At 68.1% G+C, this 55,782-nt stretch carries 53 protein-coding genes and 2 pseudogenes; 21 read left to right on the top strand and 34 right to left on the bottom strand.

The genetic code is table 11. The annotated features are described in order from the left end of the window. The first annotated feature begins 255 nt into the window (after positions 1 to 255). Positions 256 to 1,044 carry a putative protein N(5)-glutamine methyltransferase gene (locus ACFWAY_RS02850; protein WP_378509764.1) on the top strand — a complete coding sequence of 263 codons (789 nt, stop codon included), beginning with the start codon at positions 256 to 258 and terminating at the stop codon, positions 1,042 to 1,044. Between the two features lie 28 nt (positions 1,045 to 1,072). Here the strand turns inward: ACFWAY_RS02850 and ACFWAY_RS02845 are convergent, their stop codons facing one another. Then, positions 1,073 to 1,765 (bottom strand): helix-turn-helix transcriptional regulator, encoded by a 693-nt coding sequence (locus tag ACFWAY_RS02845; protein ID WP_378450699.1) that lies wholly within the window; start codon positions 1,763 to 1,765, stop codon positions 1,073 to 1,075. An 85-nt stretch (positions 1,766 to 1,850) separates the two neighbouring features. On the opposite strand from ACFWAY_RS02845, the gene ACFWAY_RS02840 reads away from it, so the two are divergent. The 3 genes from ACFWAY_RS02840 to ggt all read left to right on the top strand — a co-directional run bounded on the left by ACFWAY_RS02840 (position 1,851) and on the right by ggt (position 5,987). Continuing rightward, a complete protein-coding gene (locus tag ACFWAY_RS02840; RefSeq protein ID WP_378450698.1) occupies positions 1,851 to 2,288 on the top strand; it encodes a hypothetical protein in 438 nt (145 codons plus the stop codon). A 170-nt stretch (positions 2,289 to 2,458) separates the two neighbouring features. Then, on the top strand, positions 2,459 to 3,979 hold the full coding sequence (locus tag ACFWAY_RS02835) for an FUSC family protein (RefSeq protein ID WP_378450697.1): 1,521 nt from the start codon (positions 2,459 to 2,461) through the stop codon (positions 3,977 to 3,979). Positions 3,980 to 4,016: 37 nt separating this feature from the next. After that, entirely contained in the window at positions 4,017 to 5,987 is a 1,971-nt protein-coding gene (gene ggt / locus ACFWAY_RS02830; RefSeq protein WP_378509763.1) for a gamma-glutamyltransferase, read from the top strand. Between the two features lie 18 nt (positions 5,988 to 6,005). Here the strand turns inward: ggt and ACFWAY_RS02825 are convergent, their stop codons facing one another. Then, positions 6,006 to 7,016, bottom strand: a complete 1,011-nt coding sequence (locus ACFWAY_RS02825) for an LLM class flavin-dependent oxidoreductase (protein ID WP_378509762.1) — start codon at positions 7,014 to 7,016, stop codon at positions 6,006 to 6,008. Between the two features lie 204 nt (positions 7,017 to 7,220). Between ACFWAY_RS02825 and ACFWAY_RS02820 the strand changes: the two genes are divergently transcribed. Then, positions 7,221 to 9,602, top strand: coding sequence for a glutamate--cysteine ligase (locus ACFWAY_RS02820; protein WP_378450694.1), 2,382 nt, complete (start codon positions 7,221 to 7,223; stop codon positions 9,600 to 9,602). Between the two features lie 8 nt (positions 9,603 to 9,610). On the opposite strand, the gene ACFWAY_RS02815 is transcribed toward ACFWAY_RS02820, so the two are convergent. Then, complete coding sequence (locus ACFWAY_RS02815) at positions 9,611 to 10,264, bottom strand: ABC transporter substrate-binding protein (RefSeq protein ID WP_378509865.1); 654 nt, start codon at positions 10,262 to 10,264, stop codon at positions 9,611 to 9,613. 90 nt (positions 10,265 to 10,354) lie between these two features. Then, entirely contained in the window at positions 10,355 to 10,621 is a 267-nt protein-coding gene (locus ACFWAY_RS02810; protein WP_378509761.1) for a hypothetical protein, read from the bottom strand. 455 nt (positions 10,622 to 11,076) lie between these two features. Here ACFWAY_RS02810 and ACFWAY_RS02805 point away from each other — a divergent pair, with 455 nt between their 5' ends. Both ACFWAY_RS02805 and ACFWAY_RS02800 read left to right on the top strand, forming a co-directional pair. Then, positions 11,077 to 11,376, top strand: a complete 300-nt coding sequence (locus ACFWAY_RS02805; protein WP_073359047.1) for a DUF4193 domain-containing protein — start codon at positions 11,077 to 11,079, stop codon at positions 11,374 to 11,376. A 9-nt stretch (positions 11,377 to 11,385) separates the two neighbouring features. Next, a complete protein-coding gene (locus ACFWAY_RS02800) occupies positions 11,386 to 11,820 on the top strand; it encodes an SRPBCC family protein (protein WP_378509760.1) in 435 nt (144 codons plus the stop codon). A gap of 69 nt (positions 11,821 to 11,889) precedes the next feature. Here the strand turns inward: ACFWAY_RS02800 and ACFWAY_RS02795 are convergent, their stop codons facing one another. Continuing rightward, positions 11,890 to 13,713, bottom strand: coding sequence for an NAD(P)-binding domain-containing protein (locus tag ACFWAY_RS02795; RefSeq protein ID WP_378509759.1), 1,824 nt, complete (start codon positions 13,711 to 13,713; stop codon positions 11,890 to 11,892). A gap of 222 nt (positions 13,714 to 13,935) precedes the next feature. Between ACFWAY_RS02795 and ACFWAY_RS02790 the strand changes: the two genes are divergently transcribed. The 4 genes from ACFWAY_RS02790 to ACFWAY_RS02775 are packed head-to-tail and all read left to right on the top strand — an operon-like array spanning position 13,936 to position 16,717. Beyond that, positions 13,936 to 14,376 carry a YciI family protein gene (locus ACFWAY_RS02790; RefSeq protein WP_005248606.1) on the top strand — a complete coding sequence of 147 codons (441 nt, stop codon included), beginning with the start codon at positions 13,936 to 13,938 and terminating at the stop codon, positions 14,374 to 14,376. A gap of 5 nt (positions 14,377 to 14,381) precedes the next feature. Continuing rightward, the gene (locus ACFWAY_RS02785) at positions 14,382 to 15,641 is read left to right on the top strand and encodes an RNA polymerase sigma factor (RefSeq protein ID WP_378509758.1); all 1,260 of its coding nucleotides are present in this window, start codon (positions 14,382 to 14,384) and stop codon (positions 15,639 to 15,641) included. Positions 15,642 to 15,698: 57 nt separating this feature from the next. Further along, positions 15,699 to 16,028 carry an ArsR/SmtB family transcription factor gene (locus ACFWAY_RS02780; protein WP_378450689.1) on the top strand — a complete coding sequence of 110 codons (330 nt, stop codon included), beginning with the start codon at positions 15,699 to 15,701 and terminating at the stop codon, positions 16,026 to 16,028. Beyond that, positions 16,028 to 16,717, top strand: coding sequence for a cation transporter (locus ACFWAY_RS02775; protein WP_378450688.1), 690 nt, complete (start codon positions 16,028 to 16,030; stop codon positions 16,715 to 16,717). The genes ACFWAY_RS02780 and ACFWAY_RS02775 overlap by 1 nt, the downstream gene beginning before the upstream one ends. On the opposite strand, the gene ACFWAY_RS02770 is transcribed toward ACFWAY_RS02775, so the two are convergent. From ACFWAY_RS02770 to ACFWAY_RS02760, 3 genes are read right to left on the bottom strand one after another with little or no spacing between them, the layout of a single operon-like run. Next, positions 16,684 to 17,715, bottom strand: coding sequence for a crotonase/enoyl-CoA hydratase family protein (locus tag ACFWAY_RS02770; RefSeq protein ID WP_378450687.1), 1,032 nt, complete (start codon positions 17,713 to 17,715; stop codon positions 16,684 to 16,686). The two genes, ACFWAY_RS02775 and ACFWAY_RS02770, sit on opposite strands and share 34 nt — an antisense overlap. Continuing rightward, complete coding sequence (locus tag ACFWAY_RS02765; RefSeq protein ID WP_378450686.1) at positions 17,712 to 19,349, bottom strand: acyl-CoA dehydrogenase family protein; 1,638 nt, start codon at positions 19,347 to 19,349, stop codon at positions 17,712 to 17,714. The genes ACFWAY_RS02770 and ACFWAY_RS02765 overlap by 4 nt, the downstream gene beginning before the upstream one ends. Continuing rightward, a complete protein-coding gene (locus ACFWAY_RS02760; RefSeq protein ID WP_378450868.1) occupies positions 19,346 to 19,957 on the bottom strand; it encodes a TetR/AcrR family transcriptional regulator in 612 nt (203 codons plus the stop codon). The genes ACFWAY_RS02765 and ACFWAY_RS02760 overlap by 4 nt, the downstream gene beginning before the upstream one ends. Before the next feature lie 79 nt (positions 19,958 to 20,036). Here ACFWAY_RS02760 and ACFWAY_RS02755 point away from each other — a divergent pair, with 79 nt between their 5' ends. Both ACFWAY_RS02755 and ACFWAY_RS02750 read left to right on the top strand, forming a co-directional pair. Continuing rightward, positions 20,037 to 20,822 (top strand): crotonase/enoyl-CoA hydratase family protein, encoded by a 786-nt coding sequence (locus ACFWAY_RS02755; protein WP_378509757.1) that lies wholly within the window; start codon positions 20,037 to 20,039, stop codon positions 20,820 to 20,822. 13 nt (positions 20,823 to 20,835) lie between these two features. Then, positions 20,836 to 21,774: a phosphatase PAP2 family protein gene (locus tag ACFWAY_RS02750; protein WP_378450867.1), complete on the top strand. Its 939-nt coding sequence runs from the start codon at positions 20,836 to 20,838 to the stop codon at positions 21,772 to 21,774. Here ACFWAY_RS02750 and ACFWAY_RS02745 read toward each other — a convergent pair. From ACFWAY_RS02745 to ACFWAY_RS02725, 5 genes are read right to left on the bottom strand one after another with little or no spacing between them, the layout of a single operon-like run. Then, positions 21,743 to 22,900 carry an alpha/beta fold hydrolase gene (locus ACFWAY_RS02745; protein WP_378450684.1) on the bottom strand — a complete coding sequence of 386 codons (1,158 nt, stop codon included), beginning with the start codon at positions 22,898 to 22,900 and terminating at the stop codon, positions 21,743 to 21,745. The two genes, ACFWAY_RS02750 and ACFWAY_RS02745, sit on opposite strands and share 32 nt — an antisense overlap. A 58-nt stretch (positions 22,901 to 22,958) precedes the next feature. Next, positions 22,959 to 23,633: a DUF2064 domain-containing protein gene (locus ACFWAY_RS02740; RefSeq protein ID WP_378509756.1), complete on the bottom strand. Its 675-nt coding sequence runs from the start codon at positions 23,631 to 23,633 to the stop codon at positions 22,959 to 22,961. Beyond that, entirely contained in the window at positions 23,630 to 24,304 is a 675-nt protein-coding gene (locus ACFWAY_RS02735) for a glycosyltransferase family 2 protein (protein WP_378509755.1), read from the bottom strand. Before ACFWAY_RS02735 ends, ACFWAY_RS02740 begins: the two co-directional genes overlap by 4 nt. Next, positions 24,297 to 25,364: an NAD-dependent epimerase/dehydratase family protein gene (locus tag ACFWAY_RS02730; RefSeq protein WP_378509754.1), complete on the bottom strand. Its 1,068-nt coding sequence runs from the start codon at positions 25,362 to 25,364 to the stop codon at positions 24,297 to 24,299. The genes ACFWAY_RS02735 and ACFWAY_RS02730 overlap by 8 nt, the downstream gene beginning before the upstream one ends. After that, complete coding sequence (locus ACFWAY_RS02725; protein WP_378450680.1) at positions 25,361 to 26,167, bottom strand: S-methyl-5'-thioadenosine phosphorylase; 807 nt, start codon at positions 26,165 to 26,167, stop codon at positions 25,361 to 25,363. Before ACFWAY_RS02725 ends, ACFWAY_RS02730 begins: the two co-directional genes overlap by 4 nt. 20 nt (positions 26,168 to 26,187) lie before the next feature. Between ACFWAY_RS02725 and ACFWAY_RS02720 the strand changes: the two genes are divergently transcribed. Then, entirely contained in the window at positions 26,188 to 27,600 is a 1,413-nt protein-coding gene (locus ACFWAY_RS02720; protein WP_378509753.1) for a hypothetical protein, read from the top strand. A gap of 38 nt (positions 27,601 to 27,638) precedes the next feature. On the opposite strand, the gene ACFWAY_RS02715 is transcribed toward ACFWAY_RS02720, so the two are convergent. From ACFWAY_RS02715 to ACFWAY_RS02685, 7 genes and pseudogenes are all read right to left on the bottom strand, one after another. Continuing rightward, a complete protein-coding gene (locus tag ACFWAY_RS02715) occupies positions 27,639 to 28,310 on the bottom strand; it encodes a hypothetical protein (protein ID WP_378450678.1) in 672 nt (223 codons plus the stop codon). Positions 28,311 to 28,396: 86 nt separating this feature from the next. Then, positions 28,397 to 29,053, bottom strand: coding sequence for a methyltransferase domain-containing protein (locus ACFWAY_RS02710; protein ID WP_378450677.1), 657 nt, complete (start codon positions 29,051 to 29,053; stop codon positions 28,397 to 28,399). Then, complete coding sequence (locus tag ACFWAY_RS02705) at positions 29,050 to 29,562, bottom strand: hypothetical protein (protein ID WP_378509752.1); 513 nt, start codon at positions 29,560 to 29,562, stop codon at positions 29,050 to 29,052. Before ACFWAY_RS02705 ends, ACFWAY_RS02710 begins: the two co-directional genes overlap by 4 nt. 1 nt (position 29,563) lies before the next feature. Next, complete coding sequence (locus ACFWAY_RS02700; protein WP_378509751.1) at positions 29,564 to 30,814, bottom strand: molybdopterin-dependent oxidoreductase; 1,251 nt, start codon at positions 30,812 to 30,814, stop codon at positions 29,564 to 29,566. A 116-nt stretch (positions 30,815 to 30,930) separates the two neighbouring features. Then, positions 30,931 to 32,139: a low temperature requirement protein A gene (locus ACFWAY_RS02695; protein ID WP_378509750.1), complete on the bottom strand. Its 1,209-nt coding sequence runs from the start codon at positions 32,137 to 32,139 to the stop codon at positions 30,931 to 30,933. A gap of 39 nt (positions 32,140 to 32,178) precedes the next feature. Beyond that, positions 32,179 to 32,550, bottom strand: a pseudogene (locus ACFWAY_RS02690) (MFS transporter); the annotation flags it as partial. After that, positions 32,538 to 32,750: a hypothetical protein gene (locus ACFWAY_RS02685; protein ID WP_378509877.1), complete on the bottom strand. Its 213-nt coding sequence runs from the start codon at positions 32,748 to 32,750 to the stop codon at positions 32,538 to 32,540. The pseudogene ACFWAY_RS02690 and the gene ACFWAY_RS02685, both read right to left, overlap by 13 nt. 164 nt (positions 32,751 to 32,914) lie before the next feature. On the opposite strand from ACFWAY_RS02685, the gene ACFWAY_RS02680 reads away from it, so the two are divergent. Together ACFWAY_RS02680 and ACFWAY_RS02675 are read left to right on the top strand one after the other, a co-directional pair. Then, positions 32,915 to 33,364, top strand: a complete 450-nt coding sequence (locus ACFWAY_RS02680) for a DUF6325 family protein (RefSeq protein WP_378450673.1) — start codon at positions 32,915 to 32,917, stop codon at positions 33,362 to 33,364. A 16-nt stretch (positions 33,365 to 33,380) separates the two neighbouring features. Next, positions 33,381 to 33,710, top strand: coding sequence for an SHOCT domain-containing protein (locus tag ACFWAY_RS02675; RefSeq protein ID WP_378450672.1), 330 nt, complete (start codon positions 33,381 to 33,383; stop codon positions 33,708 to 33,710). A gap of 18 nt (positions 33,711 to 33,728) precedes the next feature. Here ACFWAY_RS02675 and ACFWAY_RS02670 read toward each other — a convergent pair whose 3' ends face one another. From ACFWAY_RS02670 to ACFWAY_RS02660, 3 genes and pseudogenes are all read right to left on the bottom strand, one after another. Next, a complete protein-coding gene (locus ACFWAY_RS02670) occupies positions 33,729 to 34,559 on the bottom strand; it encodes an SDR family NAD(P)-dependent oxidoreductase (protein WP_378509749.1) in 831 nt (276 codons plus the stop codon). Continuing rightward, positions 34,556 to 35,485 carry an alpha/beta hydrolase gene (locus ACFWAY_RS02665; RefSeq protein WP_378509748.1) on the bottom strand — a complete coding sequence of 310 codons (930 nt, stop codon included), beginning with the start codon at positions 35,483 to 35,485 and terminating at the stop codon, positions 34,556 to 34,558. The genes ACFWAY_RS02670 and ACFWAY_RS02665 overlap by 4 nt, the downstream gene beginning before the upstream one ends. Beyond that, positions 35,482 to 36,942, bottom strand: a pseudogene (locus ACFWAY_RS02660) (flavin-containing monooxygenase). The gene ACFWAY_RS02665 and the pseudogene ACFWAY_RS02660 overlap by 4 nt, the downstream one beginning before the upstream one ends. A gap of 192 nt (positions 36,943 to 37,134) precedes the next feature. On the opposite strand from ACFWAY_RS02660, the gene ACFWAY_RS02655 reads away from it, so the two are divergent. Beyond that, positions 37,135 to 38,094 carry an AraC family transcriptional regulator gene (locus ACFWAY_RS02655; RefSeq protein WP_378509864.1) on the top strand — a complete coding sequence of 320 codons (960 nt, stop codon included), beginning with the start codon at positions 37,135 to 37,137 and terminating at the stop codon, positions 38,092 to 38,094. 52 nt (positions 38,095 to 38,146) lie between these two features. On the opposite strand, the gene ACFWAY_RS02650 is transcribed toward ACFWAY_RS02655, so the two are convergent. From ACFWAY_RS02650 to ACFWAY_RS02635, 4 genes are read right to left on the bottom strand one after another with little or no spacing between them, the layout of a single operon-like run. Next, positions 38,147 to 39,034, bottom strand: a complete 888-nt coding sequence (locus ACFWAY_RS02650; protein WP_378450668.1) for a carbohydrate ABC transporter permease — start codon at positions 39,032 to 39,034, stop codon at positions 38,147 to 38,149. A 3-nt stretch (positions 39,035 to 39,037) separates the two neighbouring features. Continuing rightward, entirely contained in the window at positions 39,038 to 40,075 is a 1,038-nt protein-coding gene (locus tag ACFWAY_RS02645; protein ID WP_378509747.1) for a carbohydrate ABC transporter permease, read from the bottom strand. A gap of 12 nt (positions 40,076 to 40,087) precedes the next feature. Next, positions 40,088 to 41,353 carry an ABC transporter substrate-binding protein gene (locus ACFWAY_RS02640; protein ID WP_378509746.1) on the bottom strand — a complete coding sequence of 422 codons (1,266 nt, stop codon included), beginning with the start codon at positions 41,351 to 41,353 and terminating at the stop codon, positions 40,088 to 40,090. Further along, complete coding sequence (locus tag ACFWAY_RS02635; RefSeq protein WP_378450665.1) at positions 41,350 to 43,035, bottom strand: glycoside hydrolase family 13 protein; 1,686 nt, start codon at positions 43,033 to 43,035, stop codon at positions 41,350 to 41,352. Before ACFWAY_RS02635 ends, ACFWAY_RS02640 begins: the two co-directional genes overlap by 4 nt. A 183-nt stretch (positions 43,036 to 43,218) precedes the next feature. On the opposite strand from ACFWAY_RS02635, the gene ACFWAY_RS02630 reads away from it, so the two are divergent. Further along, positions 43,219 to 44,235: a LacI family DNA-binding transcriptional regulator gene (locus ACFWAY_RS02630; RefSeq protein ID WP_378450664.1), complete on the top strand. Its 1,017-nt coding sequence runs from the start codon at positions 43,219 to 43,221 to the stop codon at positions 44,233 to 44,235. A gap of 2 nt (positions 44,236 to 44,237) precedes the next feature. On the opposite strand, the gene ACFWAY_RS02625 is transcribed toward ACFWAY_RS02630, so the two are convergent. Beyond that, the gene (locus ACFWAY_RS02625) at positions 44,238 to 45,320 is read right to left on the bottom strand and encodes an ABC transporter ATP-binding protein (protein WP_378450663.1); all 1,083 of its coding nucleotides are present in this window, start codon (positions 45,318 to 45,320) and stop codon (positions 44,238 to 44,240) included. 365 nt (positions 45,321 to 45,685) lie between these two features. Here ACFWAY_RS02625 and ACFWAY_RS02620 point away from each other — a divergent pair, with 365 nt between their 5' ends. Both ACFWAY_RS02620 and ACFWAY_RS02615 read left to right on the top strand, forming a co-directional pair. Beyond that, positions 45,686 to 46,690 (top strand): ROK family glucokinase, encoded by a 1,005-nt coding sequence (locus ACFWAY_RS02620; RefSeq protein WP_378509745.1) that lies wholly within the window; start codon positions 45,686 to 45,688, stop codon positions 46,688 to 46,690. After that, a complete protein-coding gene (locus ACFWAY_RS02615) occupies positions 46,675 to 47,010 on the top strand; it encodes a WhiB family transcriptional regulator (protein ID WP_005253437.1) in 336 nt (111 codons plus the stop codon). The genes ACFWAY_RS02620 and ACFWAY_RS02615 overlap by 16 nt, the downstream gene beginning before the upstream one ends. 10 nt (positions 47,011 to 47,020) lie before the next feature. On the opposite strand, the gene ACFWAY_RS02610 is transcribed toward ACFWAY_RS02615, so the two are convergent. The 5 genes from ACFWAY_RS02610 to ACFWAY_RS02590 form a co-directional block, all read right to left on the bottom strand. Then, complete coding sequence (locus ACFWAY_RS02610) at positions 47,021 to 48,823, bottom strand: protein kinase (protein ID WP_378509744.1); 1,803 nt, start codon at positions 48,821 to 48,823, stop codon at positions 47,021 to 47,023. Positions 48,824 to 48,875: 52 nt separating this feature from the next. Further along, the gene (locus ACFWAY_RS02605; RefSeq protein ID WP_005253439.1) at positions 48,876 to 49,124 is read right to left on the bottom strand and encodes a hypothetical protein; all 249 of its coding nucleotides are present in this window, start codon (positions 49,122 to 49,124) and stop codon (positions 48,876 to 48,878) included. Between the two features lie 89 nt (positions 49,125 to 49,213). Next, positions 49,214 to 51,766 carry a LuxR C-terminal-related transcriptional regulator gene (locus ACFWAY_RS02600; RefSeq protein WP_378450660.1) on the bottom strand — a complete coding sequence of 851 codons (2,553 nt, stop codon included), beginning with the start codon at positions 51,764 to 51,766 and terminating at the stop codon, positions 49,214 to 49,216. Positions 51,767 to 52,048: 282 nt separating this feature from the next. After that, positions 52,049 to 53,857, bottom strand: coding sequence for an alkyl/aryl-sulfatase (locus tag ACFWAY_RS02595; RefSeq protein ID WP_378450659.1), 1,809 nt, complete (start codon positions 53,855 to 53,857; stop codon positions 52,049 to 52,051). Continuing rightward, on the bottom strand, positions 53,854 to 54,978 hold the full coding sequence (locus ACFWAY_RS02590; protein ID WP_378509743.1) for an AI-2E family transporter: 1,125 nt from the start codon (positions 54,976 to 54,978) through the stop codon (positions 53,854 to 53,856). Before ACFWAY_RS02590 ends, ACFWAY_RS02595 begins: the two co-directional genes overlap by 4 nt. 173 nt (positions 54,979 to 55,151) lie before the next feature. Here ACFWAY_RS02590 and ACFWAY_RS02585 point away from each other — a divergent pair, with 173 nt between their 5' ends. Next, on the top strand, positions 55,152 to 55,574 hold the full coding sequence (locus tag ACFWAY_RS02585) for a hypothetical protein (protein ID WP_378450865.1): 423 nt from the start codon (positions 55,152 to 55,154) through the stop codon (positions 55,572 to 55,574). Between the two features lie 10 nt (positions 55,575 to 55,584). On the opposite strand, the gene ACFWAY_RS02580 is transcribed toward ACFWAY_RS02585, so the two are convergent. Continuing rightward, the coding region (locus ACFWAY_RS02580) for a transposase (protein WP_378509742.1) at positions 55,585 to 55,782 on the bottom strand (198 nt) is incomplete at its 5' end.

The following is a 55,782-nucleotide window of genomic DNA, read 5'->3' as shown; positions in this document are numbered from 1 at the left end:
CGATCGATCTCCCTGGTCAATTCGGCCAGGCCACATGGGGTACCCGCCCTTGCTCCGGTCCACACCACTTCCGGTTATTCGGCTGCCCGCCGAGCGCTCGTGGAGGTAGTGTGGCGACTCCGAGCAGGATCCGTATCGAGGAGGTGAGACCGGTGTCCGTTCGTTCAGGTCGGGTGCTCTCACTTCGCGACCGCGCGGTCGTACCGACATAAGGTGACCGGGAGAGCGCCCCTCGGCATTCCGGAAGGCTCTCCCATGTCAGTGTCTCTCTCACCGTCCCTCGAATTCGTTCTCGTCACGAGGCTTCGCGCCGCCGGCTGTGTGTTCGCCGAGGACGAGGCCCGCTTGATCGTCTCCGCGGCCCGGACGTCCGACGAACTCGCGTCGATGCTGGACCGCCGCGTCGCCGGTGTCCCCCTCGAACACGTCCTCGGCTGGGCCGAGTTCTGCGGGCTCCGGATCGCAGTCGATCCGCGGGTGTTCGTGCCGCGTCGTCGTACCGCGTTCCTCGTCGAGCAGGCCGCCGCCCTCGCGTGCCCGCACGCTGTCGTGGTCGACCTGTGCTGCGGTTCGGGCGCGGTGGGGGCCGCGCTCGCCGAGACGCTCGACGGCATCGAGTTGTACGCGGTGGACATCGACCCCGCCGCCGTCCGCTGCGCGCGACGCAACGTCGCGGACCCCGGCCGGGTGTTCGAGGGCGACCTGTACGAACCCTTGCCCACCACGCTGAGGGGAGGCATCGACATCCTGGTGGCCAACGCCCCGTACGTGCCCACCGACGCGATCCGGTTGATGCCACCGGAGGCGCGGTTCCACGAACCACGGGTCTCACTCGACGGTGGCGTGGACGGGCTCGACATCCAGCGGCGGGTGACCCTCGCGGCGCGCGACTGGCTCGCGCCCGGTGGTCATCTACTGATCGAGACCAGCGAGAGTCAGGCCCCTCTCACCGCGAAGGCTTTCGCGGATGCCGGGTTGACCACCCGGATCGAGACGTCGGACGACATGGACGCCACCGTCGTCGTCGGCGCCCACCCCACGTGAGTGCCGAAGCGTCCCGGGGCACGCATTGTCACTCACGTGCGGATCGGCCCGGCTCCCCGCCTTCGATCCGCACGCAGCAGTACCCCTCGGCGGGTGCCAATGTGGCGCGGCGATCCTCGCATCCCGCGCCGTCGAGGAGTCCGGACAGCAGCGCGAGGTTCATTCCGCACACCATGTCCGTGTGCTGCCGGGCGAGCGCGTGGAACGGGCAGTTGACCAGGACGATGGTGCCGTCGGCGAGGCGCGGTTCGTAACCGCACGTCGCGAGCGCCGCGACCAGGTCGGCGTCCGTGCATCCCGTGTCGGCGCCGAGGCCGCGGCCGAAGTCCTGCGCAAGCGCCGCGAGGGCGGCCCGCGGTGATGTGCCGGTGGCATCGGCGTCCTCGATCGCCCGGGCGAACAACTCCCCGGCGAGCGCGTACGCACGCTCGGGCAGGTGTACGGAGAACTCACGGTCGGATCGTCGGTAGAGCTTGGCGGGCCGTCCCGCGCCCGGACCCGAGCGTCCCCCGCGCCGCGCGAACTCGACCGCCAGCAGCCCCTCGTCGGCCAGCTTCTCGAGATGGAACGCGGACGTCGAGCGGGCGAGGCCCAGCGCCTCGGCGACGTCGTCGCGGCTGACCGGCGTCATCTGCGCGCGCACGTGGTCGTACACCCGCCTGCGCACCGGCTCGTCGAGGGAGGAGACGGCGGAGACGTCCGAGCGTGGAGTGTCATCCATGGACCCATTGTAAAACCGAAAATCGTTGACTTAATTCTGCCGGGAATTCTATAGTCAATACACATAGATTTTAGAAGGAGTCGTCATGACTACCAACACACCCCACGAGGTCAGCCACGGTTCGCACACCCTGGCCGACCCCGGCTATCAGGCCTTTCTCGTGCTGCGCACGGTCTTCACCGTGGCGCCCATCCTGTTCGGGCTGGACAAGTTCACGAACTGGCTCACCGACTGGCCGAACTACCTGGCGCCGTGGATCGACGGCATCCTGCCGGGAACGGCGCAGCAGGGCATGTACGCCGTCGGCGTGATCGAAGTGGTCGCAGGAATCCTCGTCGCCGTGGCGCCGCGGATCGGTGCCTGGGTCGTCGCGGCCTGGCTGGCCGGGATCATCGTCAACCTGGTCACGCTGTCCGGGTACTACGACGTCGCACTGCGCGACTTCGGGTTGCTTGCCGGTGCCGTCGCCCTCGCCCTGCTCGCCGCGGAGTACGGGCGCCCGCTCCACCACCCCCACACCTGATCGGTACCGCGCACCCGACGTGAGATGCACCTCATCGACTGTTTCGAGTGACTCGACCGCTCGTAGTCTGTGTGGTCGTGTCGGTAGGAGCGCAGGACCAGGGAACCGGGTCGCGGGATAGCGGTGTGCCGATCCCTGCGCCGGCCCCGGCACGGTCGTTGCTTCTGGGGGTGCCCAAGCATGGCCGGCGCTGGCCGGGCGTGGTCCGCGCCGGGGTGGCGGCGTGTCTGCCCGCGCTGGCGGGGGTCGCGCTCGGACACTCTGCGGTCGCCGCGACGGCGACGCTGGGAGCCTTCGCCGTCGTCTACGGCGAGGGCAGGGCGTACCGGGTGCGGTGGCGGGTGGTCTCGATCGCCGCCGCTGTGATGGTCCTCCTGGCCGGTGTCGGCGCCGCGGTCGGCGCGTTCGTGCACGACGTGACCGCGGCGGGCGGTTCCCCGCTGTGGGGGATGGCGCTCGTCCTCGCGATGACCGTCGTCGTCGCCGTCTGCGCCTTCGTCGTCGACGGGCTGCGGCTGGGAGCGCCGGGTGCTTTCCTTCCGCTGCTCACGGTGGAGATCTCGTCCGCGCTGCCCGCCCTCGGTGTCTCCGTGGTGGAGGTGACGTCCTGGGCGGCGGTCGGTGCGGTGTCGGCGTTGCTCGTGTCGATGTCGGGGCTGCTCGCGCGCCCACGCACCCCCGAGCGTGCCGCGGTCGCGGCCGCTGTCGGGGCAGTCGAGGCCGCACTCTCCGACACGCTCGCACCGAATTCCCGCCGGGACGCGGTGCGGTCGCTGCACGCCGCGTGGCAGTGCCTCCACGACGCCGCCCTCGTCGGCCGTGATCATCCGCTCACCCGCACGTTGCGTGCGGCTCACCTGCGGTGCGCGGCCGCGGTCGACGGTCTGGGCGCGGATCACGCCTCCGACGTCGACGACCTGCGGCCGCAGGTCCCGCTGCCCAGGCCGTCGATCCGCTACCGGCTCGCGCGGGCGGCTCATCTGCGGGGCCGATCCTGGACGATCGTCGCGCGACTGCTGGTCGCGTGCCCCGCCGCCGGTCTCCTGGCGCTGGGTCTCGGCGTCGGCAGGCCCGACTGGGCGGTGATCACCGCGGCGATGATCCTGCACCAGGGCCCCGACCGCGTGCTGGGGACGTACCGCGGGCTGCACCGGTTCTTCGGAACGGTGCTCGGACTCGTTCTGCTCGCCGCGCTGGCGACGCTCGACCTGCCGGCGGCCGCGCTGGTACTCGTCGTGGCGCTCCTGATGGCGGGGACGGAGGCCTTCCTCGTCCGCAACTACGGCCTGGCGATGGTGTTCATCACCCCGCTCGCGCTGGTTCTCGGCGGCCTCGGAACCCACGTCGACCTCGTCGTCGTCACCCGGGACCGGCTTCTCGAGACCGTCCTGGGCGTGGCGGTGGCGATCCTCGTGCTGTGGACCGTGCTTCCGGGTTCGTACCGGCGGATCCTGCGCGACGCGGACGAACAGGTGGCCGGGACGATCGGGCGGCTCGGCGATGCGCGGGAACCGGCCGCCGTCGCGGAACTCTGCCGGGATCTCGAGTTCGATCTGCACAGTTCCACCACCGCCGCGATCACCGCCGCCCACACCGACCCGGCGTGGACCCGCGACCGGTGGCCCGAGCACCACCACCTCCACGAGCTCGGTTACCGAATCCTGACCCGGCACTTCGGACCTCGTCTTTAGCCGGTCGGCACCGGATCCCCGCTGTTAGGGTTCGTTGATGGGTCCTGTGACGGGAATCGGAACTGCAATTCGGGCCTCGTTGGCCGCGGCTCTCTGCGTCGGCATGCTGGCCGCGTGCGCGTCGGACGAGGAACCGGAGAGCGATCCGGCGGCCACGTGTGCGGACGTTCCCAACGGCACCCCGATCGCCAAGGCTCCACCGCCTCCCGGCCCGGCGCCGACCACCCAGAACCTCGCGACCAACCCCGAGATCGCAACGGTCTACCGCTCCGGGATGGTGCCGGTGAACACCGCGTCGTACGCGGTCTCCACCGCCAATCCCGTGTCGACGCAGGCCGCGTGTGAGGTGTTGCGGGACGGGGGCACGGCTGCCGACGCGCTGATCGTGGCCCAGACCGTTCTAGGGCTCGTCGAACCGCAGTCCTCCGGAATTGGGGGCGGGGCGTTCCTGCTCTACTACGACGCCGGGCAGAAGAGTGTCGAGGCGTACGACGGGCGCGAGGTCGCGCCGATGGCGGCGACGGAGAACTACCTGCGCTGGATCAGCGACACCGACCGCACCGAGCCAAAGCCGGACGCCCGGGCGAGCGGACGGTCCATCGGGGTTCCCGGGGTGGTGCGGATGCTCGAACTGGCGCACCGCGAGCACGGCCGGGACGAGTGGCGGGAACTGTTCGACCCGGCCGTCTCGCTCGCGGACCAGGGACTCGAGATCAGCCCCCGGATGGCCGGGCAGATCGCCGAGTCCGCACCCGATTTGGCGCTCGACGAGCCGTCGAAGGCGTACTTCCTCAATCCGGACGGCAGCCCCAAGCCGGCAGGCACGAAGCTGACGAACCCGGCCATGGCCAAGACGCTCGGTGCGATCGCGGCGGGCGGCGCCGACGCCTTCTACACCGGGGCAATCGCCCAGGGCATCGTCGATGCGACGGCGACGGCGACGGGCGGGCGCACCCCCGGACAGATGACTCTCGACGACCTCGCGAACTACCAGGGGAAGAAGCGGACGGCGCTGTGCACGCCGTATCGGGACCACGAGATCTGCGGCATGCCCAACCCGTCGTCCGGCGGCACGGCGGTCGCGGCGACGCTCGGCATCCTGGAGAACTTCGACCTGTCGGAGTACGGGCCCACGAACCTCGACGACAACGGCGGAAAGCCGACGGCGGAGGCCGTGCATCTCATCTCCGAGGCGGAGCGACTGGCGTACGCCGACCGGGACAAGTACGTCGCGGACTCCGATTTCGTTCCGCTGCCGGGAAATTCCCTCGACACGCTGCTGAACGACGACTACCTGAAGCAGCGGGCCGTCCTCATCGACCCCGGTAAGAGCATGGGCACCGCGCAACCAGGCAACTTCGGGCCGGTCCCCCTCGGTGTCCAGCCGCAGGACAAGGAACACGGCACCAGCCACATCTCGATCGCCGACAAATACGGGAACGTCGCGTCGATGACGACGACGGTGGAATCGGCGTTCGGCTCGTTCCACATGACGGACGGCTTCGTGCTCAACAATCAGCTCACCGACTTCTCGGCGCAGCCCGTCGGTCCGGACGGGACGCCGCTCGCCAACCGTGTCGAACCGGGTAAGCGGCCCCGCAGTTCGATGGCGCCGACGCTCGTCTTCGACCGCGGCAGCGACGGTTCGCGGGGAGACGTCCAATACGTCACGGGGTCGCCGGGCGGTTCGGTGATCATCCAGTTCGTGGTGAAAACGCTCGTGGGAATGCTGGATTGGGGTCTGAACCCGCAGCAGGCGGTGTCGGCGGTCGACTTCGGGGCGGCCAACACCCCGGTCACCGGCGTCGGCGGGGAGCATCCGAACATCAATGCGGCCAACGACGGCGCCGACGACCCGTTGATCGTGCAGTTGCGGGCGATGGGACACCAGGTGTCGGTCGCGCCGCAGTCCAGCGGGCTCAGTGCGCTGCAGCGCGAGGGCTCGGGGTGGGTCGGCGGCGCGGACCCACGACGGGAGGGCGCGGTGATGGGTGACGGTACGGGTTAGGCACCGCCACCGCCCGAATCACGCCTGCTCGACGAGCGGGGCCACCTTGGTGCCGAGCAGTTCGATCGCGCGCATCACCTTGTCGTGGGGCAGCGGCCCGACGCTGGGGTGCAGCATGAACCGCTCGATGCCCAGGGTGTCGCGCATACCGGCGATCTTCTCCGCCACCTGCTCGGGGTTGCCGAGCACGAGCGAACCGCCGGGTCCGCGCAGACCGTCGAATGCCTGCGGGTTCATCGGCGCCCATCCGCGTTCGCGTCCGAGGCCGGTCATGGCCGCGGCGTACGACGGGTAGAACTCCGAAACCGCCCGGTCCTCGGTGTCCGCGACGTAACCGTGCGCGTGGACGGCGATGGGCTGCGGTGCGTGCCCGCCTTCCGACACCGCACGGCGGTGCAGGTCGGCCAGCGGTGCGAAGCGGGCGGGTTGTCCGCCGATGATCGCGAGCGCCATCGGCAGGCCGAGCAGTCCGGCGCGGGCCACCGACTCGGGATTGCCGCCGACCCCGACCCAGATGGGAAGGGGCCGTTCGGGGCGGGGGTAGACGGACTGGTCTGTCAGCGCCGGCCGGTGCCGGCCCGACCAATTCACGGTCTCCGAGTCGCGGAGGGCGAGCAGCAGGCCGAGTTTCTCGACGAACAGGTCGTCGTAGTCGGCCAGGTCGTAACCGAAGAGCGGGAACGATTCGGTGAACGAGCCGCGACCGGCCATCACCTCGGCGCGTCCGTCGGAGATCAGGTCGAGGGTGGCGAATTCCTCGAACACCCGCACCGGGTCGTCGGAGCTCAGGACGGTGACCGCACTGGTCAATACGATGCGGGACGTCCGGGCGGCGGCGGCCGACAGCACGACCGCCGGCGCCGACGCGGCGAAGTCCGCCCGGTGGTGCTCACCGACGCCGTACACGTCGAGGCCGACCTGCTCGGCCAGGACGACCTCTTCGAGCAGATCCTTCAGGCGCTGCCGCGGCGACACCGCCCCGACCCCGCCGGAACCGACCTCCGCGAACGTCGTCAACCCGAGTTCCATGCGACACCCCTGATTCCAGATAGTTGAAGGATCAATTAGATGATATAACTGCGCGGCCGGACGGGATATTCCGTCCGATGATTCAGACCCGGGTGGGCGGGGAACCCGACGACCATGGCGAAATACCGAGTGATCGATCCCCTGGACGGCACCTGGGCGTTCTTCGACGACACCGAGGGCGCCACGGAGAAATAGAGGCACATCGTGCTCGCCAGCGACCCACGGAAAGTGGGCGTCGAGGAGGAATTTCACCTCATCGATCTGAAGACCCGGCGCCTGACCACCCGCGCGCCGGAGTTGCTGGCACGACTCCCCGACGACGTGTACGTCGACGAACTCCAGCAGTGCGTCGTCGAGGTCAACAGCGGTGTGTACGCCGACCTCGACGGCCTGCGGAACGATCTGCAGCGGCACCGCAGGCTGCTCATCGACGCGGCCGAGGGCCTCGGCATCGGCGTGGCCGCCGCGGGCTCGATGCCGCTGTCGCTGCCCGCCGAGATGCACGTCACGGGGACGCAGCGCTACCGGCGCATGCTCGCCGACTACCAGGTGCTCGCCCGCGAGCAGCTGATCTGCGGCACGCAGGTTCACGTCGACCTGCCCGATCGCGACGAGGCGGTGCAGGTCGCGCACCGCGTCGCTCCGCACATGCCCATCCTCCTGGCGCTCAGCGCGAGTTCCCCGTTCCGGTCCGACGGCGCGGACACCGGCTATGCCAGCGCGCGGACACTTCTGTGGCTGCGCTGGCCCAGTACCGGCCCGGCCGCACCCGTCTCGTCGGCCGCCGAATACGGCGCCCTGATCGACGACCTCGTCGCCAGCGGGGTGATCAGCGATCCCGGAATGGCATATTTCGACGTCCGGCCGTCGGTGAAACTTCCGACCCTCGAGTTGCGGGTGTGCGACAGCTGCCCGCGACTGGACACGGTCCTGCTCATCGCCGCCCTGTTCCGGGCACTCGTGGAACGCGAGGTGCAGGGATTGCGCGCCGGGACGAAGGGCGTCGAGGTCGTCCCGACCCTGACGCGGGCGGCACTGTGGCGGGCGGCCCGGTCGGGTTTGGAGGAAGAGCTCGTCGACGTGACGGTTCCGCAGGCACGTCCCGCGTCGGATCTCGTCGGCGACTTCGTGAATTCGCTGCGCCCGCAGCTCGAGGAGACCGGCGACTGGGACCGCGTGGTGGCGCTGTCCGCCGAGGCGACCGCCCACGGGAGCTCCGCCGCCCGGCAACGTCACGCGCTCGGTCGCCGAGGCCGGCTCACCGACGTGGTGGATCTGCTGCTCGCGGAGACGGCGGGCCGCACCGAGCACCTCCCCGAGGTGGAGGCGCCGCCGCCGCGCGAGCCCGGCCCGAAGTCGACCGGCGCCGGCCGGACCCGGAGATATTGGAGCGCGAGGTTCTGGGACCGCGGCGACACCGCCGACATGACCTGGACGGAGTCGACGGAGCTCGACGAGAAGAAGCTCATCGAGTGGCGCCGGGACCTGCACGCGCATCCGGAACTGTCGTTCGAGGAACGCAGGACCACCGGCGTCGTGCGCGATCATCTCGTCGGTCTCGGGCTCGAACCCGTCATGATGCCCGGCGGAACCGGCCTCTGGTGCGACCTCGGTCCGGAGACGGGCGAGCGCATTGCGCTGCGGGCCGACCTCGACGCGCTGCCGGTCGCCGAGACGACCGGTCTCCCGTTCGAGTCGAGGGTGCCCGGAGTGTCACACGCGTGCGGTCACGACGCCCACACCACGATGCTGATGGGCGCGGCATCCGTCCTCGTGAAGTACCCGCCGCCGACCCGCGTCCGCCTCGTCTTCCAGCCGGCGGAGGAGACCACCCCCGGCGGCTCGGTCGACACGATCGCTGCGGGCGCACTCGACGGGGTGGCGAAAATCTTTGCACTGCACTGCGACCCGCACCTCGAGGTCGGCAAACTGTCCACCCGGACCGGGCCGATCACGTCGTCCAACGACTCCGTCACCGTGCGGTTGTGGTCGGCGGGCGGGCACACCGCACGACCCCATCTGACCGGCGATCTCATCCACGCGACAGCCGTCCTGGTGACCGGATTGGCGTCCGTACTCGACCGCCGGATCGACGCCCGCACCGCGACCGTGCTCACCTGGGGGAAGGTGGCCGCCGGGCAGGTCGCGAACTCCGTTCCCGAGTCGGGTGAACTGGTGGGCACCCTGCGCAGCGCGTCCCGTGAGACGTGGGCCTCGCTCGAACCGCTGGTGACGGACGCGATCTGTCATCTGCTCGCGCCGTACAACGTGCGGTACGAACTCTCCTACCTGCAGGGCGTCCCGCCCGTCGTCAACGATCCCGACTGCACCGCCGACTTACGGGAGGCGATCGAATCGGTCGTCGGCTTCGACCACCTGGCCGAGGCGCATCAGTCCAGCGGCGGCGAGGATTTCGCGTGGTACCTCGAGAAGGTTCCGGGCGCGATGGCCAGACTCGGCGTGTGGGACGGCATCGGCACCCGGCAGGAGCTTCACCAGCCGGGTTTCAACCTCGACGAACGCGCCATGATCCACGGGGTCCGAACGCTGGTCGCGCTCACCCGGCTCGAAGACCAGTCCGGGTAACCGCGGCGTCAGGCCGGTTTGGCGGCGGCATCCGCCAGTTTCGGCACGAGTGCCTCGACGGCGTACGGGAGGCTGAGGACGGTGCCCCAGGTGATAGCGCCGGAGACGGTGGGGTCGTCGACGAACACGGCTCGCCCGGCCTTCGCCACCGGTAGCGACTGATAGACGGGGTCGGCGGCGATCTTCGCTTCGGCGCCGGGACTGCTGCCCACGTTCCAGACGAGGACGTCGACGTCGACGATGTCGAACTGCTCCTTGCTGATGGTGAACGCGTCCTGATCGCCTGCGAGTTGCGCGATCTGCTCCGGGACGACGAACCCGAGCGACGTCATCAGGCGTGAACGCGGGTCGTTCGGGGACCGGACGTAGAACGAGCCGGCGTCGCCCAGTTCGGCCACCGCGACGGTCTTGCCCTCGAATTCGGGGTGGGCGGCGCGCTGCTGCGCCACCAGGTCCTCCACGCCGGCGACGAGTTGGTTCGCCTTCTCGTCCTCACCCAGGGTGGTGCCGACGATCCGGACGGCGTCCTGCCACGGCATGCCGAAATCGGGGTAGTCCGGCGACGTCGTCACGGTGGGTGCGATGGCCGAGAGCCGCTGATACGCGTCGTCGTCGACGTCGATGTACAGCGCGAGAATCAGGTCGGGATCGAGTTTCGCGATGTTCTCGTACGCGAAATTGGCCTCACCGGTGAACTGTCCGCGGTTGAAGACTTCGGGGTGCGTCCCACCGAGCGCGTCCTGGGCCCAGGGCTAGGTGGCGTCCGGATAGTCGCCGTACCAGTCGGTGACGCCGACCGGCTGACGTCCGAACGCGAGGAGCGTGTCCTGGTCGGAGTAGCCGATGGTGACGATCCGCCGGGGGTTGTCCGGGACTTCGGTCGTTCCCTTCTTGTGCGTCACCGTCCGGGTGCTGCCTTCGGTGTCCGCGGCGGTTCCCGAGGAACACGCTGCGGCGACGGCGGCCAGGCCGACCCCGGCACTCACGGTCAGGAACTTGCGGCGGTCGAGCGTTCGCATCCACATGCCTCCCTGTAGGTGAGGCTAACCTAAAGGGAGTGGTCCCGGCCGTGCATCTGCGGCGGAAACGGGGGAGTCGGCTCGGGAATCGGCGGCGTCGGAGGTCCCGGCGGCCCCGGTTGCGGCCCGGGCTCTGGAGGTGCAGGTTCCGGGCCCGGCTCGGGAGGAAACGGGTGAGGCGGAGTCGGCGTCGGCGGCACAGGAGGCGGGCCCGGATCCGGCGGCACCGGCTCCGGGTCCGGCACGGGATTGCCGAGCTCGTCGCGGGCACTCGTCATCAACTGACCACCTTCCGATCGGCTGATTGAGTGGTACCCGGAACGGGCATCCCGCAACCACAGGGCGAGCTGTGGCCGCCCGGGAACAAAACGCGGGATCGGTGCGTTGTCTAGCAACCGTGCCCCGCAAGTGTGGAATTTCACGACACGGGGAACATGAGCCAAAGGGAGGAAGTCATGGCAACCGACTACGACGCACCACGGGTTACCGTCGACGACGAACTCGCCGCGGACTCGCTCGAAGAATTGAAGACACGGAGGAACGACTCGCAGTCGTCCGTCGTCGACGTCGAGGAGACCGACACGGCGGAGTCCTTCGAACTGCCCGGCGCCGACCTGTCCGGTGAGGAACTCACGGTCCGCGTCATTCCGAAGAGGGCCGACGAATTCACTTGCAGCAGTTGCTTTCTGGTCCATCATCGGTCGCGTCTCGCGTCCGAAGAGGGTGGACAGCTGATTTGCCGCGACTGCGCATAGGAGGCCAGAGTGGCCGAGGTCCGTAGAACGTTCACCGTCGCCGCACCGCTCGAGAAAGTCGTCGCGTACCTGCGCGACTTCGCGAACACCACGGCCTGGGATCCCGGGACCGGCAAGTGCGAGCAGACCACCCCCGGTCCGGTGGCGGTGGGCACGGAATGGCACAACGTGTCGTCGTTCTTCGGGCGCACCACCGAACTCACCTACCGCATGACCCGCGACGACCCCGATCACATCGTCTTCGAGGGTCGCAACGAGACCGCAGCCACGTCGGACGATCTGGCGTTCGAGAAAGTGGACGACGCCTCGACGTCGATCACCTACAGCGCGCATCTCGAATTCACCGGCCTGGCGCGATTCGCCGACCCCGTCGCCCGCCTCGCGTTCGAGGTACTCGCGGCCAAGACCGTCAAACAGATGACCGAGGTCCTCGAAGCGAGGTAAGCGGTATCAGATTTTTCAACAGCGCCCTCACTCTCGACGAGTGAGGGCGCCGCTGCGTGTCGGGGCCGATCAGCTGAGGTGATTCACCTCCTGCAGCCCGTACACCGGTGTCGGGATCTCCTCGTGCCGGGCCTTGAGCTGCAATGCGAGGTACAGCGAGTAGTGCCGCGACTGGTGCAGGTTGCCGCCGTGGAACCACAACGCTTCCTGCTGGGTCGGCTTCCACATGTTGCGCTGCTCGCCCTCCCACGGTCCGGGATCCTTGGTGGTGTCGGAGCCGAGGCCCCAGCACTTTCCGACCTTGTCGGCCACTTCCTGACCCATGAGGTCGGCGGCCCATCCGTTCATGGACCCGTAGCCGGTGGCGTAGACGACGAGGTCGGCCGGCAATTCCGTCGCGTCGGTCAGAACCACAGCGTCCTCGGTGAGATGGTCGACCTGCCCGGACACGAGGTGGATGCTGCCGTCCGCGACGAGTTCGGATGCGCCGACGTCGATGTAGTAGCCGGACCCTCGGCGCAGGTACTTCATGAACAGACCGGACCCGTCGTCACCGAAATCGAGCTTGAATCCGGCCTTTTCCAGTCGGTCGTAGAAGTCCCTGTCCCGTTCGGCGATCTTCTGATAGATCGGGATCTGGAACTCGTGCATGATCTTGTACGGCAGCGACGCGAACGTGAGGTCGGCCTTCTCCGTCGTCATGCCCGCTGCGACGGCGCGCTCCGAGTAGAGGTCGCCGAGGCCGAGGTCCATCAGGGAATCCGACTTCACGATGTGCGTGGACGACCGCTGCAGCATCGTCACGTCGGCGCCGTTCTCGAAGAGCGCCTTGCAGATGTCGTGAGCCGAGTTGTTGGCACCCACGACGACGACGCGCTTACCCACGTAGGCGTCCGGACCGGGGTGCCGGCTCGAATGGTGCTGCTCGCCCTGGAAGACGTCCTGGCCCGGGAACGACGGAACGTTCGGCTTGCCCGACATGCCGGTGGCGAGCACCAGCTGCTTCGGGTGGAGCACCACGTCCTCGCCGTCGCGGTCGAGGACGACGGTCCACTCCTTGGTCTCGTCGTCGAACGTCGCGGACGTGCAGGTGGTGGACGACCAGTACGGAATCTCCATCACCTTCGTGTACATCTCGAGCCAGTCGCCGATCTTGTCCTTCGGCGCGAAGACCGGCCAGTTGTCCGGGAACGGCATGTAGGGCAGGTGGTCGTACCAGACCGGGTCGTGCAGGCACAGCGACTTGTACCGGTTGCGCCACTGGTCGCCGGGGCGTTCGTTCTTGTCGACGACGATGGCCGGGACTCCGAGTTGGCGCAGCCGCGCGCCGAGCGCGATGCCGCCCTGGCCGCCGCCGATCACGAGAACGTACGGCTGGCGGGTGTAGCCGAGTTCCCGCTCCTCGATCTCCCGCTTCTCCGCCCAGCTCAGGGTGTCGCCGCCGGAACCGTGAACGGCACCCTTGACTCGGTTCCGTCCCCGGCGTTCCTCATGACCCTTCAACTCCTGCATAGTGGTGAGGAAGGTCCACGCCTCGTCGCCCTTCAGGCGCAGGTGTCCCTTGCCCCGGCCCGTCGCGGTCTCGAACTCGATCCACGCCGAGGTGACGCCGTCGGCCTCGTCCGGTGTCTCGGTGGTGCGGAAGTTGACGGGGTCGGTGTCGTCCAGGCGTGCGTGCAGCATCGCGGCGACGGCGTCGCGTCCCTCGACCGTCTTGAGGTTCCAGGTGAACGCCACCAGGTCGCGCCAGAAGCTGTCGACTGCGAACATGCCCGCGGCACGCTCGACGTCGCGTGCGGCGAGAGCGGATTCGAAGCTCGCCAACCACAGGTCGACTCGTTCCTGAGGTGTCAGGGACGTCTGCACCGCAGTCGGCTGGACCGTCTGTGTCATGTACCTCTCCTTCGCTTGGTATGTGACATACAGCACACTCCGGAGTGGGGCGGGCGGCAAGCGTTGCATCGTGTTGCAGTCCCGCCCGTGAGTACTTATTAACGTCCCGCGGTTAATAAGTACTCACGGGCCACGAATGTCGAAATCCGTGGTAGCCCGTTCGACGTACTGTGTGAGTCCACGGCAGGAAGGCCGGGACCGACCACAATCGAGGAGGAAATCATGCGAGTCATGGTGATGATCGAGGGTGCAGGTGCCGACGAAGACAAGATCGCCCCGACCGAGGAAATGCTGGCGGCGATGGGTGCGTACAACGAGGAATTGGTGAACGCGGGCATCATGCTCGACGGCCAGGGTCTGAAGCCGACCAGCGCGGGGGCGCGGGTGGTGTTCGAGGGCGGCACGACGTCGGTGGTCGACGGCCCGTTCACCGAGTCGAAGGAGATCATCGCGGGATACTGGATCTGGGAGGTGCGATCCCTCGAAGAGGCGATCGAGTGGGTCAAGAAGTGCCCCGCCGACCCCGGCACCGGACTGCGCCAGCTGATCGAGGTGCGGCCGATTTTCGAGTCGGAGGATTTCGGCGACGAGTTCACGCCGGAACTGCGGGAAAAGGAAGAGGCACTCGCGGCGAGGATCCGTGAGCAGCACCCGAACGGCTGAGTCCGGTGGATGTCCAGCGCACGGTGGAGGCGGTGTGGCGCATGGAGTCCCCGCGCCTCATCGCGTCGCTCACCCGCCTCGTCCGTGACGTCGGGATCGCCGAGGAGATCGCTCAGGACGCGTTCGTGCTCGCGCTCGAGCAGTGGCCGGAGCAGGGCGTTCCCGACAAACCGGGTGCGTGGCTGACGGCCACGGCTAAGCACAAGGCGATCGATCGCATTCGCCGTGAGCGGTCGCGGCAGTCGAAGTACACGGAGATCGCCGCCGACCCATCCGCGCAACCGCCGAGCGCGATGCCCGCGCCGGACGCCGTCGACGGCGTGGAGGACGACCTGCTGGCTCTGGTCTTCGTGGCGTGTCATCCCGTGCTTCCGCGGGAATCGCGTGTGGCATTGACCCTTCGCCTGGTCGGGGGTTTGCGCACCGACGAGATCGCGCGGGCGTTCCTCGTCCCCTCGGCGACGATGGGGCAGCGCATCAGCAGGGCCAAGCGGACGCTGTCGGAGGCGAAGGTGCCGTTCGAAGTGCCCGCACGCGAGGAACTTCCGGCGCGGTTGTCGGCGGTGCTCGAGGTGGTGTATCTGGTGTTCAACGAGGGCTACTCCGCCACGTCGGGCGAGGACTGGATCCGGCGTGACCTCGCGTCGGAGGCGATGCGGCTCGCCCGTGTTCTCGCCGGCCTGCTGCCCGGGGAACCGGAGGTGCACGGACTGGTGGCGCTCACCGAGTTGCAGGCTTCACGGTTCGCTGCCCGGGCGGGTGCCGACGGCGAGCCGGTCCTGCTGCAGGATCAGGACCGGTCGCGGTGGGATCGAACTCTTCTGACGCACGGCAATGCGGCGCTGGAACGGGCTGTCGGGCTCGGCCGCCCGCTCGGCCCCTACTCGCTGCAGGCCGCGATCGCCGGGTGTCATGCCAGGGCGCCACGTTTCGAGGACACCGACTGGGAGGCGATCGTCGCCCTGTACGACGCGCTGGCGCAGGTGGCGCCGTCGCCGGTGGTGGAACTCAATCGTGCGGTGGCATTGCTGCATTCGGACGGGCCCGAGGCCGCGCTCGCTGCGCTCGACGCCGTGCGGGACGACCCTCGGCTGGCGCGCCACCACCTCTACGGCGCCGTGCGGGGCGAAGTCCTCGAACGCCTCGGCCGCTACGACGAGGCGGCCCGGACCCTCGAGGACGCCGCGGCGACCGCACCCACCCGCCGGGAACGGAACCTCCTCATGGCCCGCGCGGCCGCCGCGTCCGAGCACGCCGAACAGTGAGTCTCGACCATTGATTCATGATTTCCTGAATACAGAAACCAATGTACAGTCAGGCTCATGGAGACTCTGGTCCATCGGGACGCTCTCGCACGTTTCGGGTACGCGCTGTCGGACACCACCCGCACGCAGATTCTGCTGAGCCTGCGGTCCGGGCCCGGGTATCCGTCGGAGTTGGCCGAGACGATCGGAGTGTCCCGGCAGATTCTGTCGAACCACCTGTCGTGCCTGCGTGGCTGCGGTCTGGTCGTCGCGGTGCCGGAGGGCAGGCGGAGCCGGTACGAACTCGCCGACCCGCGCATTGCACGTGCCCTCGACGACCTGCTCGGCCTGGTGCTCGCCGTCGATCCGTCGTGCTGCCCGGACGCGGAGACCGAAGGCTGCTGCTGATGGCGTCCGAACTCGGCATCCCCACCCGACCGTCCGGCGAACGCAGGCAGATCCTGTCCCGCCGGATCAGGTTCTTCGTCGCCGCGACGATCACCTACAACGTGATCGAAGCGATCGTGGCACTCACCGAGGGTGCGCGGGTGTCGTCGACGGCATTGATCGGGTTCGGCCTGGATTCGGTGATCGAGGTGTCGTCGGCGGCCGCGGTCGCGTGGCAGTTCGCGGGACGCGATCCCGAGTCGCGGGAGAAGGTCGCGCTGCGCGTCATCGCGTTCTCGTTCTTCGGGCTCGCCGCGTACGTGAGCGTCGACGCGGTGCGGTCGCTGCTGGGCGTCGGCGAAGCGCAACACTCGACAGTCGGAATCGTCCTGGCCGCAGCGAGTCTGGCCGTGATGCCGGTCCTGTCCTGGGCGCAGCGCCGGGCCGGCCGTGAACTCGGTTCCCTGTCCGCGGTCGCGGATTCCAAGCAGACACTGTTGTGCACGTACCTGTCCGCGGTGCTGCTGGTCGGGTTGCTGCTCAACAGCACCCTCGGCTGGTCGTGGGCCGATCCGATCGCCGCCCTGGTGATCGCGGTCATCGCGGTGAAGGAAGGCGTGAATGCGTGGAAGGGCGATACCTGCTGCCCCGCGCCGGTGGGTGGTCGCGCGGCCGGTCAGGATCCCGGCTGCGACTGCTGCGACTTGTGATCGCCGAACGGTTGATCGCGTTCGCGGACAGCCTCACGGAATCCGACGGTGGCCGAGCGTAATTGGAATGCGTACCCCTCACGGGTGTGCCGGGACATGCCGTCGAAGACGGTGCTCACCATCGTCGAATTGGCGACGCCCTGCGCCAGCAGCGCGCTGTTCAGTGCGAGTTTGACCATCATCAGCTGATTGACGGGCATCCTCGCGATCCGCTCGACGAGGTCCTCGGTGCGACGGTCGAGTTCCTCCGCGGGCGCCGACTCCACCGCGAGTCCCCACTCGGCCGCCTGCCGCCCCGTGATGCAGTCGCCGGTGAGGAGGAGTCGTTTCGCCCGCTGGTCGCCGAGGCGGTGCGCCCACATGCCCGCCGCCGGCACACCCCACACCCGGGTCGGGGGATAGCCGATCTTCGTGTCGTCCGCGGCGACGATCTGGTCGCAGTACAGCGCGATGTCGGTGCCGCCGGCCACGCAGAATCCGTGGATCTTCGCGACCGTCGGCTTGTTCGCGTGGAGCAGGCTCGCGAAACCGCGGTTGAATCGGCTCATCATCGCGTAGTCGGCCATCGGATCCCAGTTGCCGAACGGATTGTGGTTGCGCGCCTGGACGATCGGATCGAGCACCGTGCCGGTCGTGCGGTCCGCTCCCTCGTCGGTGTGGCCGCCGTGCTCGGCGAAGATGCCCAGGTCGTATCCGCCGCAGAATCCCTTGCCGCGCCCCGACAGCAGGATCACGTGCACGCGGGGATCGAGGTCGGCGCGTTCCACGGTCGCGGCGAGTTCGAGAGGAGTGTCGGCGGTGATCGCGTTGCCGTGGTCGGGACGGTTGAACGCTATCCGGGCGATGCGCCCGGTCACCTCGTAGGTGAGGGTCCGATACTCCGCCGGGTGGTCCGCCCGGTCCGGTTCACGATCCGAGAACAGGGAGTCGCCGCCCTCGTCCCAGCCGTCGCGCCAGGCCGCCGGGCGGGTGCCGGCGTGGTCGTCGTGGCCGGTCACGATCCCACCTTGGGAGTGGCGCGGTCGATGATGGCGGCGGTGTCGACGCCGGTCGGCAGCGTCCCGAACACGGTGCCCCAGTCGCCGGACAGCCGGCTGACGCAGAACGCGTCGGCCACCGCGGGGTGCCCGTGGCGGACGAGCAGGGAACCCTGCAGGGCGAGCGCCATGTCGCCGACGACCCGCCGCGCCCGGTGCTCGAGCGTGTCGAGATCGCCGAAACTCGCCTTCAGGTCCGCGACCGCGGCATCGAGGCGCGCGTCGACGCCCGCGGTGGAATCGAGTTCGTCGAAGAAGACCTGAAGCGTCTCCGGCTGTTTCGCGATCGCGCGCAGGGTGTCCAGGGCGGCGACGTTGCCGGAGCCTTCCCACACCGACAGCAGTGGAGCCTCCCGGTACAGGCGCGGCATCCGCGATTCCTCCACGTACCCGTTGCCGCCCAGGCATTCCAGGGCCTCGGCTGCGTGGATCGGACCGCGTTTGCAGACGAAGTACTTGCTGACCGCCAGCGCGATGCGACGCAGGGTGTTCGCGTGCTCGTCGCCCGCGGTCGCCCGGTCGGTGAGCGCGGCCAGCCACAGGGCGACGGTCGTGGCCGCCTCCGACTCGACGGCGAGGTCGGCGAGCACGTTCCGCATCAGCGGCTGATCCACCAGGTGGGCGCCGAACGCGCTGCGGTGCACGGCGTGGTGCGCGGCCTGCGCGGTGCCGACGCGCATGCCGGTGGCCGTGCCGATGGTGCAGTCGAGGCGGGTCATGTTGACCATCTCGATGATCGTCGGAACGCCGCGGCCTTCCTCGCCGACCAGCCAGGCCACGGCCTCGTCGTACTCGACCTCGCTGCTGGCGTTCGAGTGGTTGCCGAGCTTGTCCTTGAGGCGCTGCAGGTGCATCCGGTTGCGGGTGCCGTCCGGCAGCACCCGGGGGAGGAAGAAACACGACAGTCCGCCGGGCGCCTGGGCCAGCACCAGGAACACGTCGGACATCGGCGCCGACGTGAACCACTTGTGGCCGGTCAGGAGATAGCTGCCGTCGGACTGCGGCACGGCTCGGGTGGTGCCCGCGCGGACGTCGGAGCCGCCCTGCTTCTCCGTCATCGACATCCCGGCGATCAGCCCGGCTTTCGTCAGTGGTGGGTGCAGCACCGGATCGTAGACCCGGGCGGTGAGCAACGGTTCGTACTGTTCCGCCAGCTCACGGTTGTGGCGCAGAGCAGGAACGACGGCGTATGTCATGGAGATCGGGCAGCCGTGTCCGGCGTCGACCTGGCCCCACACCGCCATCTTCGCCGCCCGGAGCAGGTGGGCGCGCGGGTGCGGGTCGGCCCATGGTGCGCCGTGCAGGCCCATCTCGACGGCGGTGGTCATCAGCTGGTGGTACGCGGGGTCGTACTCCACCTCGTCGATGCGGTTGCCGTAGCGGTCGTGGGTGCGCAGGACGGGAGGGTGCGCCTCGGCGAGATCGCCCCAGCGCTGCGCCTCCTCGCTTCCGGCGAGGCGTCCGACGTCGTGCAGTTCCTCGAGCGCGTCGTGGGCGCCGTCGCGTTGCAGCGCTTCGAGGATCGGCGCGTAATCGGCCGCGTCGAAATTGATCAGCGGCGGCACCTGGTTGAAGACCTCGTGTGTGGCACTCATGTCGGGCTCCCGAGGGATCGAAGGGTGAAGGTGAGCAGGGCGGGGATGATCGCGCCGTCGGCGGCACCGCGGGCGAGGGGAAGAATCAGCGCCTCGCCGATGGCGCCGACGATGCACGCTGCGGTCACCGACGCGTCCTGTTCCGGGATCTCCCCGGACTCGACGGCGGCGGCGATCGCGACCGCGAGGGCGTCGCGGAACGATTCGCGGAACAGGAGGCGCTCGGTGTCGACCTGCGGGTCGACGGGCTCGACGAGCAGCGCGTACGCCAGGGTGGGTGCGCGCAGCGCGCGTTCGGCGAACGTGCGGACGGAGGCGGATACGGCGGCGACGCAGCGACCCTCGGCGCCACGGGCGGCGTTGCCGGATTCGACGGCGGCGCTCACCTCGCGACTGCAGACGATGCGGAAGACTTCCGCGAACAGTTCGCCCTTGTTCGCGAAGTGCCGGTAGACGGTGCCGGTGCCGACCCCCGCCTCGGCCGCGACAGCGGAGATCGAGCACCCGGCGTACCCGTGGCGGGCGATCAGCCCGATCGCGGAATCGATGAGGGTTGTGCGGAGAGCGTCCAGGCGTTCCTGGACGGCGGGTGTGCGGCGGTAGGCCATATTCAAGGAGTGAACACCCGTTCCGTTCTTCCGTCAAGGGTGCTAGCGTCGGCTACACCAGCGAGGAAAGGCGCACTCGATGACTTCCGACGTGGTACTCGTCCGCAAGGACGGCCCGGTCACGACGATCAGCCTGAACCGGCCCGAAGTCCGCAATGCCGTCGACCGGCCCACCGCCGAGGCGCTCGCCGACGCCTTCCGTGCATTCGACGCGGACGAGGACGCGTCCGTCGCGGTACTCCACGGCGAGGGTGGAACATTCTGCGCCGGAGCGGATCTCAAGGCGATCAGTTCCGGGACCGGGAACCGGGTGGCGCCCGACGGTGACGCACCGATGGGTATCTCCCGGATGCGGTTGTCCAAACCGGTGATCGCCGCGATCGACGGGCACGCGGTGGCAGGCGGGCTCGAACTGGCGCTGTGGGCCGACCTGAGGGTCGCCGGTGCGGGCGCCGTCCTCGGAGTGTTCTGCCGCCGCTGGGGCGTGCCGCTCATCGACGGCGGGACCGTCCGCCTGCCGAGGCTCATCGGGGAGAGTCGCGCGATGGACCTCGTCCTCACCGGGCGTCCCGTCGACGCCGACGAGGCCCTGAGTATGGGGCTGATCAACCGGAAGGTCGCGGCGGGGGAGGCACTCACCGCGGCCCGGCAGCTGGCCGCCGAGATCGCCGCCCTGCCCCAGGTGTGCCTGCGGCAGGACCGGTTGTCGCTGCTGGAGCAGTCGGGACTCACCGAGGATCAGGCCCTGCTGAACGAATTCCGGCACGGCGCAATCTCTCTGGCCGACGGAATGATCGAGGGCGCCGCGCGCTTCGCCGCCGGGGCAGGCAGGCACGGGGATGCTGCGCCCGTGAGTACTTATTAACCGCCCGCCGTTAATAAGTACTCACGGGGGGCGGCAGCATCTCCGGCGGGCGGTCTGGTGTGCGTACCTGCTGGCGCTGGCCATCACGATCTACACGCTGGGGCTCCCCACCGACCGTATCTACCAGGCGACGTGGATCGTCGCCGGCGTCGTCGCCTTCACGATCGATCGGCCGTGGCAGGACCATCTGCGCGTCGTGTGGGACTGGTTGCCGCTCATCGCCGCTCTCGTCGTCTACGACCTCAGCCGGGGCTTCGCTCACGAACTCGGGATGCCGGTGCGGGCGGAGGAACTGGTGTCCGCGGAGAGCTGGCTCTTCGGCGGCACGATCCCCACGGTCTGGTTGCAGGAGACTCTCCTGCCCCCGACGGGTGAGCTGCCGTGGTGGACTCTGCTCACGGGAATCGTGTACACCAGCCACTTCTTCGTTCCGTGGGTGGTCGCGGCCGTCTTCTACGTGTACTCCCGCGACCTGTGGTCGGGGTACATGCGGCGGGTGCTGCTGTTGTCCTATCTCGGCCTGGTCACCTACATCCTGCTGCCGTCCGTTCCGCCGTGGCTGGCCGCCGAGGGGGACGTGATCTCCGGCAGCGTGGGTCGCGTCGCCGGTTTCGGATTCGGTGTGGTCCCCACGGATGTCGGCACCCGGTGGCTGGAGGCGCAGAGCAACCCCGTCGCCGCGCTGCCGTCCCTGCATGCGGCATTCGCCCTGCTCGTGGCCGTCGCTCTCTGGCCGTTCGCGCAGAACCTGTTGTCGCGGGCGCTGCTGGTCGCCTACCCGCTCGCCATGGCGTTCGTGCTGGTCTACGGCGGCGAGCACTACGTGGTGGACGTGCTGGCGGGATGGGCGTACGTGGGCTTGGCGACCCTGCTGGCACGGGCGTGGGAGTCCCGCACGACGGCGTGGCCCGGCCGCGCCGTCACCGCCGGCCGCCCGCGACGTCGCTGGTGACCGACACCTCGTCGAAAATGGGCTGGAGGAACGGCAGGACGCGATTGACGATCGCCTCGTTGTAGGCGACCGGTTGCTGGTTCGGATTCGCGTGGCCGGTCCCGTCGAGCTTCGCCACCAGCAGCGCGCCGTCGGTCCCGCCGGATTGTTCGACGAGGATCTTCTGCGTGTAGTCGACGTCGACCACCGGGTCCTTCCACCCCGCGCGGGGACGCACGAAGACGATCCCGGGCCGCGGCTTGTCGTCCGTCTCCACCGCCAGCGACTTCAGGTTGTCGATCGCACCGGACGCGACGATGGTCTTGAACTGCGATTCGATCAGCCCGTTGCTCGCCACGTCCTCCGACAGGACCTTCTCGGTGAGGACCTCGTCGACGACGTCGCGGAACTCGTCGACGTCGACGTGCGGATACCAGTCCGACTTCGTGTCGAGGAACCTGCTCTGCCGGGCCGCGGTCTCCACCAGCAGGCGCATCGTCCGGCTCTCCCGCGCTCCGGGGAGCCAGCCGATCCACCGCAGCATGTCCTCGCCGCTGTCCCGGCTCCCGGCCCGGACGGCGTGCAGGTCCACCGGGGTGCAATCGAGTACCACTCCGATGAGGTTGGCGTCCGTGTCCTCGTAGATGTGCTGCGCGACCTCCAGCGCGACGACGCCGCCCATGCTGTGCCCGGACAGGACGATGTTGTCGATGCCCTCGTCGGCCGCGCGGGTGGCGATCAGTTCGCTGATCACCTTGGTGTCGATACCGCCGTTGTCGTACTGGACCGCCCATACCCGCCCGATGCGGTCGTACGAGGACAGTGTGCGGGCGGTGTCGGTGGCATCCTTGTTGCCCAGCCCGACCAGGTCGACGACGGCGGTGTCGTGGTCGGCGGGCGACTGCGCGTCGTACACCTCGTGGATCTGTGGCTGGGTCAGCGCGAGTCGCTCGCGTTCGGGTTGCACGTCGTGAACCCAGTACTGGCCTCCGGTCAGGAGCAGGGGGACGGTCCCGAGCGCGACCGCTGCGAGGAAGCGCCGGGTGCGACCGAATTTCTGCCACTGGTGCCCGAGCCGTGTCGCGTGCAGACGCGCCTTGCGGCGATCGTTGCTCCAGTCGGCCACGGTGGACGGATGGCGTGTCATTCTCTCCGACATCCACTCCGATGGTACGCGCGGGAGCAGAGGGGCCCGTGAGTACTTGTTAACCGCCCGTGGTTAATAAGTACTCACGGCGGAAGTGGCTGGACTCCGGGCAGAGGGCGGCGACGGGCGCGACGTCGGCCGCGTAGTCGACGTCGCGGAGCGTCGGCAGCGACAGAACCTCGGTGCCGGCCGCGAGGAGGGCCTCCCGGGTGAGGCGTCCGGTGTCGGGACTCGACGTGGGAACCGGGCGGATCGCCTCCGCCGCGACCGCGTCGGGCACGCCGAGGATCCACCACCCGCCGTCCTCCGCGAGTCCGAGGACGCATCGGCCCTTCCGCTCGGTGAGCAGGTCCGCCGATTCCCCGAGCAGTCCCGCCGTCACCTGCGGTGTGTCCATTCCGATCTGGAGAATCGGCAGGCCGAACGCGTCGAACGTGTCGGCGTGGGCGTTCACCAATCGCTCCGCGAAGCCCACACCTCGTTGCGGCAGCACCGTGAAGCAGTCCAGCGCCGCCGCGATGTCGGTGCCCCGGACCGCCCGGCCCAGGTCGCCGGTCATTGCCACCACCCGCCGCGCGACGCGGGCACCGGTGACGGCGTCCAGAGTGTCCAGCAGCGAGGCGGCGGCGAGGTCGGCGGCCCGGGCGTCGCCGACCACCCGTGCGAGCCGGGTCTTCGCGAACCCGGGCACCGGTGCCTTCGCGACCACGAGTACTGCGACGTCGAGGGTCACCCGATCACCTTCCAGAAGTCGTGGACGGCGACGACGGTGCCCTTCAGCGAACCCGACACCTTCGACGTGCCCGCGGTGCGCGGACGGTAGGTTATGTCGCGCTCCACGACCCGCCAGTGGGCGCGGCCGGCGAGCACGAGAAGTTGCAGCGGGTAGCCCGACCTGCGGTCGTCGACGCCCAGCGCGAGAAGGTCCTGCCTGCGGACGGCTCGCATCGCCCCGAGGTCGTGGATCGGCAACCCGTACCGGCGCCGGAGACGTGCGGCGAGGACTGCGTTGCCGATCCTGCTGTGCAGCGGCCACGTTCCACGCCGATCGGCCCGGCGCCGCCCCACGGCGAGGTCGGCGCCCGAGTCCAGCGCGGCAACCAGTCGGGGGAGTTCACCCGGGTCCATCGAGCCGTCGCCGTCCAGCACGCAGACCACCTGAGTCTGCGCCGCCAGCACCCCGGCGTGCACGGCCGAACCGTATCCCGGGACGTGCTCCCGCACCACCGACACACCGTGCGCGCCCGCGACTGCGGCAGTGTCGTCGGTGGAGTTGTTGTCCACCACCACCGTCCGGTAATCGGGTGGCACCGCGGCCAGCACTCCGGGCAGGGAACCGGCCTCGTTCATGCACGGGATCACGACGGTGACGTCCCGCGGAGAGATCGGTGCGCGCTCAGACACGGGGAGGTCCCGCCGGCGCGGCGTTCCTCAGGGGTGCGTGCGCGAACGCCGCGATCCCCTCGGCAGGCATGATCTGCGCCCGGAAGCCCAGCCGCTCCCGGGCCAGCCTGGGGTCGGCGACGATGTGCCGCACGTCGCCGGGACGGTACTCGCCGGTGACGACTGGTTCGGGGCCGCCGTAGGAACGGGCGAGCGTCGCGGCGACGTCGCCGATCGTGATCGGTTGTCCCGAGCACACATTGAATGCCGAGAATCCCGGCAGCGCCGCCTCGACTGCGGTTACGTTCGCCGCCGCGACGTCGTGGACGTGCACGAAGTCCCGCGTCTGCCTGCCGTCCTCGAACACGCGCGGTGGGTCGCCGTTCTCGAGCGCGGAGCGGAACATCGCGGCCACCCCCGAGTACGGGGTGTTACGCGGCATGCGATCGCCGTACACGTTGTGATAGCGCAGAGCCGTCACGGAACCGCCGGTGGCCAGTGCCCAGGCGAGCGCGTAGTTCTCCTGGGCGACCTTGCCGGCGGCGTAGAGACTCCGCGGCCGCAGCGGCGAGTTTTCCTCCACGAGTGCCCACTCCAGGGGATCGCCGGTGTCGGGGTCCGTCTCGTCGAAGAACCCCGCCGCCAGGTCGTCGGCCCGGCGAGCGACCGGTTCCACGAACTCGCCCCGCCCATTGCGATACCGGCCTTCCCCGTAGACGACCATCGACGACGCGAGTATCAGCTTCTCGCAACCCGACTCGTGCATCGCGGCGAGCAACGTCGCCGTGCCGAGATCGTTGTGGCTGGCGTAGGCCGGGGCGTCGCTCACATTTACACCGGCACCGACGACGGCGGCCTGATGGCACACGACGTCCACACCCCGCAGCAGCTTTGTCAGGGCGGGAAGGTCGCGGACGTCGGCGCGTCGCACACCGTCCGGCGACTCGACGTCGGCACCGTGCGCGGACGGGAGCAGTGCATCCATGGCCACGACGTCGTGGCCGGCATCGATCAGCGCGGCGCGGACGTGGCTACCGATGAATCCGGCTGCACCCGTGAGCAGTACGCGTGTTCCCGTCATGGAAGCTCGATCGGCAGTGTCACACCCTCGTGGACGCGGCAGGCTTCGCAGGGGCCCTCGGGGGCGGCGGCGATCGCGGACCGCACGAGCGTCTTCAGGGATCCGAGATTGCGCTGGAACTCGGCGAACACGTCCACGGCGCGTACTCCGTCGCCGGACTCGATCCCCGCATCGAGATCGGTGACCAAAGCGATGGTGGCGTAGCACATCTCGAGTTCCCGGGCGAGGACCGCCTCGGGGTGGCCCGTCATATTGACGAGCGTCCAGCCCTGTCGGGCGAACCACAGGCTTTCCGCCCTCGTCGAGAAACGTGGCCCCTCGACCACCACCAGTACACCGCCCTCCACGGTGCCCGGTCGCGCGGCAGCCTTGCGCAGGTCGGCGCAGTACGGGTCGGCGAACTGGACGTGGACGCCGCCTCCGTCGAAGTACGTCTGTGTGCGGCCGCTGGTTCGATCGACCAACTGGTCCGGCACGACCATCGAGCCCGGTCCCAGGTCGGGGGTGAGGCTGCCGGCGGCGCAGGGTGCGAACACCTGCCGCACGCCCAGCGTGCGCAGCGCCCACAGGTTCGCGCGGTACGGGATGGTGTGGGGCGCGAATTCGTGCCGGGCGCCGTGGCGGGGGAGGAACGCCACCCGCCTGCCCTCCACGTCGCCGACGGTGATCGGGGCGCTGGGGCTGCCGTACGGAGTGTCGATCGTGACTTCCGCGGCGTCCTCGTCGAAGAACGAGTAGAAGCCGCTTCCACCGATCACGGCAACGTCCGCGCGGGCCGGTTCGCGTGCACTCATTGCGGTCATGCAGTCAATCCTCCGTCGTTATGCTGGGCGCGAGTGCGACTTTCGCCGAAGGAGATGACGTCATCGGATCCCCGCAGCGCGCCGAGGAGCGGAATTTTCCGTACCGCGACGTCGTGGGCGCCGCACTCGCCCTGATCCTGGTGGTGGTCGCGTTCGTCGTCCCGCACCTGGGAAACGAGACGATCACCCCCATCGTCAACCGCACCGCGGAGAGTGTGCGGGATTTCGCGGACGCCGCGCCGCTGTTCGGGTTCCGCGACGTGCACTTCGGGTGGGGGACGCCGGTCGCCGTCGCCGTCGCGGCGGCGGTCGTGATGTGGGGGCCGGGCCTTGCGCAGGCGCTCGGGTGGCGCCGCCTCACGGTGGGAGTGTGGCTCGGGTCCGCCCTGTGGGCGATGGCGCTCGCGCTGGTCGACGGCTGGCAGCGTGGATTCGCCGGGCGCCTGACCTCCACCGACGAGTATCTCCACGAGGTCCCTCGTGTCACGGACATCCCGGCGACGCTGCGCGGTTTCGCGGACCGGATCCTGGACCTGCAGCCCGATTCGTGGACCACCCACGTGTCCGGGCATCCGCCCGGCGCGCTCCTGACGTTCGTCTGGCTCGACCGGATCGGTCTCGACGGCGGTGCCTGGGCGTCCGCGTTGTGCGTCGCGGTCGGGTCGAGCGCCGGTGCCGCCGTGATCGTCGCCGTCCGTGCGCTCGGTGACGAGGCCAAGGCTCGTCGCGCGGCCCCGTTCCTCGTCCTCGCACCCGCCGCGATCTGGGTGGCGGTATCGGCCGACGCGCTGTTTGCCGGCGTGGTCGCGTGGGGGATCGCCCTGATGGCATTGTCGGCGACGCGTTCCGTCCCGGTTCCCGCGCTCGTCGCGGTGGGCGCGGGCGTGTTGCTCGGCTTCGGTGTCTACCTCAGCTACGGGCTCACGTTGATGGCGATTCCGGCGGTCGCCGTCCTGGTGATCGCTCGCACTGCCCGCCCGCTGGTGGGCGCTCTGGTCGGCGCGCTCGCGGTGGCGGCCGTGTTCACGCTGTCCGGATTCTGGTGGTTCGACGGCTACCAGCTGGTGCAGGAACGGTATTACCAGGGCATCGCGTCGGATCGTCCCTTCGCCTACTGGGGCTGGGCCAACTTCGCGTCGCTCGTCTGCGCGGTGGGGTTGGCGGTGCCCGCCGCGCTGCCCCGGGCGTTCGCCTGGTCGCGGGTGCGGGCGCTGTCTCCGGTTCCCGTCCTCGTGCTCTCCGCGCTGGCGGCGGTGGTGATCGCCGATCTGAGCGCGTTGAGCAAGGCGGAGACCGAACGGATCTGGTTGCCGTTCGAGATGTGGCTTCTCGCCGCCCCCGCACTCCTGCCGCGCGGAAGCCATCGGTTCTGGCTCGCGGTGCAGGCCGCCGGTGCGCTGGCCGTCAACCATGTGCTGTTCACGAATTGGTGACGGCCGGCGCATCCGAGTTGCCGTTCGGGGGCAGACGGTCACTTGGTCGCGATCGTGATGGTGGCGATTCCGACCAGCAGCCCCGGCTTCACGGCGTCGGTCTTGAACGTCTGGTTCAGCAGTCCGGCCGCGTCCGCCGAGATCTTGACCTCGGTACCCTGCAGGATCGCGGTGTCGTTCGGTCCTGTCTGCAGCGGCTTCAACGTGCGGCCGTTGAGATCGAACAGCACCGCATCGGTGGCCGCGGACGCACCGTTGACGCTCACGTCGCCGGTGAGTAGCGACGTGCCCGGATCGATCGTGAAATCGGTGAGTTCGACGACCGTGCCGGGCGCCGCCAGCGACAATCCGCTGCCGTCGTGCATGATCTCGCCCTGGACATAGGGGTCGACCGTGCCCGGCTCCCAGTACTTCACGTTGCCGCCGGTGATCGGGAAGCTGACCGATCCGTCGGCGAGGGCCGCCGTACCGACCACTCCGGGGGTGAGGCCGAGCGTCGTCAGGGCTCCGGTGAAACCGGGATCCAGTGCGACGGCGGTACTCACCCCGGTCAGGTTGTCGACCTGGGCGACGGGTGCGGGTTGCGTGGATACTGCTGCTGCGCTCACATTCGACGACGTGCTCGAATCGTTGCTCGAGCACGCCGCCAGCGGGGTCAGGGCAAGGGTGCCGATGGCCGCTGCTACGAGTGCTTTTCGATAGTTCGACATGATGATCAAACAACCTTTCCGGAGGAAGGGGGGTGGGTGGATGTTCACTAGGTATTCGGTGCGACTCAGCCGGCGGATGGGAGCTCTTACGCCCATTCCATCCGCACGAAATACCGATTGGCGTGCTGCAGAACATCGATCACGCTCAGTCCGGCAGCGCGCGCGACCCCGGACATCGCCGCGACACCCACACTCGCCCATGCGAACCACTCTCCGGCGAGATGCTCCGTCTCCCAGCGCAGTAGTTCGTGACGAACTCCTGTCGTGGTCGGCGGATCCACCTCGGCGATCACAATTCCCCGTGGTTGCAACAATTCTCGCGCGCGGCGCAGGATCCGCACCGGTTCCCCGCCGATGCCGATGTTGCCATCGGCGAGCAGTACCCTGTCCCAGTGTCCGGACCGCGGAAGCGGCGCGAAGATGTCCCGGTGGAGCGCGAGACCACCGCGACGGATCGTGAGTTGCACTGCTGTGAAAGACGAGTCGACACCCAGCGCCGCGACGCCGGCCGAGACGAGCGCCGCGGTGAGGCGGCCCGGACCGCACCCGAGGTCCACGGTGGCGCCGTGACAGCCGGTGAGCATCACCCGGTCCGCGATTCGATCGGAGAGGGAGGATGCGTCACCGCCCATCCACCGGCCCACCGGCAAGGGGCGGCGCGTTCCCCGTGCGTCGCGCACCCAGCACGGGAGTCCCACCGACGCGCGTCGCATCAGGAGGTCCGTGGAGACGTCGGTCCTCATGAACTGCTCATCGTGTCACCAGCCTTGCGGGACAGTGCGAGTCGGAGGGCGTAGGCGACGGCGGACACCGCGAAGAACGCCGCGGTGAGCAGTAGCCAGCGGTCGAGGAATGGTTCCTGCGTCAGCCCCGTCGCAGCGAGATACGCGTCGGCGCCCTGCTCGATGATCCCGGGCAGGAACAGTAGCAGCGTCAGCCCCGACGCGAGTGCCGGCACGCGGATGTAGTTGAGCGCCGAAACCGACCGGGGTCGTGGAGTTATCCTGCCTCGCATGGCCTTCAGCCCGGACGTCAGGGACCGGTCCGCGAGCGCATACAGCGGGAACAGCACGAGGTCGTGGGCGATCACCGCGCCGAGGAACCACACGGCGATGGACTTCCACCACACGTCCTGATTCCACAGATTCTGCGGACCGACCACCGCCACCGCATATCCGGCGAGGGCGAAGCTGAACAGGACGGCCAGTAGATGCAGCGGGTTGGCTCCGTAGAAGCGGGCGAATCGGCGCATCTCACGTCTCCCGGAATTCGATGGCCTGCACCCATTTGGTGTTGTGAACGCCGGGCAGGGCGGGAACGATGATCCGGGCGGGGTAGCCGTGGTCGAGGGACAGGTCCGTGCCGTTGACGTCGAGGGCGAGCAGGGCGTCGGCGTCGCGCACCTGATCCGAGGTGAGCACCGCCTGGTTGAACGCCCCGGACCGTTCCAGCGACGTCACCTTCGCCGACGCGAAGTCCGTGACCCCGGCGGCGTCCGCGAGGTCACGCAGTCGCACGCCCGTCCACGTCTCGGTGGTGGACCACCCCTCGACGCACGCGATCGGGAGGGACGCGGTGTGCGACGGCATCGCGCGCAGTTGACTTCGGCTCAGCTGCACGGGTTCCGCGCCACCCGTCACCGAAAGCCGCCAGGTGTCGCCGGTCTGCTCCGGAGTGATCTGCGCGGCCGCGGCGGTGCGGTTGATCTGAAAGTCGTTGGGACCGTCGCCGTACGAGCGACCGCGCGGGAGGAGCAGCGCGGCGCTGCGCAGGAATCCGCCGGTGGTCTGCCCGACCGACAGGACGGCGACCAGCGCGGCGCCGCCACCGACGAGGGCGAGGGCGCCGCGGCGGCTGATCGTGGGAGGGGTGGGGTCTTCGGCCACGAGGCCGTTCTCGTCCGCAGGCTCGGGGCGCGTGTCCGCACGGGAGGTGCGCAGCACGTCCCGGAACGACCGCGAACGCAGCGACCTCACCATCAACGGCACCTTCAGGATCGTGTGCGTCACGAACCCGGCGATGAAGACCCACGCGCCCCAGTAGTGCGCCGTGTAGAAGTCGAAGCCGAAGATGTAGTCGTACTGGATGTTCAGGACCCCGGTGATGATCTCGAACAGCGCACCGCCGACCAGGGCGATCAGCGACAGACGTTCGAGCGCCTGCGCCGGCGACCGCACCGGCGGAAACACGAACAGTTTCGGGATCACCGACCACAGCTTGGCGAGCACGATCGGCACCAGGATCAGTCCGAGCCCGACGTGCAGCCCCTGCGTGAGCCGGTACAACCACGACGGCCGGGTGGGCCACGCGAAGTACGGAAGGTGCAGCCACCCGACGTCGCCGGGACGAGCCTGCCCGAACTGCGGACCGTACGCGATGTACGAGAGCAGTCCCGTGACTATGACGACCGGAAGTCCGATCAGCAGGACGACGCCGAATACGGAGGTCAGCCACGGTCCGCGCAGTGGACTGCGTAATCGGGGGCCGCGAGAGTGGTCGGTCATGGTGTATCAATCCCTCCGGCTCGATCATCTCGAGCCTCTGAGGTAATTCGGTGCCGCCGCGGGGCCGGACTGCTTCGCCCGTGAGTACTTATTAACCGCGGGACGTTAACAAGTACTCACGGGTGGGCGCCGTGGCGGATCTCGTCGCGGGGCTGGTCGTACCGGATCATCTCGTATCCGATCATCGCGAGCAGGACCGCGGTGAGCACGCCGAGGGTGGCGAGGGCCGGGATGTGCCAGACGACGGGAATCAGCGCGATCAGCACGACCGCCGTCGCGACGCGCGGCACGGTGACCGACCTCGTCGCGTACGCCTTGAACGTGACCAGCGCGAGGAGGTACAGCGCCGCGCCGCCGAACAGTGCGATCAGCGGCCAGCCGTGCAGCGGGTCGGTGAGCCGGTGATGGTTGCCGTCGCCGACGTACGACAGGATCTTCTTCAGGCCGAGCGACAGCATCACGACCCCGATCACCATCGGCAGGTGCAGGAAGCTGTAGCAGTTCCGGGCGATCCTGATCTGACGTGCACCGGTCGCCTCCTCGAAGGCGTGCTCGACGGCCAGCGACGTGACGTCGAAGTACGACCACCACAGCAGTCCCGACACCGCGAGCCCCAGCAGCGAGGCGACGATGATCGCCCAGGAGATCGGCAGGCTCGCGACGCCGATGCCGATCGACACGATCGACTCGCCGAGCGCGACGATGATGATGAGGCCGTGTCGTTCGGCGAAGTGGCTCACCGACCGCAGTCGCCAGTCGGTGCCGCCGATCAGTGTGCCGATGTAGTCGCCGGCGAGGGCGAGGATCCACATCACGGTCTGCGCCGTGCCGGTGAGCTGCGACGCGATGAGCAGGAACACGGTGCCGGTGACCATGCTCGGCGCGAAGCGCAGCACCTGACCGCGCAGTTGGGGGTCGGTGCGGCTGATGACCCAGAACATCACCAGGTGCAGTAGGCGGACGACGAAGTAACCGAGGGCGAAGATGACGGGGCCGTCCAGTCCGCCGGCCAGATCGTCGAACGCCTCGGGGATCGTCAGGGCGGTGATGAACATAGCGCCCATCGCGCCGAACATCACCACCCGCACGATGCCCTCGTCGGCGCGCACGAGGTTGCAGAGCCAGGCGTACCCCACCCAGCTCCACCACAGGACGGCCATCACCAGTGCGCCGCGCAGCAGATTCACCCCGGTGGGGTCCTCGGCCATCAGATCGGTGACGCGGGTGAGGGCGAACACGAAGACGAGGTCGAAGAACAGCTCGAGCGGCGACACCGACGCTCGCTCTTCGACGAGACGGGGACGCAAACGATGGGCGAAGGTCACGAGGAGAATGCTGCCACCGGACGGCGACGCGGGAAAGTCCTACGAACTGCGACGATCCGCGGGGTCGGGCGCAGCCTGTCGCTCGGGGGTGAGGACGGGGGTGCGGGGGATCCGCCCGGTGGAGAACAACGCCGTGATGGCGAGCAGCGCGGTGACGGCGTACGCCACCTGGAGTGCCTCGAGGCGCGCGTCGGAATTGATGTCGAGGATGTCCTTGGCGGTGGCTTCGGGGACCGACGCGTCGTCCAACGCCGCCGCCAGTTGTGTGTCGGAGAGAAACGGGACACCGCTCGCCAGTTCGGTGGTCGCCCGCTGTTGTACCGACTGCGGAACGTCGGGACCGGCTTGGATCCCCGCGACGATCGAGGTGCTCGGGGTCGCGACGAGTACCGATCCGATCAGCGCCGTCCCGCACCGTAGACGACCAGGCCGAGGGCGAACGCCCTGCGACGACCGATGATGGTGCCGATCTTGCCGCCGGTGATCATCAGCGTCGCCATGACGAGCGTGTACAGCGTGATGGCCGGCTGGATGCCGGTGATCGTGGTGCCCAGATCCGACGCGACCGCCGCCGGGACAATCTTCCTCAGCGTCGCATGCAGGCGCGTCACCGAAAATCATCCGAACAGGGTGAAAGCCCGTGAGAGGGTCTCGAACCGGATTATGCTCGAAAGATGGCCGGAATCTCGTGGGAGATCCCGGATCACTGTGACCGAGCCCTGATCCGGGGTGATATCCGCGGACCTGGTCGGCATGCATGAAGAGAGGTTTTCCGGTGAACGAAATCGACCCGGAGGATAGCGGACCCATCGATTATCTCGTGGTGGAGTTCCCTGCCGACCGACGACCGGACGGATCAGCGTTGACGATCCTCCGTGACCTCGTCGAGCAGGGCACCGTGCGAGTGCTCGACCTGGTCTTCCTTCGCAAGGAAGCGGACGGTTCGGTCGTGGCGATCGACATCGTCGACGTCGGACTCGAGGGCGGTATCGATTCGTCGCTCTTCGCCGAGGCCTCGACCGGCCTGCTCGACCTGGCGGACATCGCAGACGCCGGATCAGTACTCGAACCGGGTTCCTCGGCTGCGTTACTGGTCTACGAGAACAGTTGGGCCGCACCGTTCGCAACCGCCCTGCGCCGTAGCGGGGCGCAACTCGTGGCCTCGGGCCGCATCCCTGTGCAGGGCATCCTGGCGTCACTCGACGCGCTCGAAGCCAGAAACTGAAACCGAGGACAACATCATGCCCGGACTCCTCCGCGGAATCGCCCGCACCGCCGTCATCGCCGGAACCGCTACCTCCGTGTCGAATCGAGTGTCTCGACGTCAGGGCCAGCGGTGGGCGGCGAAAGAGCAACCACAAGAGCAACCACAACAGCAACCGCAAGGACCACAGAACGAGGCCCCGGCCTACGCTCAGGCACCCCCGCCGCAGGCCGCTCCCGCCCCCTCCCAGGGAGGAGGGAGCGTCGACCGGATCGCCGCGCTGAAGGATCTCGGAGAACTCAGAGCGCAAGGTGTGCTCACCGAGGACGAATTCGTCGCCGAAAAGGCGAAGATCCTGGCGTCCTAGGACGACCCCGGCAGTCGCCTACTTCATCCACGGCATGAAGGTCGCGAAACCGGTGGCGACCACCCGCTGATACGACGACCCGATGATGCGGGCCAGTACGTCGAGGGCCTTCGCCTCCCAGCCGATCACCACCCGGGCTCTACCCTTGCGAACTCCGTCGAGGATCGTCTTCGCGGCCATCTCCGGCGAGTGGAGGGCCAGCCTCTTGTCGAAGAATTCGGCAAAGGTCTGCGCGTCCTCGTCCTCGGCGACAGTGGCGTTCCGGGCAACGGCGGTCTTGATGCCACCGGGATGCACACACGTCACCTCGACGGGGTGCTCGGCGATCAGCATCTCCTGACGCAGCGCCTCGGTGAAACCGCGCACGGCGAACTTCGCTGCGTTGTACGCGCTCTGGCCCGGAACGGCGATCAGCCCGAACACGCTGGAGATGTTGACGACGTGTCCGTCGCCCGACGCGATCAGATGCGGCAGAAAGGCTTTGGTGCCATTGACGACGCCCCAGAAGTCGATGTCCATGATCCGCTCGATGTCCTTGAACTCGGACTTCTCGACGGTGCCGTTGTAGGCGATGCCGGCGTTGTTGTAGATCTGGTGGACCGTGCCGAACTGCGCGACGACGTCGTCCGCGTAGGCCAGCACGGCTTCCCGTTCGGCGACGTCGAGCCGATCGGACTTGACTTCCGCGCCGAGGGCTTCGGTCCGGCGGACGGTGTCGGCGAGTCCCACGGTGTCGACGTCGGAGAGCGCAAGCCTGGCGCCCTTCTTCGCGAGATCGAGGGCGAGGGCCCGGCCGATGCCGGATCCTGCTCCCGTGATGACGGCGACTTTGCCTTCGAACGTGCTCATGTGGATGCAACCCTGTCTGTGTCGGGGTGAACGTTCAGGATGTTCCGGCGCAGTGCCGCGCCGAGGTCGGTGACCGCCTCGCATGCCTCGGCGAGAATGCTGACCTGGAGGTGGAAGTCGTGCCAGAGGGCGTCGAACCGGCGGTGGTCGAGGACGCCCGCCGCGGCGGCGACGGCTGCTTCGATCTTGTCCGCGTCGACAGAGATCGGATCGTCGCCGGCGGTGTGCATGACGATCGGCGGCAGACCCGTCATGTCGCCGTACACCGGAGAGATCCCGGGCGACCTCGGGTCGTGGTGTCCGGCATAGCGCGGGGCCCACTCCGCCGTCATGGCCGGCAGGATGAGGGGATCGCGCAGCACCGGTCGCGTCCTGTCGACGTCGATCGCGAGGTCGGCCCACGGGCAGATCAGGCCGAGCGCAGCCGGGGCGGGGAGGCCACGATCACGCAATGCCGTCGCGAGCGCCAGCGTCAGTCCGCCGCCGGCGGAATCACCCGCGACGACAGTGGTGTTCGGGTCGAGTCCGTCGTCGAGTAGCCGGGAGTAGACCGCGACCATCTCCTCGAGCGCAATCGGGTAGCGGGCTTCCGGCGAGCGTGAGTAGTCGGGGATCACTGCGGTCGTCCCGGCGGCTGCGGCGAGGTGCGCGACCAGGCCGCGGTACCCCTTCGCGCTCCCGAGGGCGTATCCGCCGCCGTGGAGGTAGATCAGCGTCCCGCCGGTGGTGTGCGCCGGCTGCACCCGGACGACGGGGACACCGGCGACCGTGTCGCGCTCGAACCGGGTGCCCCGGGGCGGGCGAGCGGCGGCCGTCACCATCTCGACCATGAGGCGCTTCGCCCCGACGGACACGCGGTGGGACGCAAGCAGGGGTCGTGAACTGCGCAGACAGGCCCGGATGACACCTCGGTCGATGTTCCTCATGCCGGCGCCCCGAACTGCAGCAGCCCGTCGTGCACGGGGTCGTCGAGGAGCATCGTGGAGTCCTTCTCGTAGTGCATGAGAACCTTCCACGGCTCCTTGGACCCCTGGCGGGGCATGGCGTCCTAGCCGCGCTGCACGTACCCGGACTGCAACTGGTCGAGCATGCCGATGTCCATCGCGGAGTTCTCAACGTCGCGGGGCGTCGCGACGGTGTGGCCGCCCTCGTCCATGTACCGGAGCAGCCGGCACAGGTAGGCGCCTGCGATGTCGGACTTCAGGGTCCACGGCGCGTTGGTGTAGCCGAAAACCCATGCCAGGTTCGGGATTCCCTCGACGAGCACGCCCTTGTAGGTCATCTGCCCGTGCAGCGGTCGGGGCTGCCCGTCCACGGACAGTTCCATTCCGCCGAGCATCTGGATCTTCAGGCCGGTGGCGGTGACGACGACGTCCGCCTCCAGTTCCTGTCCGGACTTCAGCAGGATGCCCTTCTCGGTGAACGTGTCGATGTGGTCGGTGACGATCGACGCGTCGCCGGACGACAGCGCGGTGAAGAGGTCCGCGTCCGGCACCGCGCAGAGGCGCTCGTCCCACGGCATGTAGTTCGGCGTGAAATGGCTCATGTCGAATCCCGGGCCGAGGCGTCGTCGTACCTGCCAGAGCAGGAATCGGCGCATCTGCCGGGGCCACCGTCGGCATGCCAGGTAGAGCCCGCGCTGGAGGGCGATGTTGCGCTTGCGGCCGAACGAGTACACCCACTTGGCGGGGAGGAATCGGCTCAGCACCTCGGAGATCTTGTCGAGGGCGGGTATCGAGAAGATGTACGACGGCGAGCGCTGCAGCATGGTCACGTGCTCTGCATCGCCGGCCATCGACGGAACGAGGGTGACGGCGGTGGCGCCGCTTCCGATCACGACGACCCTCTTCCCGGTGTAGTCGAGGTCCTCGGGCCACTGCTGTGGGTGGACGCACCGGCCCTGGAACCGGTCCGTGCCCGGGAAGTCCGGCAGATGGCCGGCGTCGTAGTCGTAGTAGCCGGTGCAGCTGACCAGGAACCCGCAGGTGTAGGTGCGAATATCGCCGGTCGCCTCGTGCTCGGCCGTCACGGTCCAGCGTTCCTCGGCGGTCGACCAGTCCGCCCCGACGATCTTCAGGCCGTAACGAATCTTGTCCTCGACGCCGAACTCCCGCGCGGTGTCGGCGATGTACTGGCGGATCGACGCACCGTCCGCGAGCACCTTCGAGTCGTGCCACGGCCGGAACTTGTAGCCGAACGTGAACATGTCGGAGTCCGAACGAATACCGGGGTAGCGGAACAGATCCCATGTCCCGCCCAGCCGTTCGCGGCGCTCCAGCACGGCGATGGTCTTGTGGGGGAACTCGGCCGTCACCTGGCAGGCCGTTCCGATGCCGGACAGTCCGGCACCGATGATCAGAACGTCGAAATGTGTCGTGGTCATGGCTTCCTCGCGCTTCTGCCTGCTGGATTCGCAGGATGGGGTACAAACAGAATGACTGTGGGCCACGTCACAGGTCTTGACACTTCCGGACATGCTTTTAGCATTTCCCGACACCGCTTTCCCGGCGAGAGGGGAGTTGACCCCGTGGGAAGTCTGATCCGGGCCACGAACCTTTGGGGATACGGCGACCTGATGCGCGAGCTGGGCGCCGACCCGGAGTCGTTCCTCGCGCGCTTCCACATCCCACCGGGAGTCGAGCACGAGGAGGACGCGTTCGTGTCGTTCGAGTCGGTCGTGCACGTGCTGGACGCGAGCGCCGCCGACCTGGGGTGCCCGGACTTCGGGCTCCGGCTCTCGCACTGGCAGGGCTTGGACATCCTCGGGCCCATCGCCGTGATCGCGCGGAACGCGCAGACTGTGCACGGTGCATTCGAGGCGATCGCGAGCTACTTCTACGTGCATTCGCCCGCCCTGAAGCTGACCGTCGGGCCGCGCGCTGCAGGGGGCGACGTCCGGTTCGTCTACGAGATGACGGAACCGTCCATGCCCTATCTGCCTCAGGGGTACGAGCTGGCAATGGCCAACGGCGTCCGCATCCTGCGGCTGCTGGGCGGACCGGACGCGCGTCCCTCGATGATCTCGTTCGTGCACGACCAACTCGGGTCGGACGCCGCCTACCGGGATGCGCTGGACTGCCCTGTCCTGTTCGGACAATCGTGGTGCGGGTTCGAAATGCCCCGCGCCCTGGCCGACCGCCGGATCGACAGCGCAGATCCGGAGACCCGGCGCATTGCCACGAAATATCTGGAATCCCACTACCTGCCGAGCACCGCGGCGCTGTCCGAACGGGTGGCCGAGCTGGCCCGACGTCTACTGCCCACCGGTCACTGCAGCGCCGAGGCCATCGCCGACCAACTGTCGATGCATCCGCGCACGCTGCAACGACGCCTGGCCGAGGAAGGTGTGCGATGCCAGGACCTCATCGAACGGGAGCGTCGCGACCAGGCGGCGAGATACCTCGCCGAACCGAGATTTCATCTCAGCCAGATCGCCGGACTGCTCGGGTACACCGAGCAGAGCACCCTCAACCGTTCGTGCCGGCGGTGGTTCGGGAAGACGCCGAGGCAGTACCGGGCCGACCTGCACCCGTGAGTACTTGTTAACCGCGGGCGGTTAACAAGTACTCACGGGTGGCGAAGCCGCACTACTTGACGCCACCAGCGGTCAGGCCGGACACGATGCGGCGCTGCAGCAGCAGCACGATGATGACGAGCGGGATGGTCACGACCGTTCCCGCTGCCATCACGGACGTGAACGGCTCCTCGTGCGGCTTGCTTCCCGCGAACTGTGCGATCGCGACGGTGGCCGGCTGGGTCACGTCGTTCGACAGCTGGCTGGAGATCAGGTATTCGTTCCACGACGCGATGAACGCGAGGATCGCGGTGGTGAACAGTCCCGGTGCGGCCAAGGGCAGCAACACCATTCGGAACGCCTGCCGCCTGCTGGCCCCGTCGATCCGGGCCGCCTCCTCGAGTTCCCACGGCAGTTCCTTGAAGAACGCGGTGAGGGTGTAGATGGTGAGGGGCAGCACGAACGAGATGTTCGGGATGATCAGCGCCTGGTACGTGCCGAACCAGCCCATCGACGTGAACAGCTGGAACAGGGGTGTCAGGACGGCGACACCCGGGAACATCGACGCGGCCAGGATGATTCCGAGAACGACGTGCTTTCCCCGGAACTGCAGTCGCGCCAGCGCGTACGCGGTGCCGACACCGACGACCAGACCGATCGCGGTGGTGACGGCGCCGATGATCGTGCTGTTGACGAGTGCCCTGGCGAAGTGGTTGCCCGCCTCCGTCGAGAACACGCTCGCGAAATTCTCCAGCGTGACGTGGGTGGGCCACGGGGTGGTGTCGAACGTGTAGTCGGAGTGGCGGAAGGCGGTGACCACCATCCAGTAGACGGGGGCCAGACCCCAGACGACGATCACCGCCAGGCCCAGGTAGGTGCGGATGGAGGCGAGCGACGGTCCCCGGCGCCGGCGTGCCACCGTGGCCCGGGGAATCCCCGGTGTGACGACTGCTGTGGACATGGATCAGGCCTTTCGCTGCTGCTCTTGGGTGTCGATCACGTTGACTCCCATCACCTTCACCAGTACGTAGGCGACGGCGAAGATGAACAGGAACGTGATCGTGGAGAGGGCGGACGCGCTGTTGAAACCCTGGCGCATCTGGTCGATCACCAGGATCGACAGTGTGGTGGTGGCCGTGCCGTCACCGCCACCGCCGCCGGTGAGGATCGCCGGGAGGTCGTAGATCCGCAGCACGTCGAGCACCCGGAAGAGGACCGCCACCAGAACGGCCGGCTTGATGAGCGGCAACGTGATCGACCGGAACCGCTGCCACGCATTGGCGCCGTCCATCCGCGCCGCCTCGTAGACCTCGGCGGGCACCATCTGCAGTCCGGCGAGGATCAGCAACGCCACGAACGGTGTGGTCTTCCACGCGTCGGCGATCACGACGGCGAACCGGGCCGGCCACGTGTCACCGGTCCACAGGATCTCCGTGCCGAGCAGTTTGTTGGCGATGCCGTCGTAGGCGAAGACGAAGTACCACAGCTTCGCGGTGACGGCGGTCGGGATGGCCCACGCGACGAGGATGCTGGTGCGCAGCAGTGCCCGACCGCGGAACGCCCGGTTCATGATGGTGGCGAACCACAGTCCCAGCGCGACCTCGACGGCGACCGTGGCGACGGTGAAGAACACGGTGACCCACATCGACTGCCAGAACAGCGATCCCAGCGTACCGCCGGGGCAGGACACGGACGCTCCGGTCGTGTCGGTGCACCGCTGGAACAGCCAGTGCGTGTAGTTCGACAGACCCGCGAAGCCCTGGTCGACGAACTTGCCGGTGGCGGGGTCGATCGTCGGGTCCTTGAACAGCGACATCACCATGGCGCTGACCACCGGGTACAGAACGACGATGCCCAGCAGGATCATGGTCGGCAGGATCAGGAACATCGCCGCCTTGCTGGGCCCCTTCCGCGGTTGCGCGGGCTCCGGTGCGCCGGACCTCGCGCCGCCCCGACGTGGGGGAGCGGGCGTCTTCTCGAGTGAGAGTTCGTGAACGGTCATCGGCTGTCTCCTCTAGGACCCGGCCGCGGCGATCGCGGACTGGATGTCGGCGGCGGCCTGGTCCACCGTCTTCTCGCCTTTGATCGCGGCGTAGGCGTTGTTCTGCACGGCCCGGGTGACCGCGGGATAGAACGGGGTGACCGGACGGGTCACGGCGTTCTCGATCGACGTCTTCAACGTGGGGAGGTACGGGTACTGCTCGATCAGTTCCGGGTCGTCGTAGACGTCGGCGCGAACGGGGGCGAGCGATCCCTGCGAGAGGAAGAATGCCTGTGACTTCTTCTCCAGGAAGAACTTCAGGAAGTCCGAGGCGGTCGCCTTGTGCTCGGAGTACACGTTGATCGCGGCGCTGTGCCCGCCGAGTGTCGAGTGACCGGGTCCGCTCTTCCCCGGCAGCGGCGCCACCGCGAACTTGCCCGACACGGCGGAACTGCCCTGACCGTCCATCAGGCTGTACGCATACGGCCAGTTGCGCATGAACAGCAGGTCGCCGCTCTGGAACGCCTGCCGTGCCTGCTCTTCCTGGAACGTGACGGACTCGCGGGGGATGGCACCCGAACGGTAGGCGTCGACGAGCGATTGGAGCCCCGCCTTGGCTTCCGGGGTGTTCATCGTCGGGGTCACGCCGTCCGGTCCGAGAATCGACCCGCCCGCGGTGTTGATGGCCTCGGACGCGTTGACGGTGAGCCCCTCGTACTTGGCGTACTGCCCGGCGTAGCAGCCGATTCCGGCCTGCTGCGCCGTCCCGCACGCGCCGAGGAGCTCGTCCCAGGTCGCGGGTGGATGACCCACCAGGTCGGTGCGGTAGTAGAGCAGGGCGCCGTCGCTGGTCTGCGGAGCCGCGTACAGGACGTCCCCGTACGTGGCCCCCGCGACCGTCGCGGGAAGCAGGCCGGATGTGTCGATCGCCATCGGGCCCTCGAGCGGTTGCAGCCATCCGCGGGCCGCGAACTCGGCGGTCCACACGACGTCGACGACAGCGACGTCGTACCCGGAGTCGCGGGACTGGAAGTGCTGCACCAGGTCCTCGTGCTGCTGGTCGGCCTGGTCGGACTGCTCCTTGAACGTCACCTCCTCACCGGGATGGGTGGCGTTCCACTCGTCGATCAGCGGCCGGACGACGTTCGAGTTGTCCTTGCCCTGCACGTAGGTGATGGGCCCGCGGCCGTCCAGGTTCTGCTTCTCCGCCTGCGCGGCGGCGTCGATGCCCTGATCGGCGCAGGACGTCGCCGCGAACAGGACACCGACGGCCACCGCCGCGGCGGCGACGCGCTTCATCGCGATTCACCCGTTCCCGGTTCCGACAGCCACACCGCGGCGTCGGACGGGAGCGCTCCGCCGGTGATGCCGGCGACCGAACCGAGCACCACGGTCGACCCCGTGGGAAGTGCGACCGGCTCGGTGCCGGTGTTCACCCAGCACTGCACTGCGCCGCGCGCGAACGCGAGCACATCCGGGGGAGTGTCGAGCCACTCGACGGCATGCGGGGTGTCGAAGAACTCGCGTCGCAGTTTCAGCGCCTCGCGGTACAGCGTGAGGAAGGACTCGGGGTGGCCGGCCTGCGCTTCCGCGGTGTGCGGGGCCCAGTGCCCCGGCTGCGGAAGCCACGTGTCTTCCTCCGCGTCGAACGGGGAGAAGCCGTACGGCACTGCGTCGTTCGACCACGGGATCGGGACCCGGCAGCCGTCCCGGCCGCAGTCGGTGAAACCGGTCTGGAACCACGTCGGATCCTGGCGGACGTCGTCGGGAAGGTCCTCGACCTCTTCCAGTCCGAGTTCCTCGCCCTGGTAGATGTATGCGGTGCCCGGCAACGCCAGCTGCAGCAGCGCGGCCGCACGGGCGCGACGCCTGCCCAGTTCGTGGTTCGGTTCCTCGAGCGCCCAGCGGGCGCGCTCCCAATCGGTTTCGACCAGGTGGTCGGGCTGTGAGCGGGAGTAGCGGGTGACGGTGCGGGGAACGTCGTGGTTGGAGAGCACCCACGTGGCGGGTGCGCCGACGGTGGCCGCCTGCTCGAGTGCGTCGTCGATCACGGCGCGGATGCTCGTGGAACGCCAAGGGGCGCGCAGGAAGTCGAACTGGAACGCGGTGTGCAGCTCGTCGGGGCGCAGGTAGCGGGCCAGCCGGTCGTTGCCGGGTACCCAGGCCTCGGCGACGAAGACGCGGTCGGCGTAGGCGTTGGCAACGGCCCGCCAGCCCCGGTACACCTCGTGGACGGCATCCTGATCCCAGGCGGGGTGGGGGTCCGTGTGCTGCGAACCGGGAAGGCGCTCACCGGCATCGGGGAGTGCGGGATCCTTGGCCAGGCCGTGGGCGACGTCGATCCGGAAGCCGTCGACGCCCTTGTCGAACCAGAAGCGCAGGATGTCCTCGAACTCCGCACGGACCTCGGGATGCTCCCAGTTGAGGTCGGGCTGGGCGGGAGCGAACAGGTGCAGGTACCACTCGCCCGTGTCCAGGCGGCTCCACGCGGGACCACCGAACGCGCTCTGCCAGTCGTTGGGCGGCTCGTCGCCTGCACGGCCGCGGCCCGGGCGGAAGATGTAGCGGTCGCGTGCCCCGGGCTCGTCGCGGAGGGCGGCCTCGAACCAGCGGTGCTCGCTGGACGTGTGGTTGGGCACGATGTCGAGAATCACGCGGATCCCCAGCTCATGGGCCTCGGCGATGAACGCCTCACCCTCCGCGAGCGTGCCGTACGACGGCTCGATGTCGCGGAAGTCGGCCACGTCGTAGCCGGCGTCCGCCATCGGCGACGGGTACCAGGGATTGATCCACACGGCGTCGACGCCGAGGTCGGCGAGGTAGGGCAGCTTGGAACGCAAGCCGGCGAGGTCGCCGATGCCGTCGCCGTTCCCGTCGGCGAAGCTGCGGATGTAGACCTGGTAGACGACGGCCGTCTTCCACCAGGCTTCGGGGTGCCGGCTCGCGACGGTGGTTGCGGTCGACTCCACGGACTGGGTCATCGAATCTCCTCGGTGCGGGGATGGGATGGGTGAATGTGATGCGTAAACGTTTGCGTAAATAGCGTGAGGCACGTCACAGGGGGCTGTCAACTCGAACAGGGTGATTTCTTTTCCGCACTACAGCGCCAGGGATTCTGTGAGGAATCTACGCAAATATTTGCGTTGCTCGCTTACTGTAAGAACGTGATCCCCAAGCAGTCCGTCAACATGGCCGACGTCGCGCGTCGCACCGGAGTCTCGATCGCCACCGTCTCGCGCGCGCTGCGCGGCGAACGCGGCGTCTCCGAAGCGACGCGACTGCGAATTCAGCGGGTCGCCGACGAGTTGGCGTACGTCATCTCACCCGAGGCGTCGAAGCTGTCGGGCGGCGCGACGGGCCGGGTGGCCGTCGTGGTGCCGTGGATCGACGCCTGGTTCTATTCGCGGATTCTCGCCGGAATCGAACACGAACTCCGCGCCGCCGACCTGGACGTGATGCTGTACTGCCTCGAGGAGTCGTCCCAGCGCGAATCGTTCTTCGAACGGCTTCCCTTGCGCCGCAAGGTCGATGCCGTCATCGCCGTGGCGTTTCCGCTGACCGGGCCGGAGCGGGCGCGGCTCGAGGAGATGGATGTGACCGTGGTCGTCATCGGCGCGCACGCCGGTGGGTTCCCGTCCGTCCGGATCGACGACGAACTGGCCGCGCGACAGGCCGTCGGGCACCTGATCAGGATCGGCCACAGCCGGATCGGAATGATCCGCACCGTGGACCCGGAAGGTCTGTCCTGGGAGGGCGACATCGCCCGGGTGGCGGGTTTCCACGCCGCGCTCGCCGACGCCGGACTCGGCGACGACTGCACCGTGACCGTTCCCTGGGGAATCGAGGGCGGCGAGCGCGGCATGGAGCTGCTGCTCAGCCGTGCCGAGGTGCCCACCGCGGTGTTCTGTCATTCCGACGAGGTCGCCGTCGGAGCGTTGCGCACGCTGCGACGTGCGGGGATTCCCGTTCCGGCCGGGATGTCGGTGATCGGGATCGATGATCACCCGACGGCCGAGCTGGCAGATCTGACCACGGTGCGGCAGCCGGTCGGCGAGCAGGGGGCGGCTGCCGGCCGGGTGGTCGTGGAACTGCTCAGTGGACGGGAACCGGCAGAACGGGCGGTCGTGCTCCCGACCCACCTGGTGGTTCGGGGCTCGACCGCCCGCCCTGCGGAACTCTGACGTCAGCGCACGAGACGCTCGCCCGCCGCGTCGGTGGCGAAGATGTGCGAGTGGGCCTCGTCGACGCGGACGTGCACGACCTGGCCCTTCTCGGGTGGGTTGCGCCAGTCGACTCGTGCGACCAGGTTCTCGGTCCGGCCGTTGACGGTGGTGCGGCCGAACACGAACGCCTCGGAGCCGAGTTCCTCGACGACGTCGATCTCGAGTTTCAGTCCGCCGGAGTCGGCGATCTCGACGTGCTCGGGACGGATCCCGAAGATCACTTCACGCCCGCCCGCCGCGGTGAGGGCCTCGCGGGGGACGGGAACCAGCTGGTCACCGATCTGCACCCCGCCGTCGGTGACGGGCACGGTGAACAGGTTCATCGACGGCGAACCCATGAATCCGGCGACGAAGACGTTCGCGGGCCGGCGGTAGAGCTCGCGCGGGGACGCGCACTGCTGCAGCACCCCGCCCTTGAGGACGGCGACCCGGTCGCCCATCGTCATGGCCTCGACCTGGTCGTGGGTGACGTAGACGGTGGTGGTGCCGAGGCGGCGCTGGAGCTGGGCGATCTGGGTGCGGGTCTGCACACGGAGTTTCGCGTCGAGGTTCGACAGCGGCTCGTCCATCAGGAACACCTGTGGTTGCCGGACGATGGCGCGGCCCATCGCCACACGTTGCCGCTGGCCGCCGGAGAGGGCCTTGGGTTTGCGGTCGAGATAGGCGCCGAGGTCGAGCATGTCGGCGGCGTCCCCCACACGCTTGCGGATCTCGGCTTTGTCGTTGCCGGCGAGTTTGAGGGCGAAACCCATGTTCTCGGCGACGGTCATGTGCGGGTAGAGCGCGTAGTTCTGGAAGACCATCGCGATGTCGCGGTCCTTGGGTTCGGCGTGCGTGACGTCGCGGCCGCCGATCAGGATCTGGCCGCCGTCGACGTCCTCGAGTCCCGCGAGCATCCGCAGGGACGTGGATTTCCCGCAGCCGGACGGGCCGACGAGGACGAGGAATTCGCCGTCCTCGATGTGCAGGTCGAGTTGATCGACCGCCGGGACGTCCGAGCCCGGGAAGAGCCTGGTCGCGCGGTCAAAGGTGATTGTTGCCATGAGAAATGAATCCCTCCACCGGCAGGAACGTGCCGGACGATCCGAGTGTCAGGGGCGAGTCGGCTTGTGCCGACGGGAGAGAACTATGGCGCAGATCACAGGGCTTGTCCACTCGGGCGTGCGGCGGCCGGCGGGTTTCCGTCACCGCGTCGCCGTCGCCCCACTGCCACTCCGGACGAACGGGACGCTCGTTGCGTCAGATCGAACGAGCGTCCCGTTCGTCCGATCGCGAAGCGGCTGATCGGGGGCTGACATACCCACCACTTTGTTCTCAGAAAAACCAAAGTACGTATTGATAACGAGCTAAAGGTCCTCTAGTGTCAGCGTGACACCGCTCACTCGGAGATTTGAAGAGGACACGAGACATGGCTCTGACAATTGGCATCGACGTGGGTGGCACGAAGATCGCAGCCGGCGTGGTCGACACCGACGGAGTCATCCACCGGATGGTGCGTCGTGACACCCCGTCCCACGATGCGCGCTGTGTCGAGAATGTCATCGCCGAACTCGTCCGCGAGCTGGCGGATACCCACGCGGTGCAGGCAGTCGGCATCGGCGCGGCCGGCTTCGTCGCCGCGGACCTCAGCACCGTGCTCTTCGCCCCCAATCTGGCCTGGCGTAACGAGCCTCTGGGCGCGGTGGTCGAGGCGGCGTGCGGACTGCCGACGGTGGTGGAGAACGACGCCAACGCCGCGGCGTGGGGCGAGGCACGCTTCGGGGCCGGGCGGACAGGGCAGACCGTCGTCGTGCTCACCGTGGGAACCGGGATCGGCGGCGGCATCGTCATCGACGGCGTCCTCCATCGCGGCAAGTTCGGTGTGGCCGCGGAATTCGGGCATCTCAACGTCGAACCGCACGGCCGCCGCTGCGGTTGCGGCAACCACGGCTGCTGGGAGCGTTACGCCAGCGGGCGGGCACTCGTACGCGAAGCGCAGGATCTCGCGAACGTGTCGCCCGGTTTCGCCGCCGACCTTCTCGCCCGCGCCGGCGGACGGGCGGACGCCATCACAGGTCTGCACATCACCGCGGCGGCGCAGGACGGTGACCCCGCCGCGCTCGAGTGTTTCCGGGTGATCGGTTCCTGGCTGGGTCACGGCATGGCGGACATCGCGGCGTTCTTCGACCCCGACCTGTTCATCATCGGCGGGGGAGTCTGCGAGGCGGGCGAACTGCTGCGCGGTCCCGCCGCCGCCGCGTTCGAGAACCGTCTCACCGGACGCGGACACCGACCGGTCGCCGAGGTGCGACTGGCTGAACTCGGCGCGAACGTCGGCATCGTCGGCGCCGCCGATCTGGCCCGGGAACGAGTTCTCGGGCTCGCACACAACGGCTCACGAGTATCTGGAGGAGTGCAATGTCCAATCGGTTGAGTCTTCCCATTCCGGTCGCCGAGGTGTGGGACTGGCAGAGGGACGCCGCGTGCCGCGGCTACGAGTCGTCCACGTTCTTCCACCCCGACCGCGAACGTGGCCGGGCACGCGAGATGCGGGACTTCCGCGCCAAGATGATCTGCCGCGGATGCCCCGTGCTAGTACAGTGCCGGGAGCATGCGCTCAGTGTCGGTGAACCGTACGGCATCTGGGGCGGGCTCTCCGCGAACGAGCGCGAAGAGCTGCTCGCCAATCACCACGGCCGGGTGGACGAGGCCGTCGCGGAATCCTTCGGATTCGATCTGGCGCGCCAGGCCTGAGCGCGAGCGGTCAGCTTCCGGCAGGCAGCATGACCACTCGGCTGTTGTCGGTGTCCGCGACGTACACGTCGCCTCGGCTCGACACGGCGATCCCCTCCGGCTGGTCCAGCCCGGAGAACGGGAGAACCTGCTGCTCGTCCGAACCGGCGGCCAGCCGCAGAATGCGATTGTGGTTCTGATCGATGGCGTACACGGTTCCCTCGTCGTTGACCGCGACACCACCGACGCTCTGGAGGTCGGTGAACGGCAGAAAGCTCTGGGCGTGGGTGGCGGCGTTCCACGCGAGAACCTTGTTGGGCGTGCCGACGTAGAGATCCCCGTGTTCACTGACGGCGACGGCGAACGGGCCGATCACCGTCAGCGGCACCGCGACGGGCGCCGCGGTGACGTCGTGCAGGGCCATCACCCGATTGTTCAGCGTGTCGGCGACATACAGCGTGGCGTCCGGTCCGAGTGCGATTCCGAACGGCTGGTCGAGGCCGCCGAACGGCATCGGTACCTGGGTGCTGCCGTGCAGCATCGTCACGGTGTTGGTCACGAGATCGGAGACGTACACGTCGCCGGACGCACCGACCGCGACTCCCTGCGGAACCTCGAGTCCGGTGAAGGGAAGAACTGTCTGCTCGTACGTCCCGGCGCTCACTTTCAGGACCTGTTTGGCCGCGCTGTCCGCGATGTACAGGTCCCCGGTGCCCGAGACCGCGAGCCCGGCCGGACCCTGTAGACCGGTCAGCGGGAGCACGACCTGCGCGCTCGTCGACTCCTCGCCCGGCCAGGCGACATAGGCGACGGCGGCGGCAACGAGGACGCCCGCCAGCAGAACGGCGAGCAACCAGCGCGTCCGCCGCCCCGCAACCGTCGTCGGTTTGGTGGGCGCCGCCCCCGCCTCGGTGTCGGGACGGGTCACGTCCGGACTGCTCGCGCGGGTGGTCGAGGCGGGGTCGGCCAGGGCAGCAGGCCGTGTCACGTAGGCGGGCTCGGTCCACTCGATCGCGCGGACGGCATCGCTGAACTCACGACAGGTCGAGTAGCGCCCCTCGCGGTTCTTGGCCATGGCGCGCGCGACGACCGCATCGACACCGGCGGGCAGCCCGGGGCGCACCACGCTCGGCCGGGGGATCGGTCCGTTCAGATGCCCGTGCATCACCGAGGACGCCGTGTTACCGGGATACGGTGGTTCGTTGGTGAGCAGGTGGAAGAAGGTGCAGCCCAACGCGTAGATGTCGACGCGATGGTCGAGTTTCTCGCCCTCGATCTGCTCGGGCGCGGCGTAGTGCAGGGTCGCCACCAACATCCCGGTGCGGGTCAGCTGATGCGTTTCGTCCAGTGCCTTGGCGGTGCCGAAATCGGTGAGCAGCACCCGTTCGGGGTCGCCCGGCGCGAGCAGGATGTTCGCCGGCTTCACGTCACGGTGCAGAATCCCGGCCTCGTGGGCGTGGTCGAGTGCCTTCCCCGTCTCGTTCACGATGTGCACGGCGCGCTCGACATCCAGCGCACCGGATCCGAGCGCTTTCCTGGCGTCGGTGCCGGGAACGTACTGCATCGCGATCCACAATCTGCCGCCTTCGCGTCCGCGGTCGTGGACAGTGACGATGTTGGGATGGTCGAGATGTGCGGCGTGGTCTGCTTCCGACTCGAATCGTGACCGGACGTAGTCGTCGTTCGTCCACGACGTGTCGAGCAGCTTGAGGGCGATCTTGCGCGGCAGGTTGGGATGCTGGGCGAGGTAGACGGTGCCCATGCCGCCTCGTCCCAGAACCCGTTCGATCACATAGCCGGCAAACACCGTTCCCGGTTCGAACTCGCCGCTCACATCGGCTTCACCGCCTCCCGGGACCCTCCAACCATTGAACCCCGCCGTCAGGTCAGTCCGGTAGCCGCCGCATCTCGATGACCGTCAGTCCCAGCGCGTCGAAGCGCGCCAACATGCCCCGGAGATCCGTGGGGCTGTCGACCGGGCCGTAGAGCGTGGTGTCACCGGTCGTGACGTCCGAGACGTCCAACTCGGGGAACGCGGCCAGCACGCGATCGGACAGGGCGCCGCTGATCAGGAAGGCGTACCTGACCTTGCCGGGCCAGTTCGATTCAGGACGCACCACGGCGGGCTCCTTCATTCGCATCGTCGTTCCAGAACTCGGTCAGAGTAGATTTCAGGGTGACCGACGGAACGGCAACGCGCCTCACCCGCAAGTGGTGAACCGGCTCAGAGCAAGCCGTTGTGTTGCGCGGCGGCGATGGCGTCGCGGCGGGACGTGACGCCGAGTTTGCGGTAGATCCCGCGCAAATGGGTCTTCACGGTGTTCACCGACACGCACAGATCTGCCGCGATCTGCTCGGCGGTCCGCCACGACGGAAGCTCCACGAGGAGTTCCAGTTCGCGGGGGGTCAACATGTCGGACGCGGCGCTCTCCGACCGCGGGAACGACGCCCGGAGCCTCTCCGCGAAGGGTTCGAGGACACCGAACCGGCCGGTGCTCCGCACGAGCAGTTCTCGGATCTGTGGTCCGCAGTCGTGGAACGGGCGCAACACCGACTGTGGCTCCGCGAGACGCAACGCCTCGGTGAGCGCGCTGTGGGCACGTGAATCATGTTTGCGGGCAAGCGCGATCGATGCGTCCACGAGCCACACCGCGATCAGGTTGGTTCCCGCCGCGCACTCCAGTTCACCGTCCAGGACGGGTTGGAGTGTCTTACGGGCCAGGTCGAGGCGATGAAGGTGCAGATGGACGATCGCCTCGACGAGCGCTGTGTCGCCGGTGGGTCCGAGGAGGGCATGCGTCTCGGTCGCCAGCTCGTGCGCCCACCCGGTCTCACCGGCGGACAGATACGCGTACTGGATGGCGGGCAGCAACACCGCCCGGATCCCGGGTGGTACCGGCAACGAGGACGACACGGGGCTCTCCGCGTGCAGCGTCGTCACCGAACTGTGCCGGTGTCCGGACTCGTCGAGACCGAACAGCGTGGCGGCGCCGTCGGCGAAACTCGCCGTCCCGGTGTTCGCGCGCCGCAGCGCCTCGGCGGACTCGGCGGCGAGACGGGCGGCATCGGGGTCCATCCGGATGTAGCGGCACCAGGAGTCGATGAGCTTCGTCAACTGGAATGTCGGATCGCTCGTTGCCGAATGCGTCCGGCCGATCGTGAGTGCCTCGTCCGCCAGTGCGGATGCCCGCACCACGTCCCCCCGCGACATCGCGATGCCGCCGAGAGTCCCGAGGCAGTACATGACGCCCAGCGACGCATCGCCGAGTCGAGCGTGAGCCAGCGACTTCCCGAGCACGACCTCCGACTCGTCGTTCCGCCCCAGGAACAGCAGCGCGCGCCCTTCCTGGAGCAGGACGAACGCGTCGAGGTCCGGATCTCCGCTCGATCCGACACCCACGCTGCGCAGCCGGTTCAGGGCGGTCTCGATGCCGCCGGTGCCGATCGCGGTCTGCACCCGGAGCGATTCGCGGAGCAGCAGGTGTAACCGGGACTCGGCGGCGCCGTCCACCAGCAACCCCGACCGCCTGCGGTCGAGAAGTTCGAGGGTGGACGTGGCCACCGGGATGTTGCCCGATGCGAGCGCCGCGGCGGCGCGGATGAGCCGCGCAGACGGGTGGTCCTGCGAAGAGCGAGGTGCTCGCGTGAGAAGCCGGTCGACGGCCTCCCCATGACCTCCGACGATCAGGGCCAACGAAGTCCGGGCGAGCAGCGCCACGATCTCGTCGTGATCACCGGAGTTCACCGCGTGTTCGAGTGCGAGCAGCCCGTCCCCGAATTCGTCGTGCCAATGGGCGGCCGTCAATTCGAGATGCTCGACTTCGACGTGTCCGATCCGGCTGATCTCCGCCCGCAGATAACTCCGCAGAAGCGGGTGGTAGCGATAGTGCGTGGGGCTGTCGGTGATTCGGCTGATCAGGAAATTGTGGTGCTCGAGCCAGTCGATGTTGCCGTGCGCATCCGTGCAGCCGGTGAGCTTCTCCGCGAGTTCGACTGTGAACGAGACAGGTACGGACGTGCGCAGCAGGAACTCGCGCATCTCGTCGGTCTGGCCGGCGAGGACCTCCTCGATGAGATAGTCGGCGACGGCCCGGCGGTCGCCCGTGAACTCGGCGATCAATCGGCTCGGGTCCGGGTGGCCTTCCAAAGACATTCCCGCCAGGCGAATTCCGGCCGCCCAGCCCTCCGTGCGATCCATCAGCGCGTCGAGATCGTCCGGACTCAGTACGACGTCGTGCTCGTCGAGCATCTCGGCCGCCTCGTCGGACGTGAACGCGAGATCCTTTGCCGTGAGCGTGAACAGCTTGCCGTCCAGGCGAAGTCGCTGCAGCGCGAGGGGCGGCTCGAACCGCCCGATGATGACTGTCCGCAGCATCGGAGGTTGCCAGCGCATGAACGACTCGAGGTCGGTGAGGACGTCGGTGTCGCGGAGGAGGTGGGCGTCGTCGATGACCATCCAGATGTTTTCGCCGAGTTCGTGCAACGCGGCCGACAAGTGCGCGCCGAGGTCCGGTGACTCGGAATCGAGCCCGGCGCATGTCTTCTGCAGGCGAGGATTTCCGGTGTCGGTGAGTGAGCGGAGGATCGCCCGGTGGACGACGTCGAGGTCGTTGTGCCGCTCCTCGATCGTGAGCCAGGCAATGGTCGGAGCGTCGTCGGCGGCGAGCACCTCCCGTGCCCAGTCGGCCACGGCGCGCGTCTTACCCGACCCGGCCGGTGCGCAGACGAGCGCCACTGGGCATGGGTGGGCGTCGTCGGTGAGTGCTTCGGTGAGCATGGTGTGCAGGCGGGTCCGGGTAACCGTCCGACCCCCTGCACTCGAAGGTATTCGAGTACTCAGATGAAATTCCCCGAGAGGTGCTGCCGTCACGCCGACCCCCAATTCTCGCTGCACCGAGAAACGATCTTCGACAAACGCCAATCCCCGACGCCGTCGGCCGGTGGGAGTATTTTAGCGAGAATGCGTTGTCTTGTGTGGGTGAACGTATTTTCCGGCTGCGGCGCCCGTGCGCCGTTCTGGTTGTCCCAGCTACCAAAACGGCGCACGGGCGCGGAGTGCCTACGGCGTGACGATCGGGAACGTGTTGTCCGGTGCGTCGAGCAGTTCGGTGAGGACCAGCAGCTTCGACGGGTCGCCCGTCACGTCGATGCCCTCCAGTCCCTTGCCGGCGAACAGTCCGAGCAATTGCATCTTCGTGAGGGTCAGCGAGACGTCCGGTTGCGTCGTGGTCTTCGGCGCGAGCGTCTGGATGAGCGCACCGTTGGACAGCGTGGTCCGGTAGTGCGCTTCGGGTTCGGTGAAGTGCCACTCCGCGACGAGGGACTTGTCCCAGGCTCGTGGGCCGTTGATTCGGAGGGCGACGGAGTCGAATATTTGCTCGATCGTCAGGGCGCTCAGCATGTCTGCGCCGAGGTCGCTGAGTGGCGGTGCGGTGATTCCGCCGCGCAGTTCGAGGGCCCCGGTGAGGTAGAAGTTACGCCACGTCGCGTTCTCGGCACCGAACCCGAGTTGCTCATACGTGCGGGCCAGTAGGTCCTTGGCTGCACCGTCGGAGGGGTCGGCGAAAACGGCGTGCTTGAGCAGTTCGGCGGCGAACCGCAGATCGCCTCGCTCGAGGTATTGCGTCGCCTTCGACCGGACCTGTTCCTGGCCGCCCATGCACTGGACGTAGCGTGTGGCCGCGTTCTCGGGCGGATGCTGCCACAGCGACGTCGGGTTGCCGTCGAACCAGCCCATGTACCGCTGGTAGATCGCCTTCACGTTGTGGCTGACGGATCCGTAGTAGCCGCGTGCGTGCCAGGCGCTTTCGAGCGCGGGTGGCAGCGGGAAGTCCTCGGCGATCTCGATTCCCGTCATCCCCGCGTTGAGCATTCGCAGCGTCTGGTCGTGCAGGTACTGGTACAGGTCGCGCTGCTGCGACAGGAATGTCACCACCCGGTCGCGACCCCACGTCGGCCAGTGATGGGAGGCGAACGCGACGTCGTAGTCGCCGTCGAACATCTCGATCGCCTGATCGAGATATCGCGACCAGGCGCGGGGATTCCGGACCAGCGCGCCCCGCAACGTGAGGAGATTGTGCAGATTGTGGGTGGCGTTCTCGGCCATGCACAGTGCCCGGTGGTCCGGGAACAGGAAGTTCATCTCGGCGGGGGCCTCGGTTCCCGGCGTCACCTGGAAGATGATCCGGATACCGTCGACGGTCTCCTCCTGACCGGTGTGGGTGATGTCGACGGTCGGTGGGATCAGTCCGGGCCGACCCGTCGAGGTGTTCGTTCCGAGCCCCGCCCCGAGGTGCCCGCGCGGACCCTTGGGGAGCAGCGGTCCGTACATGTAGGTGGCGCGCCGGCCCATTGCAGTTCCGGCATAGATGTTTTCGGAGACCGCGTGTTCGAGGAACCCCTCGGGGGCGAGGATCGGGACGTCGCCGCGACCGTCCGGGAGTACGCCGACGACACCGCCGAAGTGATCGATGTGGGAGTGCGTGTAGATCACTCCGGTGACGGGCCGATCGCCACGGTTCTTCCGGTACAGCGCGAGCGCGGCGGCCGCGGTGTCCTGCGAAATCAGCGGGTCGATGACCAGGACACCCGTCTCGCCCTCGACGATCGTCATGTTGGACAGGTCGATACCGCGTAGCTGGTAGATGCCCTCGGTGACCTCGTACAGACCGTCCTTCGCGCACAGTTGCGACTGACGCCAGAGGCTCGGGTGGGCGGTGTCCGGACAGTCACCGTTCAGGAACGAATACTCCTGCATGTCCCACACCACGCGACCGTCCCCGTCCGTGACGGTGCAGGGGTCGAGGCGATCGACGAAACCGCGGTCGGCGTCCTCGAAATCGGTGGTGTCCGAGAAATCGGGTGTCATGATTCTTCCTTTTCGTGTCTCGGTGGGGCAGGGGCAGTGACCGGTGGAGGGGGAGGGGGAGCGCTGCTGAGGATCGTGTTCACCCACCGCGTGGACGGGTCGATGTCGATCAGCAGCGCCTTCGCCATCAGGGTCAGCGGGATGGCCAGGATCGCGCCGAGGGGCCCGAGGATCCACGTCCAGAACACCAGCGACAGGAACGTGAACGTCACGGACAGGCCCACCGCGTCACCGACGAACTTCGGCTGGATCACGGACTGGATGATGACGTTGATGACGCTGTACACGACGATGACCGTCAGCATCAGTCCCGGACCACCCTGGAGCAGCGCGAGCAGGGCGGGCGGAACGAGCCCGAGGACGAAGCCGACGTTCGGGATGTAGTTGGTGATGAACGACAGCAGTCCCCACAGGATCGGCAGCGGAATCCCCAGCGCCCACAGTGCCCCGGTGTCGATGACGGCGACGATCAGTCCGAAGACCGTGGACACGATCAGGTACTTGCGGGTGCCGACGGAAAAGGCGGAGAGAGCGGTGGCGATGTCGGGGCGCATCTGAGTGACGATCCGCATCCGCGAACCGTAGGAGCTTCCGTCGACGGCCATGAACAGCAGAAGGGCGAGGACGAACAGCAGATTCGAGAAGACACCCAGCATCGCCTGCAGGATCCCCTCCACGAGACCGAACACCTTGCTGTAATCCACCTGGGAGAGCAGGGTCTGGGCGTCGGTGGAATTCACACCGTTGCTGTTCAGGAAACTCTGGGCGCTGTCGATGAGGGCGGTGAAGTCGTCCGCGTACTCCGGTAGAAGCGTGGCGAGCTGGGCGACCGACAGGGCCAGCGACAGCACGAGGACGAGAATGATGCTGTTGACGACCAGGATCGCCACGATCGTCGCGAGCCAGGCCGGGACACCCTTCCGGTGAAGCCATTCGGGCAGCGGGTGAACCGCGACGGTGAGCATGAGAGCGAGGAAGATCGGGCCGACTATCGACGCGGCCACCTGGATCCCCGCGACGGTGACGACCAGCGCGGCCAGGCCGAGAATCACGATCAGGCCCCGAGGCATCGACCACCGAGAATCCGGCGCCGCGCCGGATACGTCCTGCGGATCGGTCATCGCGTGTCCCTTCGCAACAATCGGCCAACCGGGATGCCCCGAATCGACTGTCGCACCCGGCCGACGACGACACATCATCCGTTGCAGATGAGGATCACCCGGCGCGGATGATGCCGACACGCCCCGAGAAGCCGCACGATTCCACTGTTCGAGTACATCCTTTCGAGAAGGGCATGGACATGACGACAACTCCGGAGTCCAGGACCACCAGCCCTGTCAAACAGGGTTTTGCCGCAGGAACGTCGCTGGCAGCGGCGATATTGCTGCTGACCGTCGGCGTGATCTCCTTCTTCCAGGGCATCGCCGCGGTCGCCTCCGACAACCTGCTGGTCATCGGCGTCGAGTACACCTACCAGTTCGACACCACCGCGTGGGGATGGATCCACATCCTTCTGGGCGTCATCCTGGTCATCAGCGCGATCGGCCTCATGACGGGCGCCACCTGGGCCCGTGTCGTGGCAGTCTGCATCGCCGCGCTGTCGATCCTCGCGAACTTCCTCTGGCTGCCCTACTACCCGCTGTGGTCGATCCTGATCATCGCGCTCGACGTCGTCGTGATCTGGGCGGTCACCACCTGGGACACCGCCAGGGACTAGAGCGTGTCTGCTATTTACGGACACGATGATGAATGACGAGCGCAGCGAAGAGTACGCCACCGAGGTAGGTGGTGGCGTACTTGTCGTAGCGAGTGGCGATGCCACGCCACTGCTTGAGACGCCCGAAACCACGCTCGACGGTGTTGCGTTCGCGGTAGCGGTCCTTGTCGAACGCCGGCGGTCGACCCCCGGCCGATCCTTTCGCCTT

Source organism: Rhodococcus sp. NPDC059968, from assembly GCF_042738615.1.
Taxonomy (GTDB): Bacteria; Actinomycetota; Actinomycetes; order Mycobacteriales; family Mycobacteriaceae; genus Rhodococcus_F.
Note: the sequence above shows the minus strand (reverse complement) of the source record. Positions and strands in the feature narration are given on the sequence as shown.

Coding starts and splice junctions, on each gene's coding strand:
- ACFWAY_RS02850 (WP_378509764.1), top strand. CDS start 256: ATGTCAGTGTCTCTCTCACCGTCCCTCGAATTCGTTCTCGTCACGAGG.
- ACFWAY_RS02845 (WP_378450699.1), bottom strand. CDS start 1,765: ATGGATGACACTCCACGCTCGGACGTCTCCGCCGTCTCCTCCCTCGAC.
- ACFWAY_RS02840 (WP_378450698.1), top strand. CDS start 1,851: ATGACTACCAACACACCCCACGAGGTCAGCCACGGTTCGCACACCCTG.
- ggt (WP_378509763.1), top strand. CDS start 4,017: ATGGGTCCTGTGACGGGAATCGGAACTGCAATTCGGGCCTCGTTGGCC.
- ACFWAY_RS02825 (WP_378509762.1), bottom strand. CDS start 7,016: ATGGAACTCGGGTTGACGACGTTCGCGGAGGTCGGTTCCGGCGGGGTC.
- ACFWAY_RS02810 (WP_378509761.1), bottom strand. CDS start 10,621: ATGCGAACGCTCGACCGCCGCAAGTTCCTGACCGTGAGTGCCGGGGTC.
- ACFWAY_RS02805 (WP_073359047.1), top strand. CDS start 11,077: ATGGCAACCGACTACGACGCACCACGGGTTACCGTCGACGACGAACTC.
- ACFWAY_RS02795 (WP_378509759.1), bottom strand. CDS start 13,713: ATGACACAGACGGTCCAGCCGACTGCGGTGCAGACGTCCCTGACACCT.
- ACFWAY_RS02790 (WP_005248606.1), top strand. CDS start 13,936: ATGCGAGTCATGGTGATGATCGAGGGTGCAGGTGCCGACGAAGACAAG.
- ACFWAY_RS02780 (WP_378450689.1), top strand. CDS start 15,699: ATGGAGACTCTGGTCCATCGGGACGCTCTCGCACGTTTCGGGTACGCG.
- ACFWAY_RS02775 (WP_378450688.1), top strand. CDS start 16,028: ATGGCGTCCGAACTCGGCATCCCCACCCGACCGTCCGGCGAACGCAGG.
- ACFWAY_RS02765 (WP_378450686.1), bottom strand. CDS start 19,349: ATGAGTGCCACACACGAGGTCTTCAACCAGGTGCCGCCGCTGATCAAT.
- ACFWAY_RS02760 (WP_378450868.1), bottom strand. CDS start 19,957: ATGGCCTACCGCCGCACACCCGCCGTCCAGGAACGCCTGGACGCTCTC.
- ACFWAY_RS02755 (WP_378509757.1), top strand. CDS start 20,037: ATGACTTCCGACGTGGTACTCGTCCGCAAGGACGGCCCGGTCACGACG.
- ACFWAY_RS02745 (WP_378450684.1), bottom strand. CDS start 22,900: ATGACACGCCATCCGTCCACCGTGGCCGACTGGAGCAACGATCGCCGC.
- ACFWAY_RS02730 (WP_378509754.1), bottom strand. CDS start 25,364: ATGACGGGAACACGCGTACTGCTCACGGGTGCAGCCGGATTCATCGGT.
- ACFWAY_RS02725 (WP_378450680.1), bottom strand. CDS start 26,167: ATGACCGCAATGAGTGCACGCGAACCGGCCCGCGCGGACGTTGCCGTG.
- ACFWAY_RS02720 (WP_378509753.1), top strand. CDS start 26,188: ATGCTGGGCGCGAGTGCGACTTTCGCCGAAGGAGATGACGTCATCGGA.
- ACFWAY_RS02715 (WP_378450678.1), bottom strand. CDS start 28,310: ATGTCGAACTATCGAAAAGCACTCGTAGCAGCGGCCATCGGCACCCTT.
- ACFWAY_RS02710 (WP_378450677.1), bottom strand. CDS start 29,053: ATGAGGACCGACGTCTCCACGGACCTCCTGATGCGACGCGCGTCGGTG.
- ACFWAY_RS02705 (WP_378509752.1), bottom strand. CDS start 29,562: ATGCGCCGATTCGCCCGCTTCTACGGAGCCAACCCGCTGCATCTACTG.
- ACFWAY_RS02700 (WP_378509751.1), bottom strand. CDS start 30,814: ATGACCGACCACTCTCGCGGCCCCCGATTACGCAGTCCACTGCGCGGA.
- ACFWAY_RS02675 (WP_378450672.1), top strand. CDS start 33,381: ATGCCCGGACTCCTCCGCGGAATCGCCCGCACCGCCGTCATCGCCGGA.
- ACFWAY_RS02670 (WP_378509749.1), bottom strand. CDS start 34,559: ATGAGCACGTTCGAAGGCAAAGTCGCCGTCATCACGGGAGCAGGATCC.
- ACFWAY_RS02665 (WP_378509748.1), bottom strand. CDS start 35,485: ATGAGGAACATCGACCGAGGTGTCATCCGGGCCTGTCTGCGCAGTTCA.
- ACFWAY_RS02655 (WP_378509864.1), top strand. CDS start 37,135: ATGCGCGAGCTGGGCGCCGACCCGGAGTCGTTCCTCGCGCGCTTCCAC.
- ACFWAY_RS02650 (WP_378450668.1), bottom strand. CDS start 39,034: ATGTCCACAGCAGTCGTCACACCGGGGATTCCCCGGGCCACGGTGGCA.
- ACFWAY_RS02645 (WP_378509747.1), bottom strand. CDS start 40,075: ATGACCGTTCACGAACTCTCACTCGAGAAGACGCCCGCTCCCCCACGT.
- ACFWAY_RS02640 (WP_378509746.1), bottom strand. CDS start 41,353: ATGAAGCGCGTCGCCGCCGCGGCGGTGGCCGTCGGTGTCCTGTTCGCG.
- ACFWAY_RS02635 (WP_378450665.1), bottom strand. CDS start 43,035: ATGACCCAGTCCGTGGAGTCGACCGCAACCACCGTCGCGAGCCGGCAC.
- ACFWAY_RS02625 (WP_378450663.1), bottom strand. CDS start 45,320: ATGGCAACAATCACCTTTGACCGCGCGACCAGGCTCTTCCCGGGCTCG.
- ACFWAY_RS02620 (WP_378509745.1), top strand. CDS start 45,686: ATGGCTCTGACAATTGGCATCGACGTGGGTGGCACGAAGATCGCAGCC.
- ACFWAY_RS02615 (WP_005253437.1), top strand. CDS start 46,675: ATGTCCAATCGGTTGAGTCTTCCCATTCCGGTCGCCGAGGTGTGGGAC.
- ACFWAY_RS02605 (WP_005253439.1), bottom strand. CDS start 49,124: ATGAAGGAGCCCGCCGTGGTGCGTCCTGAATCGAACTGGCCCGGCAAG.
- ACFWAY_RS02600 (WP_378450660.1), bottom strand. CDS start 51,766: ATGCTCACCGAAGCACTCACCGACGACGCCCACCCATGCCCAGTGGCG.
- ACFWAY_RS02595 (WP_378450659.1), bottom strand. CDS start 53,857: ATGACACCCGATTTCTCGGACACCACCGATTTCGAGGACGCCGACCGC.
- ACFWAY_RS02590 (WP_378509743.1), bottom strand. CDS start 54,978: ATGACCGATCCGCAGGACGTATCCGGCGCGGCGCCGGATTCTCGGTGG.
- ACFWAY_RS02585 (WP_378450865.1), top strand. CDS start 55,152: ATGGACATGACGACAACTCCGGAGTCCAGGACCACCAGCCCTGTCAAA.